The organism is Gottfriedia luciferensis (genome assembly GCF_001712755.1).
GTDB lineage: Bacteria > Bacillota > Bacilli > Bacillales > Bacillaceae_G > Gottfriedia > Gottfriedia luciferensis_B.
In genome coordinates this window covers 57672-115342 of the sequence record NZ_MDKC01000033.1, presented here as the reverse complement: position 1 = coordinate 115342, position 57671 = coordinate 57672, and the positions used below count along the sequence as shown (strand labels likewise).

Genomic DNA, 57671 nt, shown 5'->3' with positions numbered 1-57671 from the left:
GTTATCACAAGCTTATATCGCCTAGTTCATGGAACAAAATCTTTGAACTATATCACTCGATTTATGAAGCCGTTAGAAAAGAAAAAAGTAAAAATTAGTTAACGAAGGCCTCAATAAAGGAGGTCTTTTTTTATGTATTCAGTAGTGCTTTATGAAAATGATACTGTTCGTCATAATGCCATTAATTCCAATTCAATACAAAAAAATTAAAACTACATAAAAAGTTCAAAATGTATTAATTAAAAGCAAACATTCATCCATTAAAATTAAATTAACAGTACTGGATTAAAAATGATTAAAAAAACCAAATACTTTCTAATAGAAGAATTTAATAAAGTGGACACGTTTAAAAGCCATACGTATAATGAAACACAATGACTGTTCTATTATGAAAGTGAGGAATGAAAAATGCTAAAAGAGAATTCAGTGGAATTTTTATTTAATTACATAGATGAATCGACAGAATGTTTAAAAGATAATTTAGAAATTTCTTATTTAGAGGCATTAATTGAAACGGGTGAAAATTTCTTTGAAGGGGAAGTTTTACAAGAAGAAATTAATGGTCCACAAAAAGATAAACTGATGAATACAATTCATCAATTTACATCGGCGTCAAAAGATAATGAGAGTATTCGTAGAGCATTTCAATTAGCGATACTAAAAGGAATGAAACAAGGGGTACAAACAAACCATGAAATGACTCCAGATGGTATTGCTTTTATTATTACTTATTTAGTAGGAAAGCTTACTGAGGGTAAACAAAATTTAACTATTTTAGATCCGGCAATTGGTACTGGAAATCTTCTATTAACAATTTTAAATTCTTCAAAAGATAAATTTACTGATTCTGTTGGAATCGATGTAGATGACATTCTTGTTAGAATCGCATTTGTTATTGGCAACTTACTTGGCCATGAAATTGAATTATTTAATCAAGACAGTTTAGCACCTTTATTTGTAGATCCGGTTGATCTTGTTGTTTGTGATTTACCAATTGGCTTTTATCCAAATGCAGAACGTGCAAAAGAGTTTACTTTAAAAGCAAAAGAGGGCATGTCTTATGCTCATCATTTATTTATTGAGCAAAGTATGAACTACTTAAAATCTGGAGGATTTTTCATCTCGCTAGTTCCAAATCACTTATTTACTTCAGAGCAATCTGCGCAATTACAAAGCTATATTAATGAAACAGGCGTTATTCAAGGATTGATACAGTTGCCAGTATCTGCCTTTAAGGACGAAAGACATCAAAAAAGTATATTAATAATCCGCAAAAATGCAGAAAATATGAAGAAGCCAAAACAGGCTTTATTAGTTGATTTCCCTAAGTTATCGAATATGAAAGCAGTTGAAGATATTATGCTTCAAATGAATGAATGGTTTAAAGAAAATTTACAATAATTGAACTTTTAAACACGTAAACTAATTTGTGTTATAATAATTTCAGCTAAAAAAATATAACAGTTTCATGTTTAAAGGAGATGTAAAAACATGGCAAATATTCTTGCTATTAATGCAGGTTCATCGTCATTAAAATTTCAATTAATTGAAATGCCTAGCGAAAAAGTACTTACAATTGGTTTAGTAGAACGTATCGGTATTAAGGATAGCGTTTTTGTAATTTCAGTAAACGGGGAAAAAATTAAAGAAGTAACAGATATTGCTGATCATTCTGTTGCAGTAAAAATGCTTCTTGAAAAGCTAACAGGTTTAGGAATTATTTCTTCATTCGATGAAATTCATGGAGTTGGACATCGTGTAGTTCACGGTGGAGAACTATTTACAGATTCTGCTTTAATTACTGAAGAAGTTGAACAACAAATTGATCAACTTTCTGATTTAGCACCACTTCATAACCCAGCTAACCTAGTTGGTATTCGTGCATTTAAAGAATTATTACCAAATATTCCTGCAGTAGCTGTATTCGATACTGCATTCCATCAAACAATGCCTGAAGAATCTTACCTATATAGCTTACCTTATGAGTACTATAAACAATTTGGTATTCGTAAATATGGATTCCACGGTACATCTCATAAGTATGTAACAGAAAGAGCTGCTGAATTAATCGGTAAACCTCTTGAAGAATTAAGACTTATTTCATGTCACTTAGGAAATGGTGCAAGTATTGCTGCAGTTGAAGGTGGAAAATCAATTGATACTTCAATGGGATTCACTCCACTTGCTGGTGTAACAATGGGAACTCGTTCAGGTAACTTAGACCCAGCTTTAATTCCATTTATTATGGAAAAAACGGGTAAAACAGCTGAGGAAGTACTTGATGTATTAAATAAACAAAGTGGTATGCTTGGTATCTCTGGATTCTCAAGTGACTTACGTGATATTGAGACTGCAGCTGAAGAAGGTAATAAACGAGCTAAAATCGCTCAAAGTGTATTCATTGAACGTATTCACAAATATTTAGGATCTTATGCTGCACGTATGAAAGGTGTAGATGCGATTATCTTCACTGCTGGTATTGGTGAAAACGGACCGGAAATTCGTCAAGCTGTTTTAGAAGGTCTTGAATTTATGGGTGTGTATTTTGACCCAAGTAAAAATAACTTTAGAGGAAAAGAAGCTTTCATTAGCTTTGATCACTCTCCAGTTAAAGTAATTGTAATTCCAACTAATGAAGAAGTTGTAATTGCAAGAGATGTAGTACGAGTTGGAATGAAATAATCTGTTTAGTAAACATAAACGTAGAGCATACAAAAATAGATGAACTCATATTCTTAAAATGAGATCACTTTTTGGCTCTACGTTTTTTTTATATTCGAGGTGATAGTATGGATCAAATGAAAGAGTATAATTTATGGCTCGAACTTAACGATTTGATTGAAAAGAAACAACAGCAAAATTTAAATAAATTAGAACTAATGTATCAAAATGCTTCTAATTTTCTCCTCCAAAAAATACCCCAGAGCTATTCGAATACTTTTAATGAATTTTTTTCAACTGCTTTTTTCCACACTCAATCTTTAATACAAACAACAAAACAGTTTCAAGAAAAGAAATTAGATATACTTAATCGAGCACAAATTTTAAGAAGTGATGTTAAGACAATAAGTGATCTAAGAAAGCTACCATTAAGACAATTGAATTTTTTAGCTGAACAAGAAATATCGAAAGCATTAATAGTCTCAAGTGTTCAAGGTGGAATAAGTGGAACTAGTACAAAGCTTGCTTTATTTGGTGATTTACCGGCTTTATTATTTATTAATCTTAAAACGGTACAAGAAATAGCACTTTGTTATGGTTATGATGTAAGTATTCCAAAAGAAATGGAATGTAGTTTAAAAGTACTACAAGGTGCAATCCTCCCATCAAACGAAAAATACGTTGTTTGGAGTAAGTTAATGAACGATATTTTAAAGCATGAGGATTCTGACGTATTTGCAACTTGGGAAAATCAATTTAATGGAGAAGGGGTCTATTACACTGTCATATTACAAATGTGCAAGTTATTAATGATCCATTCATTACGGAATAAAGTTTTAGGTGGTATTCCTTTATTAGGAGTTTCTGTTGGGGCAAAATGGAATGAATCTTTTACAAAAAACGTATTAGAATATACAAAGAAATTTTATCAATATCGTATATTATCGGAACGGGTAAACCAAGAACCAACAGATTAAATCGCAATTTGAGAAGCTAACAAATTATCTGTTAGCTTTTTTTAATGTAGAATGAGTTGAAACCGAAATACTTCAATCTCCATTAGGCAATTTACCTTTAGCTAATCGAATACCCGTTTGGTTGTAAACGAGTATGTGGTATGCTAAAAGAAAACCATTCAAGGAGACAATTATGAAGCCTACATCAAGTTTTCAACTAGAACAATCCATCGGAAAGTTACGAAAAGTGGCTGACCAACTAAACAAGCAAATTAAAGAAGCATCTTCCGAAAAAGTTGCGAATGAAACCATCCGACTAAAAGAGGAACTAAAAACAATCGGAGACACTCTTTTACAAATTCAAAAGCGCGAAAATGAATAAACTGGTACTCACAAAATGAAAAAGCTAACAAATTAATTGTTAGCTTTTTCCACGCTGTTACATTACCAAATTTTCGTAAAAGGAGTAGAGTGATGTTGATTTCCATTACAGGATGCTCGCTTTCCATGGGGCGAGATTCTTTAGCCTCCTCGGCAAGCCTGCGGGGTCTCAGCTCATGCCCCATGGAAAGCAGTAGTAGAAACCAACAAGATATTCTTATTTAATTGATAACTTCTTTTTTCAATAGAATGAAAAAGCTAACAAATTAATTGTTAGCTTTTTAACCATGTATTTTTGTATCATTGGACATTTGTTGGTTACTTCTAAACCAAATCCAAAGATCGTTAATAATTGATGCTAATTCTGCAATTTCAGAATTTAATTTACAGCTCAAAACAAAATCAGATTCGTGATTTAAAAGTTCTTGTTTATGATTAATTGTAAACTCTAAACGTGTAATTTGATCAGGTATTCCACCACGGATATATTCCCATTCCGTAAGAATCATTTGTTGCTGATCGTGAGAGTAATCTTCCCAATCTAATTTTAGGCTTGGTAGAAAAATACCTAATCGTTCATCGTATGAAAAATAATCTTGAAACATCCCTTACTCCCCCTCTTGACTATATTATACATTGAAAAAAATAATTGAAACAAATTGAATTTTAAATTTCAATAAAAATTTTTAAATTAAAGTCTAAAATCTAAAAATAAAAATTATTAAAATAAAAGGAAAATAATTCATAATAATAGAAAACATAGTTATCTTTTAATAAAATAATCTTACTAAATTAAAGATAAAGGTATAAGATAATGACATAATTTTTAATGAACTGGCTTTATGCTTAAATAACCAATTAAAAAGGATAATGAGAATAGATTTACAAATACATACAATTGATTGATTTATCTAGATGATTTTCACAAATATATAAAATTATTTAGACTCGAAAGGAAGAGTTTTATGAGGCATGCTGTCATTACGGCAGGATCGAAGGGGTTAGGGAAGAAAGTAACTGAAGCATTTTTAAACGATGGTTATTCAGTAACTGTTACGTACTTTTCTGATGAACAGGCTATCAAAGAGCGAAAAGAAGAATGGAAGGATTATTTGGACCGGGTTCTTTTTGTCAAAGGTGATATTTGCGATAAACAATTTATTAATGAGATTGTCTCAAAAACGATGGAGAATTTCGGTAGGGTTGATTGTCTTATCAATAATGCTGGCCCGTATTTATTTAACCGTAAAAAACTGGCTGACTACACTGATGAAGAGTGGGAATACTTGTTGTATGGAAATTTGCACAGCGTGTTTTATCTTTTAAAGCAAATTATTCCAATTATGAGAAAGCAGAAATATGGACGTATTATAAATTATGGATTCCAAGGTGCCAATTCAGCTTCGGGGTGGATTTATCGTTCTGCATTCAGCGCAGCTAAAGTAGGTCTAGTTTCTTTGACTAAAACAATAGCCTATGAGGAAGCAGAGAATGGTATAACATCTAATATGATTTGTCCTGGAGATATTTTTGGTGATATGAAAGAGGCAAATCAATCTGAAGCAAGTAAGGATGGAAAAGGTCTTGCACCAGTTGGAAGATCTGGTACTGGGGAAGATATAGCAAGAATGGTGCAATTTTTGTGTAGGGAAGAGTCTGATTTTATAACAGGTGATATATTTGAAGTCACTGGTGGCTTGGATGTCATTAATAAATACAGACATATTCCATTATCATGAGAATTCGTGGGACAATTCCATTTTTAAAGCATAATTTATAATAAAAAAGATTCTGAATTAATATTTATTAAACGAAATTAAGCGTTTTCATTTTCTGCACTATATGTTTTGTGTTAATATAAAAATGTATTATTTTTTAATAAATAGAGCTCATCCTAAGAGGCACGAAATAAATATATTTCAGGGGGAAATAACATGCGTATTGGGGTACCAAAAGAAATAAAAAACAACGAAAATCGTGTTGCAATGACACCAGCTGGAGTAATGAACTTAGTTGGACATGGTCATTCAGTTTACATTGAAACAAATGCTGGAATTGGTTCAGGATTTACTAATGAAGAATACGTAAATGCTGGCGCAACAATTGTTGAAACAGCTGAAGAGGCTTGGAATAATGAAATGGTTATGAAAGTTAAAGAACCAATTCCAAGCGAATATGGATACTTCCGTGAAGGATTAATTTTATTCACATACTTACATTTAGCTCCAGAGCCTGAATTAACTAAGGCTTTAATTGATAATAAAGTAGTCGGAATTGCTTACGAAACTGTACAAGTTGGTAATACATTACCGTTATTAACTCCAATGAGTGAAGTAGCAGGACGTATGTCAGCTCAAATCGGTGCTCAATTCCTTGAGAAAAATAAAGGCGGAAAAGGTATTTTATTAGGTGGAGTACCAGGAGTACGTCGTGGAAATGTTACAATCATTGGTGGTGGTGTAGCAGGAACAAATGCTGCTAAAGTGGCTGTTGGTCTTGGTGCTCACGTAACGATGATTGACTTAAATCCAGATCGTTTACGTCAATTAGATGATATTTTTGGTCATCAAATTACGACTTTAATGTCAAACCCTTACAATATTGCTGAAGCGGTTAAAGAATCTGATCTTGTAATCGGTGCAGTATTAATTCCAGGTGCAAAAGCGCCAAAACTTGTTACAAAAGAAATGATCGAATCAATGGAACCAGGTTCAGTTGTAGTTGATATTGCAATTGACCAAGGTGGTATTTTCGAAACTACAGATCGTATTACAACTCATGATTTCCCAACATATGAGAAGCATGGAGTAGTACACTACGCTGTAGCAAATATGCCTGGTGCAGTACCTCGTACTTCTACAATGGCATTAACAAATGTTACAGTACCTTATGCAGTTCAAATTGCTAACAAAGGTTATCAAAAAGCTTGCTTAGATAACTCTGCATTATTTAAAGGTATTAATACACTTGATGGATATGTAACTTACGAAGCAGTAGCTGAAGCTCACGGCTTAGAATATAAAGAAGCAACTACTTTATTACAAGGTACATCTGTTTCTACAAACTAATTTAAAGAAAAATCCCTTTATCGAAGACGGTAAAGGGATTTTATTTTTTCTCAATTACAATAACATTCACTTTAAATTTATAGTAAAATTATATTATAATTTCCATTTTATGTAAAAAGGAGCGATGGTATTGGAGTTTATTTTAATCCTTATTTTTCTGATTGCGGGTATTTTCGCGTTTAACTGGCTAATGGGTTATCGTAATCAAAATATTATATTAGATTTAGATGAGCGCTATATACATCTAAATGATTATGCGAAGGCTGTGAAGGCTGAATTAGAAAGCCAAGGTAAAACAGTTGATTACAGAGGGAATAGACTTTTCATAATAAATGGTAAACACTATCATCTAATTGAACGAAATGTATCAATGGGTGGTGTTCCTTTACAACATACAATACTTCAAAAGGTTTAAAAATAAACCCCCTTCTCCATCTTTATGAAGAAAGGGGGTTTATTTTTAAACCTGACTTAAATTATATTCTTCTTTCAGCATGCTATATTGATGCATATTTCGATGAGCGCCTTTGAAAAACTCATGCTTGCGCAATATACCATCTAAATGAAAGCCTAATTTTGTAAGAAATTTTTGTGAAACGATATTATAATCGTATACTTCACCATATATTTTTATGAGTTTTAATTCATTAAAAGCATAATTTAGTAGATAGTTTAATGCAAATGAACCAATTCCTTTATTTTGCATTGAATGATCTCCAATTACGATTCCAAAAGCGGCATGATGATTCTCTTGATCAAGATTTCCTAATTCAATTCTTCCTACACAAATACCATTGTTTTCGATTGTGAACAAGTGGAGATTAGGTTTAAGTCCGTCAAAATATTTTTCATAGCCTTGTACCATTTCATCTAAAGAACGTGGTTTTTCTATTCCTACAAGCTTACCAATCTCATCATCACATTCCCATTTATGCATAATAGGGATATCTGAGGGAAGTACTTGTCGAATATTTATTAATCCGCCTTGATTCATATTATAGGATGATTAACTCTTTAGGGAACTTCGTTAATGTCATTGCACCTGTTTCTGTTATAACGATATCATCTTCAATACGAACTCCACCAACATTTGGTACATAGATTCCTGGCTCGATTGTATATGACATACCAGTTTTAATAATACCAGTATTTGAATCATTTACTGACGGGTAATCATGGATTCCAATACCTAAACCGTGACCAATACGGTGAACGAAGTATTCGCCATATCCTGCATCAGTGATAATTTGACGAGCAGCACGATCAACATTTCCTAATACCTCGCCCGGTTTACTTACTTCGATTGCAGCAAGTTGACCTTTTAAAACGGTTTCATAAATTTCTCGTTGTTGCTCATTTGGTTGACCAAACATTACTGTACGAGTAATATCTGAGCAATATCCATCAACGATAAAACCTAAGTCCATAAGTACGAAATCACCTTTTTTAATTGGGTTTGTACCTGGATTTCCATGTGGTAACGCTGAGTTTGCACCAGTTAAAATTAAAGTGCTAAATGAAGTTTTAGAAATACCTTTTTTCTTCATTTCGTATTCCATTTCAGCAATTAAATCCATTTCTGTTTTGCCTTCAGCAATACGATCAACAATAATTTGGCAAGCCATGTCAGCAGCTTCAGCAGCAACTTGCATACGACGAATTTCTTCACTATCTTTAATTAAACGTAAGTCATGTAATTTTTCCTCAGCTGCTAGGAATTGTACGCCAGGGAAAAGTTGTACTAATCTTTCATAGCGACCAACAAGAAGATGTTCTTTTTCAATCGCCATACGATTTACTGTAATATTACGTTTTGCTAATGTTTCTTGTATCATTGCCCAAGGATCTTGACTATCATTAAAGCCTATTACGTCATATTTCCAACCTGCGTTTTGCACATGTCCAACTTCCATTTGTGGACATACTAGAATTGGCTCATCATTTGGAAATACAAGACAAGCTAAAAGACGTTCATGTGGATTACAATGGAAATTAGTTAAATAAAATACGTTCTCAGTAGATGTAATAAATCCTAGTTGAATATCTTGCTCTTTTAACCAAGTTGATAGATTTTGTATACGGTGTTCCATTTGTAACATCCTTTCTTAAAAAACAAATTACTGCAATAAACAAAAAAGTCTTTACAGTTTATAACACTCTTATTTTATCATTTTTTATCAAATTACGTAAAATAGTTAACTTATTTCTTATTTTTGTAATAGAAAATAATCTGTTAAAATGTGGTAGAGACTAATTTTATAATAAAGGAGCGACTTCATTTGAACATTACATATTTTGGGCACAGTGTTATTTTAGTAGAACACGGTCAAGATTCAATTATTATTGACCCATTTATTAATGGTAATCCACATACTAATGTGAAGGTAGAAAATATTAAAGTGAATTATATTTATGTAACACATGGTCATGGCGATCATTTAGGTGACACAGTTGAACTAGCAAAACGAAATGATGCAACGGTTATTGCTCCTGTGGAATTAGCAACTTGGATTTCGTGGCAAGGTGTCAAAGTTGTCCCTATGCATATCGGGGGAGAAAAAGAGTTTTCATTTGGTAAATTAAAATTAGTAGAAGCAATCCATGGCTCAAGTATTGTTGATGAAGAAAATAAACAAATAATTAATGTAGGACCACCGTCAGGCGTTTTATTAAAAATAGCTGGTAAAACAATTTATCATGCTGGTGATACTGCGTTATACAGAGGGATGAAAACATTAGGTGAGTATGAAAAAATCGATCTAGCATATTTACCAATTGGTAATCATTTTACAATGGGAATCGACGATGCAGTAATTGCTTCTGAATGGATTAATGCACAGCAAGTAATTCCGATGCATTATAATACATTTCCACCAATCCAAGTAGACCCAAATGAGTTCCTTGCAAAATTACCAAAGAATAATGGTTTCATTCATGAGCCAAATACAACAATTTCACTATTGTAGTATAGGTCATTGAAGAAAATATTAGTACAGTTTTAAAAGCACGTTGAAACGTGCTTTTTTTCATGGTATGAATTGTTATATAATAGTTAATAAAAATATTAATACAACCATTGAAAGCTTGGTGAGGTAATTGACTACAAAGCACGATCAAATACTAGAACATATTGAACAACTACCGGTCGGTCATAAAATATCAGTAAGACAAATTGCAAAAGATTTAAGTGTAAGTGAAGGTACTGCATATAGAGCAATTAAAGATGCGGAAAACAAAGGGTTTGTTAGTACCATCGAACGTGTAGGTACGATTCGAATTGAAACGAAAAGAAAAGAAAATATTGAAAAATTAACTTTTGCCGAAGTTGTTAATATTGTTGATGGACAAGTTTTGGGTGGTAAAGAAGGATTACATAAAACACTTAATAAGTTTGTTATTGGTGCAATGCAGCTTGATGCGATGATGAGATATATTAGTGCAAATAATTTATTAATCGTCGGTAACCGAGTGAAAGCACATGAATTAGCATTAAAAGAAGGATCAGCGGTTTTAGTAACAGGTGGATTTGATACAGATGAAAGTGTAAAACGTCTTGCGGATGAAATGAAAATGCCGATTATTTCTTCTAGTTATGATACGTTTACTGTTGCCACGTTAATTAATAGAGCAATTTATGATCAGTTAATTAAGAAAGATATAGTACTAGTTGAAGATATACTCATCCCAACTGAAAAAACAGCTACACTATCTCCATTTGATGAAGTTGAAAAGTGGTATGAATATAATAGAGACACAGGTCATGGAAGATATCCAGTAATTGATGATCGAGGTAAGCTAATAGGAATTGTAACTTCAAAGGATATTATACATGAACAACGTACGCAAAGAATTGATAAAGTGATGACTAGACAACCAATAAGTGTAAATGAAAAAATGTCGGTTGCAGCAGCTGCTAGAATGATGGTTTGGGAAGGAATAGAGTTGCTACCAGTTGTAAATACATCGAATAACTTAATTGGTATTATAAGTCGTCAAGATGTACTTGAAGCATTACAGCAATTGCAACGACAACCTCAAGTGGGCGAAACAATTGATGATATCGTTACTAGTCAATTCCATAATAATAAAGAGCAAAAAAATGATGACTTTACGGTTAGATGTAATGTAACTCCTCAAATGACAAATGTAATTGGTACTCTTTCACATGGTGTATTTACAACGATTGTAACCGAGGCAGGTAAACGAGCAGTTCGTGATATGAAAAAAGGGGACTTAATCGTAGAAAATATTACAATTTACTTCGTACAACCAGTTCAAATTGACGATGTAATTGAAATTAAACCAAAAGTTTTAGAATTAGGTCGTAAGTTTGGAAAAGTTGATGTAGAAGTATTTCAGCAAGGAATATTAGTAGGCAAAGCATTGATGATGATGCAGTTATTAGATCGATGAGATATGAAGCCATCAGATTGCCCGAAAACGCTCACTTTCTTCATTGCTTCGGCTGTCTATGGTGCTCATCTCTCGCTCCTCGAAAGACAAGAGCTTGCAATCAGTCTGAGAATCAAATTTTTTGTACTTTGTCTACACACTGTTGGAATATAAAATGGTCAATAGGGAAAACGGACATTAAATGAGCATTTATTTATGGATGAAATTATCATTTTTTTGGATTGCTATTAATGGTTTTAAATGTTAATAGTTTTGAGTAATTGCATGTTTCCAATAACACTAGTAGTGATTTTTTCAGAAATTAAAAATATTATGAGTTAATTTTTAGAAAAACAAATTCAATTGATTAGTTTAATTTTTCGAGATTAATTGACCGACAAGCTGGTATTTAAGTTACTTTAAGTAAAGGCTATTTGATTATGATTTATAGCAGACTTTTTTCGATGAATAAGTTGATTGGAGCGGAGGGGTGCTCGACTCTTATGGGATAAGCGGGAAGGCTGAGACCCCGGAGGCTTGCCGAGGAGGCTCAGGTCTCGCCCCATGGAAAGCGAGTATCCTGTAGTGGAAATCAACATCACACTACTCCTTTACGAAAATTTGGTAATTTAAATTGAGAAGTTTGTTTTTTAACAGCGAGGAAGCTCTATTAGGGCTTCCATTATTTTTTAATTACGTAAAAAAAAAAGCAGGAAACCATTCCCTGCCTTTGAAGTTTATGAAAATATCATCCCGTATATTTATTTCGAAAGTAGTTTAGTAACTCGATTAACAAATTCATTATTTTCGTTTCTAGTATCAAAATCTTTTGCTAAGTCATATACAATTTTCTCTAATTTCTCTAAGTCATAAATAAATTCATCTTCATTTATTTTCAATTTTTTCGCCATAAATAATGCTGCTAGCCAAAACTCGAATTTATATGATAGATTTGAAAGATTATCACATAAATCAACATGTTTATAGAACAATTCAATTGCTCTGTCAGGATCACAAAAAGTTAAAAAGATCATTTGTTCACTTAGTTCAGGAATGTATTTTGTGCGATTGTATGTTACAAAATAAGCTTTTTGTTGAATAATTAATGCTTCATCTATTTTGCTTTCTTCTAATAAAGGAAGCAGTAATTTTGAGTAGGATTTGTGAATCGCTTCGTCACAATCAACTGAGCTATTCATTATTTTATTTTGTAAATTTAACGCTTCTTGAAGATGATCCGTTTTTAGTAAATAAATCATTTCACCATACATTTCACATTTTTCGCAATTACTTAAATGATCCTTTGGAGATTTTTTATATAGTTGAAAGTTTTGTTTTGCGTAATCAATTTGATTTAAATATAAATTCATTATAAATAGAGATTGAAAATAAGGTCTTAAAGAATAGTTAGCAATTACTAAACGATTCTTAAAATCCTCGAAATAATGGTGAATTTCTTCTAACGAGAATCTGAGGGACTGAGGTATTATTTCTAACAACCACTTGTACAACCATAGGATCTGCTCTTGCTCGATACGTTCTTCGTTTTGATCATATAAATCTACACACCACAAAAAGGTATCAATAAATAAATCTATTTCACCAATAGAAAAAGCAGTTTCTGCTAATTCCATATTAACGTAATATAGATATCCCCATTCCTCTTGATTTTCTAATTCTTCTGCAAAAGTAAGTAGTTTTTGAAGTTTAATACTAGAATGTGATAATTCTACTAGTTCATCAAATTTAGATGAAAATAGATCTTCTGTCATCATGTAAGTTTTCTCACTTTCTAGATTACTATAGATTAAATAGTTTGTTTATTTTCAATTGCTTTATAATGCTTATTTTGTAAGTATCCACGATATAGATTTGCCGCACCAAATAGAATGAAAAGAATACCGACACAAATTGTGATTAATTCAAGCTTTGCTACCATTTGATTTATACCGTAAAGCAATAAGAATAATCCAAAAGTTAATCTGGCACGTGACCCGGCAATTTTTTTTGTTAATAGTTCGCTTGTAAAGAAAAATTTGGTAACGTAAAATAAGAAGAATAGAAAAGATATAATTACGATTGTTGCAATGCTATTCACTTAGCTTCCACCTTTCAATGACTAATACATAATTCTATTTTACAGTCATAGAAACTATATTTCAAAAGTTTTCATATAAAGGAGAGTTTAATGTTGAAGGAACAAATTTTAAAAGATATACATTCGTTTGATACGATAATCATTCATCGTCATGTTCGCCCAGATCCAGATGCAATCGGTTCACAGTGTGGTTTAGCAGAGATGATTAAAGCAAGTTATCCCGCTAAAAAAGTATATGTAGTAGGACATTTGCCACAATCTCTAGAGTATTTATATAAAATGGATGAAATTGCAGATGAAGTATATGAGGATGCTCTTGTCATTGTTTGTGACACTGCCAATACTGAACGAGTAGATGACGCAAGATATTCATCAGGAAAGAAACTGATTAAAATTGACCATCATCCGAATGTAGATCCATACGGTGACATTATGCATGTAGATACTACTGCAAGTTCAACAAGCGAGTTAATTTTTGAACTGGCAGAGAGTAGTAATGAACAATTAGTCGTTACTGACAAAGCTGCGAGACTAATTTATGCGGGGATTATTGGAGATACAGGAAGATTCTTATTTCCAAGTACAACAGAAAGAACTTTTCATGCAGCTAGTAATTTGATAAAAAAGGATTTTTCAATTAATGAAATATATGACAATATGTACGAAACATCAATTGAGATGGCACATTTAAATGGATATGTTCTTCAAAATTTTAAACTGACAGAAGAGGGAGTCGGTCATATAAACATGACAAAGGCTCTAATGGATGAATACAATGTTAATTCTGAACAAGCTTCGTTGGCTGTAAGTTCACTTGGACATATAAAAGGAGTAAAAGCTTGGGTTATCTTTTTAGAGGAAGAGGATTTAATTCGGGTACGTCTTCGTTCAAAAGGACCAGTTATAAATGGAGTAGCTGCTATGTTTAACGGGGGTGGACATCCGCTTGCTTCTGGAGCGAAAGTCTTCTCATGGGAAGAAGCAGAAAAAGTAGTGGAAGAATTAAAAAAGGTTTGTAGGGAAGAAAAATAAAGCTTAAAAAAATAAATTTGAGAGGCTAATCGAATACTAGCCTCTCATTTATTTTGTGCTTTTTATTTTTAATGTGATTTCTAATACGGTATCAAAGTAGATTGTATCTATTTCAAGTTTAAAACGCCGATCATCTTTAATATAAACTTTGTTTTCGATTGCACGTCTTAATAATTCCCGATTTTGTGAAACGCTTTTAATATCTTGAGTAAGTAAATTACTTAGATCATCCTTTACATCAGTAACAAGTTGATTATTAGTAAAGGCATTTATATTGTATTGCTTGTAATTTAAAATTGTCACCTTGATATCTTGAACTGTTAAATTTCGTTTCTTTTCCTTGTTCATTCGCTCCATATTTTCAATAAATATATTTTTATCTCTTAAATATTGTTTATTGAGCATTTTTAATTCAGATATTTGTTTTACTTGCTCTTCTTCAGTCACACCATAAAAATAAATAAAAACGAGCCAACTAATGATAAACCCGAAAAAAATGCCTACAAAAAATTTAGCCCAAGCGTGGGAGAGTTGTTCTGGAGGAGCTTTCATTAAACGTGTTCTCCTGTAAACCATTGGATAATGATTGTACCTGTATGAGTTCCTCCCATGGCGGCTATAATCATGAAAATTTGCTTAATGAATTCAATTGTTTCTCCTTCAAATAATCCTTTTTCAAAACTATAGAATGTATCGAATGTTCCACCAATCGCCCCAACAATTGCCCAAATTCGTAACTTCATTGATAAATCATACATGCTGCTAAGTGGTGGCTGTCCAATGACGTAGTAACCGATTGAACCAATTATCGATCCACCTATTATGATTCCTAGTGAAATAAAATACATTGAAATTAATGCTGGTATAAATGGCAACTTAAGCTCCAATTGTCCTCACTCCCTCCATTAATATATATGGACAAAGTGTTATGTGTATGATGAGTATTAAAGTAAGTTTAAAATAAAAGATATGTTTTAATTTTCACGAACAAAAATAGAATGTAAGTTCGTATTTTGTGATAGAATAGATTATATTGAAAAGATGGTAAGGAGGAATGTAGATGAGTTTTGTTCATTTGCAAGTTCAAAGTTCTTATAGTTTATTGCAAAGCGCATGTAAAATAGATGAATTAATTAATGCTGCTGTTAGAGAAGGACATCCTGCGCTTGCTATTGCAGATGAAAATGTCATGTACGGGGTAATTCCTTTTTATCATGCGTGTAAAAAAGCGGGGATTAAGCCAATTATTGGGGTGAAAATCTCAATTTTAATGGATGAACAGCAGTCTTATCCGATGATTTTTCTAGCAAAAGATCTGACTGGTTATCAAAACCTTTTAAAACTTACAAGTATAATAGGGACAAAATCACCAGAAGGAATTCCTAAAAAGTGGTTATCGGCATATAGTAACGGCGTGATTGCAATTACGCCAGGAATCGAGGGAGAAATTGAAAACTTACTACTGAATGGAGAAATAGAAAGAGCTATTGTTCATTTAAAAGAGTATCAATCAATTTTTGATCAATTTTTTGTCAGTATTCAAGATCACGGTTTACCTGAAGATCGTTTGCTATATCCACTCATTAAACAAGTACAAAAAGAAACAAACATCAGTTTAGTAGTTACAAATGACGTTCGATATATTGAAAAAGAGGATGCACTTATTCAAGATGCATTATTTTCAGTTAAAAATGGTACTAAGTTATCGGACGAATCAAGACCAAGATTACATTCCAACGAATATTATTATAAATCAAAAGCCGAATTATTGAAGCTGTTTTCTGATGAGGAAGAAGCATTTCAAAACACTATCCATATTTCAGATATCTGTAATGTAACGATTCCTTTTCATCAGCCGTTATTGCCTAAGTATCCAGTACCTGATGAATATTCAACAGTGGAATATTTAAAAATGGTTTGTGAAAATGGCATGATTGAGCGGTACGGGGAAATAAATGATGAACTTAAACAAAGATTAGAATTTGAGTTAAATACAATCAATAAGATGGGATTTAATGATTACTTCCTCATTGTTTGGGACTTTATTAAATATGCACTTGAACAAGGGATATTTGTTGGACCAGGACGTGGTTCCGCTGCGGGATCTTTAGTGGCTTACGTATTAAAAATTACGAATGTAGACCCAATACATTATAATTTACTATTTGAACGTTTTTTAAATGAAGAAAGAATTACAATGCCAGATATTGATATTGACTTTCCAGATCATCGACGAGATGAAATGATTGATTATGTCGCTTCAAAATATGGTGATGTGCATGTTGCACAAATTATTACATTCGGAACATTAGGAGCAAAAGCAGCTATTCGAGATATTGCCAGGGTAATGGGGCTTACACCAACTGAAATAGATCGGTATTCAAAGTTAATTCCATCATCATTAGGAATTTCATTAAAAGATGTCTTTGAGCAATCAAAAGCATTTAAAAATCATGTTGAACATTCTGGTATTCATAAACGGATATTTGAGGTAGCTTGCCAAGTTGAAGGATTACCTCGTCATACAAGCATCCATGCAGCAGGTGTAATTATTTCTGAACTTCCCTTAACAAATGTTGTCCCGCTACAAGAGGGGAATCATGGAGTGTTTTTAACACAATATCCTGCAGAAATCCTTGAAGAGCTTGGATTAGTAAAAATGGATTTCCTTGGTCTACGTAACTTAAGTTTATTGGAAGAGGTCTGTCGATTAATTTATGAAGCAAAAGGCGAAGTAATTAATTTGGAAGAAATTCCGTTACAAGATCTAAAAACATTTGAAGTTCTTAGTAAAGGAGATACCTCAGGCGTATTTCAGTTAGAATCATCAGGGATGAGAAGAGTACTACAGCAATTACAGCCTAATCAGTTTGAAGATATAGTGGCTGTAAACGCGTTATATCGTCCGGGTCCAATGGAGCAAATCCCTAGATTTATTCAATATAAGCATGGATTGGAGAATGTTACGTATCCTCATCCAGTTTTAGAAAAAATATTAAAACCAACATATGGTGTAATCATATATCAAGAGCAAATCATGCAAATTGCTTCGACACTTTCAGGATTTACTTTAAGTGAAGCAGACTTACTTCGAAGAGCTGTAAGTAAAAAGAAGAAGGAAGTTTTAGATGAAGAAAGAATTCATTTTGTAGAAGGTGCAATAGCTAAAGGTTATGATGAACAAGTTGCAAATGAAGTATACGATTTAATTGTCCAATTTGCTAATTATGGATTTAATAGGAGTCATGCTGTAGCGTATAGTATGATTGCGTATCAACTAGCATATTTAAAGGCAAATTTTCCTCTAGAATTTTATGCAGCACTTTTATCGAGTTTTATAGGAAGTGAAGAGAAAGTATCGAATTATATTGGGGAAGCAAAATTAAAAGGGATCCCAATCTATCCACCTTCAATAAATAAAAGTCAATACGCATTTGTAGTTGAAGGAAATGGAATTCGATATAGTTTATTAGCTATTAAAAATATAGGAATGGCAACTGTAAGAGAAATTCTACAAAAGCGGCCATATAAAGATTTTTTTGAGGTTTGCATTAAAATTTCACCAAAAGCATTAAACCGAAAAAGTATAGAAAATTTAATTTTTTCGGGATGCTTTGATGAGTTTGAGCTCGACCGTGCAACACTATTAGCAAATATTGATATGATTTTTGATTACGTGGATATAGTAAGACCTGAAAATGAAGATCAATTTGATTTATTTCTTGATGAAGATTTTGTGCCTAAACCAGAAATTATTAAAGTGGAGCCAATGAAAATTTCAATCAAGCTTGAACTTGAAAAACAAGCTTTAGGAACTTATTTATCAGGTCATCCGATTAGTCAATACGAGAAGTTGCTGAATGAAAGTAATGCCGGGACTATTACATCAATTATGATGAAGAAAGATACAGAGCATCTACTGTTTGTCTATATTAAGGACTTAAGGATTACAAAAACAAAAAAACAGCAGCATATGGCTTTTTTACAAGTTGAAGATTTAAGTTCTTCAATTGATGCTGTTGTATTTCCAACTACTTTTGAAAAATACCGTCATAAATTAAAAGAAAAAGAAGTAGTTGTAGTTAAAGCAAAAGTTGATGAACGGGATGAAAGAAAACAATTAATAATAAATGAAGTCCTTACAATCGAAGAAATGGAAGAAATAAACGACCAAAAGAAGTATACTTTATTTATTAAAATAACGGGACATACTAATAAAAATATTTCGTACACAATACAGCAAACGATCTCTAAGTATAAAGGGCATGCGAAAGTTGTGCTTTACTATGAAGAAGATAAAAAAGCTGTTCAATTATCTGAACACTATTATGTGAATCCTTCTGTGAATTGTCTTTCGATGTTAAGAAATATTGTAGGAGATGCAAATGTTGTATTAAAGAAATAGACATTCTTCTCTAAACTATTTATTATTAACATACATGTGATATCATACAAAAAGAAATTTTTACCTTTTAAAGAGAAAATCACTAAGAAATATACAGTTGAAAAGTCAACTCGTCAACATTAGGGAGAGTGAATAGTTTGTCATTATTAAGTGAAGAAGCATTACATATGCATAGAGTACATCAAGGTAAATTAGAAACAGTTTCTAAGGTGCCAGTTACAAATGCTAAAGAACTAAGTTTAGCGTACTCACCAGGTGTTGCCGAGCCGTGTAAAGAAATTTACGAAGAAAAAAGCAGAGTGTATGAATACACAATGAAAGGTAATATGGTTGGTGTAGTTTCGGACGGATCTGCCGTTCTTGGACTAGGTAATATTGGTCCAGAGGCTGCATTACCTGTAATGGAAGGTAAAGCTGCGTTATTTAAAAGCTTTGCTGGTGTTGATGCATTTCCAATCTGCTTAAATACGCAAGATGTAGAGCAAATCATTCAAACAGTAAAATTGTTAGAGCCTACATTTGGTGGAATAAATTTAGAGGATATTGCAGCTCCAAACTGCTTTATAATAGAAGAGCGCTTAAAGCGTGAAACAAATATTCCTATATTCCATGATGATCAACATGGAACGGCGATCGTTACACTTGCAGGTTTAGTAAATGCTTTAAAAATAGTGAATAAAAATATGGCTGATATTAAAGTGGTCCTAAATGGTGCAGGAGCTGCAGGTATTGCTATATTAAAATTATTGTATCGTTTTGGTGTTCGTCAAATTATTATGTGTGATACAAAAGGCTCGATTTACGAAGGGCGTCCAAATGGTATGAATAGCGTAAAAAATGAAGTTGCAAAATACACAAATAAAGATAAAATTCAAGGTAGCCTTAAAGAAGTACTCGAAGGGGCAGACGTATTTATTGGGGTTTCTGTAAAAGGAGCAGTAACTCAAGAAATGGTTCGTTCAATGAATGAAAATCCTATTATTTTTGCAATGGCTAATCCAGATCCAGAAATTATGCCTGAAGATGCAAAAGAAGCAGGCGCTTTAGTAATCGGTACTGGTCGCAGTGATTATCCTAACCAAGTAAATAATGTTCTTGCATTCCCAGGAATTTTCCGTGGAGCATTAGATGTTCGTGCTACACATATTAATGAAGAGATGAAAATTGCTGCAGTAAATGCAATTGCAAGCTTAGTAAGTGAAGCTGATCTATCTCCAGATTTTATTATTCCAGCGCCATTTGATCCTCGAGTGGCTCCAAAAGTAGCTGCTAGTGTAGCAAAAGCTGCAATGGAAACAGGGGTTGCGAGACTGAATGTTGACCCGAAAGAAATCGAAGAAAAAACAAAAAAACTAGCTTTAATTAAATAGTTTTATTACCAGATATCAATATTAATGGGGATAGTATTACAATACTAAAATTAAGTAATGTAGTACTATCCTTTTTTATCTGATATAATACTTAGATGTGGTAAAAAAGCGCAAAGATTGTTGGAAATTAAAGGAATTTCATAAAAAATGTATAAATTAATTTTTTTAGATTTTCTACAAATTTCAAGTTGGTTAAATGGTTGTAATGACGAAATTTAGCTGAATTTTATCGACAAATGTTAACAAAAAGTGTATAACATTTATAGTATCCTATTAGTATTTAGTACTAAAAAAGTTAGGAGGAATTAGGTTGCAAATCAAAGACTTATTTTCCAAAAAGAAAAAATATGCATCTATACCTTCAGAAGTAATGAGACAAGATTTACCTGACGGTGTTATGACAAAATGTCCTAAATGTAAAAAAATTAGTATTACAAAAGAATTAATAAAAAACCTAAAAGTTTGTAATAATTGTGGTTATCACCATCAAATGACAGCATTCGAAAGAATCGAAAGCTTAATTGATGAAGATACTTTTGAAGAGTTTGATCAAAATATGGTTTCTGCAAATCCGCTACACTTCCCTGATTACATAGAGAAGCTTGAAGGGGATCGTAAAAAAACTGAGCTTAACGAGGCGATTGTTACAGGAAAAGGAAAAATCGACGGAATTCCTGTTGTAATTGCAGTTATGGATGCAAGATTCCGAATGGGAAGCATGGGATCTGTTGTCGGAGAAAAAATAACTCGTGCAGTTGAGCGAGCTTCATCTGACGGTTCACCATTTATTATTTTTACTGCATCCGGCGGAGCTCGTATGCAGGAAGGTATTTTAAGTTTAATGCAAATGGCAAAAACTAGTGCTGCGCTTAAAAAGCATAGCGAGCTAGGTTATTTAGCAATTTCAATTATGACAAATCCAACTACAGGTGGAGTATCTGCTAGTTTTGCATCTTTAGGCGATTTTAATTTTGCTGAGCCGGGTGCTTTAATTGGTTTTGCTGGTAGACGTATTATTGAGCAAACGATCCGTGAAGAATTACCTGAAGACTTCCAAACTGCTGAATTCCTAATGAATCATGGTCAGCTTGATGCAGTCATTTCACGATTAGAATTACGTTCAAAATTATTTACAATCCTTAACTTACATCAAGGGGGTGTCTTGCAATAGTGGTTATGTTAGAATTCGAAAAACCGATTCATGAACTAAAGACGAAAATAGATGAACTTAAGGTTTATACAAGTCAACATGATGTTGATTTTTCTGAAGAAATCAGACGTTTAGAAGAACGTTTAAAAACCTTAGAAAATGAAATATACGGTAACATGGGAGTTTGGGATCGTGTACAAGTTGCTAGACATCCTGAACGACCAACTACTTTAGATTATGTTAATAGATTATTTACAGATTTCTTTGAGTGTCATGGTGATCGATTATTTGGAGACGATGCTGCAATCGTTTCAGGTATCGCATCTTACCGTGGATTACCGGTTACTATCGTTGGACATCAACGTGGTAAAGATACAAAAGAAAATATTCGACGTAATTTCGGTATGCCACATCCAGAAGGGTACCGAAAAGCACTTCGTTTAATGAAGCAAGCAGAGAAATTTAACAGACCGATTATCGCGTTTATCGATACAAAAGGTGCATATCCTGGTAAGGCAGCTGAAGAGCGTGGACAAAGTGAAGCAATTGCCCGAAATATTTTTGAAATGGCAGGCTTAAAAGTACCTACTATTTGTATTGTAATTGGCGAAGGTGGTAGTGGTGGAGCTTTAGCATTAGGAATTGGTAATAAGTTACTGATGTTAGAAAACTCAACTTACTCTGTAATATCACCAGAAGGTGCAGCAGCATTATTATGGAAAGATTCTTCACAAGCACGTAGAGCAGCTGAAACAATGAAAATAACAGCTCCAGACTTATTAGATTTAGGTGTAGTTGACCAAATTATTCCTGAAGTAAAAGGTGGAGCGCAAAATGATGTTGAACAACAGGCTAAGTATATTGACAAGTACTTATATGAAACATTAAAGTCACTGTTAACTATGGATAAAGAAGAGCTAGTTCAACAACGATATGAAAAACACGCAAAGTTAGGGAAAATTTCTTTTAACCAATAATATTTAGTTTAACTTCTAGAGTGTGTGAAACAATATGTTAGCATGCTCTTTTTGTATTTTTTTTATAAAATTAGTAAAAAATAGCAATATGCATAAAGATGTCGTCATACTTTTTAAAAGTGTTTCATTCATTAAAAAAAGTTTATGAAAAAGTTCACATTATTTCTATTGTTTAAATAGGCATTACATGGTACTTTATAAAAATGAATAAATGCATAAGGTAAAATCATTGAGGTGAATACATAATGAAAAGAATTGGCGTATTAACTAGTGGAGGAGACTCTCCAGGAATGAACGCTGCTGTACGTGCAGTTGTAAGGAAAGCGATTTTCCATGGTCTTGAAGTTTATGGTGTATACCAAGGTTATTCTGGTCTTATTAATGGAAATATTGAGAAGCTAGAGTTAGGTTCTGTAGGTGATATTATTCATCGTGGTGGGACAAAACTACTTAGTGCGCGTTGTCCAGAATTTAAAACATTGGAAGGACAAATGAAAGGGATCGAACAACTTAAAAAGTTCGGAATTGAAGGATTAGTTGTTATTGGTGGAGATGGATCATATCAAGGTGCAAAGAAGCTGACTGAACATGGTTATCCTTGCGTTGGTGTTCCAGGTACAATTGATAATGATATCCCAGGTACAGATTTTACAATTGGATTCGATACAGCATTAAATACTGTTATTGATGCAATTGATAAAATTCGTGATACAGCGACATCACATGAGCGTACATATGTAATTGAAGTTATGGGTCGTAACGCAGGTGATATTGCATTATGGGCAGGGTTAGCTGATGGTGCAGAAACGATTTTAATACCTGAATGTGACTATGATATGGATGATATTATTAGTAAATTAAACCGTGGTAGTGAGCGTGGCAAAAAACATAGTATCATTGTAGTTGCAGAAGGCGTCGGAAGTGCAATTGAGATAGGTAAAGTAATACAAGAGCGAACTCACTTTGATACACGTGTAACAGTTTTAGGACATGTTCAACGTGGTGGTTCACCAAGTGCTGCTGATCGAGTTTTAGCAAGTCGTCTAGGAGCAAGAGCGGTTGAACTACTTATGGAGGGCAAAGGTGGACGTTGTGTTGGAATCCAAAATAATAAGTTAGTTGACCATGACATTATCGAAGCACTATCTAAAAAGCATGAACTTGATCGAGATATGTACCAATTATCTCAAGAACTTTCAATTTAATTAGTTAGATTTAATTGGGCAATCGATTTCATAAATTTCGTAATAGTATAGAGTTTTATATAAATTTGGAGGGTAAAAAATGCGTAAAACAAAAATAGTTTGTACGATTGGTCCTGCTAGTGAATCGGTAGAAAAATTAGTAGAGTTAATTAATGCAGGAATGAACGTAGCACGTTTAAATTTCTCGCATGGTTCTCATGAAGAGCATGCTGCAAGAATTACAAGTATCCGCGAGGCTTCAAAACAAACTGGTAGAACTGTAGCGATTCTTTTAGATACAAAAGGTCCAGAAATTCGTACTTTAGATTTTGAAGGTGGCCAAGCAGAATTAACAACTGGAAATGAAGTTATTATTACTACAGAACCAGTAGTAGGTACAGCAGAAAAATTTGCGGTTTCTTACGAAGGTTTAATTGATGACGTACATGTTGGTTCTAGAATTCTTATCGATGATGGATTAATCGGATTAGAAGTTATCGGTATTGAAGGAAATGATATTCGTACTAAAGTGTTAAACAGCGGTTTAGTAAAAAATAAAAAAGGTGTAAACGTACCAAATGTACGTGTAAATTTACCTGGTATTACAGAAAAAGATATAAGCGATATCCAATTTGGTATTGAACAAAATGTTGATTTTATTGCCGCATCTTTCGTTCGTAAAGCTTCTGATGTATTAGAAATTCGTGAGCTTTTAGGTAAACATGGCGCTGAGTATATTCAAATTATACCGAAAATCGAAAACCAAGAAGGGATCGATAATATCGATGAAATTCTTGAGGTTTCAGATGGTTTAATGGTTGCACGTGGTGATATGGGTGTAGAAATTCCACCAGAAGAGGTACCAATCGTTCAAAAACTATTAATTAAAAAATGTAATAATTTAGGTAAGCCAGTAATTACAGCTACTCAAATGTTAGATTCTATGCAACGTAATCCTCGACCAACACGAGCAGAGGCAAGTGACGTTGCAAATGCCATTCTTGATGGAACTGATGCAATTATGTTATCAGGAGAAACTGCTGCAGGTTCATATCCAGTCGAATCTGTTTCAATGATGAACTCAATTGCGCTTCGAATTGAAAAAAGCTTACAATACGAAGAATTATTTAAAAAGCGTCAAAGAGAAAATAAAGGAACAATTACAGATGCAATTGGTCAATCGGTTGCAGCAACGGCTTTAAACTTAAAAGTAGCTGCAATTATTGCTCCTACTGAGAGTGGACATACTGCGAAAATGATTTCAAAATATCGTCCAAAAGCTCCTATATTAGCTATTACATCTGATATTCGTATTTGTCGCCGCCTAACTTTAGTTTGGGGAGTACAAACTGAATATAGAGAAAGAGCAAACTCAACTGACGAAATGTTACAACATGCTATGGAAGCGGCTCAAGACGCTAAATTTGTTTCAAATGGTGATACTGTCATCATTACTGCTGGATTACCAGTTGGTGAAACAGGTATGACAAATATGATGAAAATCCATGTAGTAGGTGACGTGATCGCTCAAGGTCAAGGTATTGGTCGCAAAACTGCTGCAGGAAAAGTTGTCATCGCAAAAACTGGTGAAGAAGCTGTTTCGAAAGTTACACCAGGAAGTATTCTTGTAACAAATAGTACAGATCGAGACATGATGCCAGCGATTGAAAGAGCAGCGGCTATTATTACTGAAGAAGGTGGATTAACTAGCCATGCTGCAGTAGTAGGTGTTAGCTTAGGTATTCCAGTAATTGTTGGAGTTGAAAATGCAACAAACATCTTAGTAAACGGTCAAGCTGTTACAGTAGATGCTTCAAGAGGAATAGTTAGTACAGGACATAAAAGCATATTTTAAGATATAATAAAGAGAAGGACAAAGTTTCCTTCTCTTTATTTTTTGACGTGCATAAGATTATTAAGAGATATATTTTTAATTCTAAGCAAGAGGTGAAACGATCATGAAAAAACTTGTTGGTTGGCTATTGTTAATCCCATTAATTGATTTAATCTGTTTAACATTACTTGGTAGAGTAATTGGTTCCTTATCAGTATTTCTTTGGCTAATCGGTACGCTTTTGATTGGTATATATATCATGAGAACCGTTTGGGTTACAGTTAAAAATCAAGCCGGAGAACAGATTCGGGCTGGCAAAATGCCGGATTTAATCATGATAGAGGGATTGTCATTTTTCCTAATTGGCCTCCTATTTTTTATTCCAGGACCAATTACCGACTTACTAGCAATCGTTTTGCTAATTAAACCAATTAGAATCAAATTTGTTCAACAACTTATTTATTTTGTCATGAAAAGGCTAAAGGGTAATGTTGTTTGGACAGGTTATATAAAGAAATAAACATTGGAAATACAATTGATTTTTTATCAGAGACAAAAAAACGAGAAAGCGGTTAGCTTTCTCGTTTTATTTTTGCAAAGAAATAATAAATTGATTTTCAGTTTAATTCGAACCTCTAATATAATACCAAAGTTCATGGAAGACTCTTGCTCGATACAAAGTTGATAAAATTACTAAGGTTACTGGACCGGCTATCAATCCTAGTAGACCAAAAAATTTAAAACCAACAAATATCGAGATTAAAGTAGGAAGTGGTTGTAGTCCAATATTTGAAGATAGAACTTTTGGCTCTGCAAGTTGACGTTGGACAATTACAACACCATATAAAATTGCGAGACCAATCGTTAATTTATAATCGCTAGACAGAAATGTATATAAGATCCATGGTATGAAAATTAAGCCAGTTCCTAGGTATGGAAGTAAGTCGATGAAGCCAATTAGAATAGCTATAGTGATTGCAAAAGGAACTCTTAATATTAATAATCCGATTAAGACTAGCACAGTCGTCATAGAAATAAGAGTGATATGTGCTTTAATAAAACCAAATAAAGCTTTTCGTAAATCAATAAAAATTGTTTTGCTGTAATGTTGAATTCGATCTGGTGTATATTTTGCGAATAAATTTTTTATTTTGTACCAATCTTTACTAATAAAGAAAGTTGCTAATAAAGAAACGAATATTAAGGTAGCAGTATTTGGTAATAAAGCGATTACTAACTTAATCCCTACAATAATACCATTTAATGCTTCTTTTCCTAGATTAATTGCAGAATCGCCAATCGATTGTATATTTGTGCGAATCGTATGTTGTTGACCAGCTCCGAGTTGACTATATTTACTCATAATCAAGTCATATAAAGGAATCACCTTATCAGTAACAAGATTTTCAACGAAATAAATTAATCGTTCAAAGCTTTCTGGAACAACTTGAATTAAATAGGTAGAGCCTGAGATGATTTCCGTAATTAGTAATGTAAATAATCCTGCTAGAATAGCTAATAGTAAAATAATTGATAAAAATGCTGCTATTCCTCTTGGTACTCTGGCTTTTTCGTTTAAAAAATTTACTAGTGGATTTAAAAGGTATGCAATGATTAAAGCAATGATGAAAGGGTATGTAAGTTTTGAGATGAATAGTGCCACGTAAAGACCTAGAATAGTACATGCGATAACAAATAAAAACCGAACGATCTGAAAAACTAAAGTTCTATTCAAACTTTTACCTCCTTCCAAAGTGAAATGAGTCCTCTTGTCTTATTTTATCAAGAATTATTTTTTTATAATAGTAAAGTTTGATAGTATTTATTAATAAATTATACATTAAGGGGATACTAACAAATGAGTGAATCGACAATTTTTCTCTTAGTTTTATTATTAATTGGTGCAATCGCTAAAAATAACTCTTTAATTATTTCAATTATAGTATTGTTAGTACTAAAATATACTCCCTTAGGAGTTCGAGTATTTCCGTATATGCAATCAAAAGGTATTAATTTAGGCGTAACAATCATTACGATTGCTGTATTAGTACCAATAGCGACCGGAGAAATCGGTTTTAAAAATTTGATTGATGCATTAAAAACCCCTGTTGCCTGGATCGCACTACTCTCTGGTATCGCCGTAGCTCTTTTGGCAAAAGGTGGAGTACAATTATTAGCAACTAGTCCACAAATAACAGCAGCATTAGTACTAGGTACTGTACTGTCTGTAGCGGTATTTAAAGGGGTTGCAGTAGGGCCTTTAATTGGAGCTGGAATCGCATATCTATTCATTTGGATTGTAGAATTAATTAAGTAATTGCATAATAATTATATTTTAGTAAATTGTTTTCATTCACAAAAGTCAGATTATTGTTTATAATAAGTGATAGTAGGGTTCCTTTCTATATATACTCGGTATTTAAAAAGAGTTATACCAGTATATGTATGTATTAAATACTAGGGAAATTTTTGCGTAAAGGAGAGAGGGGAATATGACAGTTAAAAGTGGTTTAGAGGGTGTTGTAGCAGCTACGACTTCTATAAGTTCTATTATTGATGATACATTAACGTATGTGGGTATCGGTATTGATGAATTAGCAGAATATGCAAGTTTTGAAGAAGTAGTATATTTATTATGGCATCGCAAGTTACCAAATAAGGATCAACTTAAAGAACTTGCTTCTCAATTAGCAGATAATGCCGAATTACCAGAAGAAGTTATTACTTACTTAAAATCAACTAATTTAAAAAATGTACATCCTATGACTGTACTACGTACAGTTATTTCAATGCTTGCATTGTATGATAAAAATGCTGAAGCAATGGACTCAGATTCAAATTATCTTAAAGCAATCCAACTTCAAGCTAAAGTTTCAACATTTGTGGCAGCGTTTTCTCGAATTCGTCAAGGGCTTGAACCAGTTGCTCCTAATAAAGATTTATCTTATTCGGCTAACTTCTTATACATGCTAACAGGTGATAAACCTAATGCAATTGCTGAAGAAGCAATTAATAAGGCTTTAGTACTACATGCTGACCATGAATTAAATGCTTCGACATTTACTGCACGCGTTTGCGTAGCTACATTATCTGATATTTATTCAGGTATTACAGCTGCGATTGGAGCTTTAAAAGGTCCATTACACGGCGGCGCAAATGAAAGCGTTATGAAAATGTTAGCTGAAATCGGTGAGATTGAAAATGTTGAATCTTACATTCAAGAGAAAATGGATGCTAAAGCGAAAATTATGGGATTCGGACATCGCGTATATCGTGGTGGGGACCCACGTGCGAAACATTTAAAAGAAATGTCTCGTCAATTAGGTGCAATTACTGGAGAGTTAAAATGGTACACAATGTCTGAAAAAATTGAAGAACTTGTTACAACTCAAAAGAATATTCCACCAAATGTTGATTTCTACTCTGCATCTGTTTATCACAGCTTAGGAATTGAACATGATTTATTCACTCCAATCTTTGCTATTAGCCGTATGTCTGGCTGGACTGCACACATTTTAGAACAATATGAAAATAATCGTATTATTCGTCCGCGTGCAGATTATACAGGACCAGAGAAAAACTCTTACATTCCAATTGAAGAGCGTGCATAAAGAAATAATTGAATACTTAAAATAGTATTTAATATTCGAATAATAGTGGTATAGTAAAGAGAGGAAGAGGAATCTTCCTCTCAAAAGCATGTATTTTAATGAATTTAATTTATTTATACAAGGGGGAGCATGTAATGCAAGCTGAAAAAATTACATTAGTAGACGGCCAATTAAACGTGCCAAACAATCCAATTATTCCTTTTATTGAAGGCGACGGTACAGGCCCAGATATTTGGGCAGCATCATCACGTGTTTTAGATGCAGCTGTTGAAAAAGCATATAATGGTAATCGTAAAATTGAATGGAAAGAAGTTCTTGCTGGTGAAAAAGCATTTAATGTTACTGGTGAATGGTTACCTCAAGAAACTTTAAATTTAATTGAAGAGTACATGATCGCAATTAAAGGACCTTTAACAACTCCAGTTGGTGGTGGTATTCGTTCTTTAAACGTTGCTCTACGTCAAGAATTAGATTTATTTGTGTGCTTACGTCCTGTACGTTACTTTGAAGGTGTACCTTCACCAGTTAAACGTCCAGAAGATACTGACATGGTAATTTTCCGTGAAAACACTGAAGATATCTATGCAGGTATCGAATATGAAAAAGGTTCTGAAGCAGTTCAAAAAGTTATCGAATTCTTACAAAAAGAAATGGGTGTTAATAAAATCCGTTTCCCAGAAACATCTGGTATCGGTATCAAACCAGTTTCTGAAGAAGGTACAAAACGTCTTGTACGTGCAGCAATTAATTATGCAATCCAAGAAAACCGTAAATCTTTAACTTTAGTTCATAAAGGTAATATCATGAAATTTACTGAAGGTGCATTTAAGAACTGGGGTTATGAAGTTGCTGAGCAAGAATTCGGCGACAAAGTATTTACATGGGCAGAATACGATCGCATTGTAGAAACAAGCGGTAAAGACGCTGCTAACAAAGCAATGGATGAAGCTGAAAAAGCTGGGAAAATCCTAGTAAAAGACAGCATTGCTGATATCTTCTTACAACAAATTTTAACTAGACCACGTGAGTTCGATGTAGTTGCTACAATGAACTTAAATGGTGACTATATTTCTGATGCACTTGCTGCTCAAGTTGGTGGAATTGGTATCGCTCCTGGAGCAAATATCAACTACGAAACTGGACATGCTATTTTTGAAGCTACTCATGGAACAGCACCTAAATACGCTGGTTTAGATAAAGTAAACCCATCTTCAGTTATTCTTTCTGGAGTATTAATGCTTGAGCATATGGGTTGGAATGAAGCAGCTTCTATGATTCTTAAATCAATGGAAAAAACAATCGCTTCAAAAGTTGTTACTTATGACTTTGCTCGTCTAATGGATGGAGCTACTGAAGTGAAATGTTCTGAATTTGCAAACGAATTAATTTCAAATATGGAATCAGTTCTTGTATAATTAAATTGTGTTTGTAAATAAAAGGGAGGTATTTGTATGTCAATTCGTAGACGTAAAATTTCCGTAGTAGGTGCTGGGTTTACTGGTGCTACAACAGCTTTCTTGCTTGCACAAAAGGAATTAGGGGATGTTGTGATAGTTGATATTCCACAACTTGAGAACCCTACTAAGGGCAAAGCCTTAGATATGCTTGAAGCAAGTCCAGTTCAAGGATTTGATGCTAACATTATTGGTACTAGTGATTATGCTGACACAGCTGATTCAGATGTAGTAGTCATTACAGCAGGTATCGCTCGTAAACCGGGTATGAGCCGTGACGATCTAGTATCAACTAACTCAAACATCATGAAAGCAGTTACTCGTGAAATCGTAAAATACTCTCCTAACTGTACAATCGTTGTTTTAACTAATCCGGTTGATGCAATGACTTATACAGTATACAAAGAAGCTGGTTTTCCTAAACACCGCGTTATAGGACAATCTGGAGTTCTTGACACAGCACGTTTTAGAACGTTTGTAGCTCAAGAATTAAATTTATCCGTTAAAGATATTTCTGGATTTGTTTTAGGTGGTCACGGAGACGATATGGTACCATTAGTGCGTTATTCATATGCTGGTGGTATTCCATTAGAAAAATTAATTCCAAAAGATCGTTTAGAAGCTATTGTTGAACGTACTCGTAAGGGTGGCGGAGAAATCGTTAATCTACTAGGTAACGGAAGTGCTTATTATGCACCTGCTGCATCTTTAGTAGAGATGGTTGAAGCTATACTTAAGGATCAACGTCGCGTATTACCTACAATCGCTTATTTAGAAGGCGAATATGGGTACAGCGGTATTTACTTAGGAGTTCCTACAATTATTGGCGGAAACGGTATTGAACAAATTATCGAATTAGATTTAACCGCTGAAGAAAAATCAGCGTTAGATCGTTCAGTTGCAGCTGTCAAAAACGTTATGAACGTTTTAGCTTAAAAAGAAGACCCACAAGTAATTTCTAATTACCTTGTGGGTCTTTCATTTTATCCTACTTTAATATTCACCTTTAATTACAAAATATGAGCCACGAATCGTTCCAGCTAGTTTAGACTTCTGCCTAGCAAACTTAAACTTCTCTACTAACTCCATTGGAATTTCCATTCCGTCAGAAAGTTTAAAACCAACAGCACGCTTTTTAGGGTCATCAACCGTATACATAACATTTACCGAAAGTCCATCCTCATAAAAGACGTAGGTAAATTTAATATTTTCCACTTGAAAACGAGATGTTTCTAAAGGTTTAGCAGCGAATACGATATCACGTTCTTCTTTCAAAATTCGGTTAACATAATCAAGTGTCTCCTGACTTTCACTAGCTGGTACAACCGTAAATTCATGTTTGTACTTGTTCATAAAATAACGAGCTTCATTTGCACGTAAACCAGCAAGTGCATCTACTACTGGGGAAGACTCTAAACCAACCGTAGACACATTTTTAAAATCAACTGTATAAGACATGTCCATCTCTCCTTTTCACTTAGCCAAACTTTAATTTAATCATCTTATCTACTAAATTATACCAAAAACTTATGCATCTGAATTGTCGTTTCACGGTATAAGTATGTACAAGTTTTTTATGCAACAAACCACAATGATTTTTATACAGAACGAATATAGAGTATTTAATTACTTATTAAGGAGAAAGATAGAATTTTATCATCCATAAGGGGGAAAATATAAACAGACGAAAAGTAAAAATTTTTATAAGTTTTTTTATAAAAATTTTGCCGATTAAGAAGGAAATTTGCTGTTGTTTATCGAATTTTTAAAATATTAAGATAAACAGGGGGTTTAATATGTTAACTAAAAAAGCAAAAATCGGACGAAAACTTGAAGACATTTCAATTGGTGAAAAGTTAATTGTAACAGAACATATTGATGAAAAACATATTTACTTATACCTGGCTTTAACAGGCGATACAAACCCATTATATACTCAATACAACTATGCTTCTCAAACAAAATATAATAAACCGATTGTTCCAAGTTTTATTATAAGCGGGCTAGTCTCTGCAGCAGTTACAAAACATTTACCTGGTCCAGGAAGTCATATTATAAAAAAAGAACTTCAATTCGATCAACATATATATCACAATGAAACAATTTCAATTCATTTTGAGGTAGTCGAAATTAACTTAGATTTAAATGAAGTATGTATTAATGTAAGCGTTTTAAATAAAACGCAAACTGAAATTGCTAATGGAAAACTGACAGTAATTCCACCAACGGTAAACCAATCGAATGCTCTATTATATGAAAATTTTTAACTATAGAATGTCAACTCTGACATTCTTTTTTTGTTGTTTTACTTTTGAATGAACTTTCCATCCCTGCTTTTTACGTTTTACGTCTGATGGAATTTTTAGTATGATTAAAAAGTAGACATAAATAATAAAATAGTTACAAATGGATGAGGGGTTAACAATGACCTGGAGGAATATGAAATGAACAATAAAATTCTTGTAGTTGACGATGAAGAGCATATCTTAACTTTAATCAAATTTAACCTAGAACAAGCAGGCTTCCAAGTTGTTACAGCTACTGATGGGGATGAAGGTTTACAAAAGGCTGTAGAGGAAAAACCAGAATTAATTGTTCTAGATCTAATGCTACCTAAAAAAGATGGTATGGAAGTATGTAAAGAATTAAGACTACAAAGAAATACGACGCCTATTTTAATGGTTACAGCAAAAGATGATGAATTTGATAAAGTGTTAGGACTCGAACTTGGTGCCGATGATTACATGACAAAACCATTTAGCCCAAGAGAAGTCGTAGCTAGAGTTAAAGCGATTTTAAGAAGATCTAAAATTACTGAGACACCAGTACAATCAAATGACGATGCTGATACTTTAATAATAGCTGATCTAAAAATTCTACCTGAGTACTATGAAGCATATTTCCAAGGTGAAAAACTAGAGTTAACACCTAAGGAATTTGAGTTATTATTATATTTAACGAAAAATAAAGGTAGAGTATTAACTAGAGATCAATTATTAAGTGCTGTTTGGAATTATGATTTTGCTGGAGACACTAGAATTGTCGATGTTCATATTAGCCATTTAAGAGAAAAAATTGAACTAGACTCGAAAAAACCAGTTTATATAAAAACAATTCGTGGATTAGGATATAAATTAGAGGAACCAAGATTAAATGAGTAATCTTAATCGAAAATTGCTCTATGGATTCTCTGCAATCATAATCGTTATTCTTGTTATATTAGGAATCGTACTAGGGCAAATATTTAAATCCTTTTATCTGACAAACTATGACCAAAGAATTGAGAAAGAAACTAACTTAATTGCCTCAATTATGGAGTCGAATACACCATTAACAAAGAATATATCTAATCAGACGTTAAAAAAGATATCAAAGGACTTAAATATCGATATTATATTATTTGATGATCACTATAATCTGATTGCTAAATCTAGCAATGAGAATGTGGAATTGAATATATCATCAAAGGATTTAAAAACTTATCTAGAACGACTTGATAAAGTAGAGAGTGCAGCTAAATTTACTGAAAAAGATTCTGCAGCTAAATATTATGGCAAGAAAATTACAGATAAACATGGCAATAAGCAATTTTTAATTGTCGATTATTCAACTAAGTCAATCAAAGAAGTTTACCGAAGTATTTCGATGTTATTATTTTCATTATTAGGTTTTGTTTTATTTGCCATCATAGTTTTACTGATACGATACTCGCATCAATTTTCAAAACCAATTGAAGATATTACACAAGTTGCAATTGAATTATCCAAAGGGAATTATAAAGCTAGAACATTAGCTGAAAGTAATGAATCGACAACAATGTTAAGTCAAGCAATGAATGTACTTGCAAAAAATCTACAAGAAATGACTAGTCAACAAGAAATGCAGCAAGATCGATTAAACACATTAATCCATAATATTGGTAGCGGGGTTGTTTTAATTAATAGTAGGGGTCATGTAAACCTAATTAATAAAACATATCGAGAAACGTTCAAAATTGACTCCAGAAGTATACTGGGTGAACTTTATTATGACGCATTTAAACATAAAGAAGTCATTGAAATTGTGGAAGAAATTTTTCTAAAAGAAATAAAAGTTAGAAAGCAAATCATTCTGCCATTATCAATTGAAAGAAAACATTTTGAAATATATGGTGCACCAATCATTGGGATAAATCACGAGTGGAAAGGAATCGTTCTTGTTTTCCATGACATAAGTGAATTAAAGAAATTAGAGCAAGTTCGAAAAGATTTTTTTGCAAATGTATCCCACGAGCTTAAAACACCTATTACATCTATTAAAGGTTTTACTGAAACTCTACTAGATGGAGCAATGGAAAATGATGAGTTATGTAAAAACTTCTTATCGATTATTTTAACGGAAAGTGATCGTATGCAGACACTTATTCAAGATTTGTTAGACCTTTCAAAAATTGAGCAACAGAATTTTAAATTAGATCTTGCAGAAGTATCAGCAAAACAAGTTATTGAAGATGTACAGCAAATGCTTAATCAAAAAGCAGAAGAGAAGAATATAGACTTCAAATTATATTTAAATAGTCCGTTAGTTGTATATGCTGATGCGTTAAGATTAAAGCAAGTAATTATTAATTTAGTTGATAACGCAATTCACTATACTCCAGCTGGTGGTAAAGTATTTATTACTGCCTCCGAGACGAATGATCATATTGTTTTAAGGGTTAATGACACAGGAGTTGGAATTGGAAAAGAAGATATATCTCGTATTTTCGAACGTTTTTACAGAGTAGATAAAGCAAGAAGTAGGAACTCTGGAGGGACAGGCCTAGGACTAGCGATTGTAAAGCATCTTGTCGAAGCGCATAAAGGCAAAATCGAAGTTGAAAGTAAACTAGGCCATGGGACATCATTCATTGTAACATTAAATAAAAATATTTCGATGTAACATTTACATTGTTTTTACATTGTATTTATTAATAATTAATAAAAAATTGTTATAGTTATGATGAAAACCCCTTCATCCAAGGAGTTATCTTAAACCGGGAGTAGTTATACTTCCGGGATTTTTTATATTTAATACTGTTTTATTTTTTCTTTAAGGTGTCCATACTAGTGGATACCTTTTTTATTACACTTTAAGATCGTATAAATTGGCAACGAGTAATCACCACAGTCGAAGAGTTTTCTTTATTTGATCATATTACTTTTATAATTTTTGGGGAAATTATGAGTGTTGAATCATACATCGGAGGGTGGATACAGATGTACGAATACGAATTTGTAAAAGTTAACACGAAATCATCAAATAGATATTATTATGACGTAGTTGGGAACTATGCTAAAAGTGGCTGGCGCCTCCATCAGGTTGTAAATAATCAGCAAGCAGCAATAGAAGGTTCATGTGTTGAACTAATTTTTGAGCGAGAAATCGACTTGAATTAATTACAGAGGTAGTCTTACGATTCATTCTTAAAAGTCATAATTATTCAACTTTAGTCTCAAGTGAATAAAAACTTTTAATATGCCTGAATCAAAGACGACCTCTTTTTCTTTTATGAATAGTTCGTGTTAAAATGTTAAGAGCAAGGAAATGAGGAAACGACTAACCTCTTGAAAAGATAAAGTATGAAATAAAATTATACATAAAAAGATAGTGAGATTTGTAATAGGAAGGGGATCTATTTTGAAGAAAAAATTGGTTTTAATTGATGGGAATAGTATTGCCTATAGAGCTTTCTTTGCATTGCCACTTTTAAGTAATGATAAAGGTGTCCATACGAATGCAATTTATGGATTTACAATGATGTTAATGAAAATTCTTGAAGATGAAAAACCGACTCATATGCTTGTTGCATTTGATGCAGGGAAAACAACATTTAGACATAGTACATTTAAAGAATATAAAGGTGGAAGACAAAAGACTCCACCAGAGTTAAGTGAGCAGTTTCCACTTGTTCGCCAGTTATTAGATACATACGGAATTGCACGTTATGAGTTAGAGAATTATGAAGCGGATGACATTATTGGTACACTTGCAGGTCAAGCTTCTAAAGATGAATATGAAGTAAAGGTTATCTCAGGTGATCGAGATTTATTACAGCTAGTTGATGATCGTATTACAGTAAGTATGACTAAAAAGGGTATTACTGAGGTTGAAGAATATACTCCTGCAGCGATTCATGAAAAATATGAGATTACACCTGATCAAATTATTGATATGAAAGGTTTAATGGGTGATAAATCTGATAATATTCCTGGTGTACCAGGTATTGGGGAAAAGACTGCAATTAAACTTTTAAAACAGTTTCAAACTGTAGAAGGTCTTTATGAAAATATAGGGGAAGTAAGTGGAGCAAAGCTTCTTCAAAATTTAAGTGAAAATAAAGATCAAGCCTTAATGAGTAAACAATTAGCGACAATTAATAAAAACTCACCAATTGAATTAACTGTAAATGACACAACGCTTCCAGAAGCCGATACGAATAAAGTAGCGGAATTTTTTAAATCCCTTGGATTCACATCATTGTTAGCTAAATTGGATATCCAAGAAACGATGGAAGATCTAGAAGAGATTAACTATGAAGTACTAGATTCAATTGAGGAGAAACATTTAGCGAACCATTCAAGCTTAATCGTTGAAATGATCGGAGAAAATTATCATACAGAAGAAATTCAAGGGTTTGGACTTTCAAATGAAAAAGGTCATTTCTTTATTCCAACAACTGTTGGATTAGAGTCGGATTTATTTAAAAAATGGCTTGAGGATGAGAGTGTTAATAAGAATGTATATGATGCAAAAGGTGCTTATGTTGCACTAAAGTGGAGAGGGATTAATTTAAATGGTGTTAATTTCGACCCGTTACTTGCTTCATATATATATGACCCTGCCCAGTCTAATAAAGAATTTGCTGATATCGTAAATGGTAAAATAGATTTTTCAATTCAAACTGCCGAATCGATTTATGGTAAAGGTGCAAAGCAAACTAAACCATCAGATGAAGTTTTATCAGAATATATTGTTCGTAAAACAATTGCTATTAGCAAATTAAAAGAAACTTTAGAAGAATCATTGCGAAAAAATAGTCAATTTGAACTACTAACAGAATTAGAATTACCATTAACTTTTATTTTAGGTGATATGGAATTTGAAGGAGTAACAGTCAGAGAAGAGACTCTTCGTACGATGGGTTCAGAACTAGCTAATACGTTAAAAGAGCTTGAAGAGTCTATTTATGAGTTAGCCGGTGAAAAATTCAATATTAATTCACCAAAGCAACTAGGTGTTATATTATTTGAAAAGTTAAATTTACCATCTGGTAAAAAAACAAAAACTGGTTATTCGACTTCTGCTGATGTACTTGAAAAATTAGAGGCAGAACATGAAATCATACGATTAATTCTTCACTATCGTCAAGTTGGGAAATTAAATTCTACTTATGTAGAAGGTTTATTAAAAGTGATCAATGAATCAGATTCCAAGGTTCATACACGATTTAATCAAGTATTAGCACAAACTGGTCGCTTAAGCTCAATTGATCCTAACCTGCAAAACATTCCGATTCGTTTAGAAGAAGGTAGAAAAATTAGAAAAGCTTTTGTCCCATCTAAAAAAGACTGGCTGATCTTTGCTGCCGATTATTCTCAAATTGAATTAAGGGTATTAGCTCATATCGCACAAGACGATAATTTAATGGATGCATTTAAAAATGACTTTGATGTTCATACAAAGACTGCAATGGATGTTTTCCATGTTAGTGCTGATGAGGTAACAAGTAATATGAGAAGACAAGCAAAAGCTGTTAACTTTGGGATTGTATACGGAATTAGTGATTATGGATTATCACAAGGATTAGGTATTACAAGAAAAGAAGCGTCTAGATTTATTGAAAAGTACTTTGCTAGTTTTCCAAAAGTAAAAGATTATATGTCAGATATTGTTCAAAAGGCTAAACTAGAAGGATTTGTAAGTACAATCTTAAATAGACGTCGTTATATCCCTGAAATTTCAAGCTCAAATTTTAATGTTCGTGGATTTGCTGAAAGAACAGCGATGAATACGCCAATCCAAGGTAGTGCTGCAGATATTATTAAAAAGGCGATGATTTTATTAGATGAACGTCTTAAAGCAGAAAAACTTCAGGCAAAATTAATTTTACAAGTACATGATGAATTAATATTAGAAGCTCCAAAAGAGGAATTAGCAATTTTAGAAAAAATCGTACCAGAAGTAATGGAACATGCAGTCGAGCTAGTTGTGCCATTAAAGGTTGATTATAATTTTGGAGATTCTTGGTTTGAAGCAAAATAAATAGATAGGATGACTTTTTATGCCTGAATTACCAGAAGTTGAAACGGTTAGACGAACTTTACTGGATTTAATAGTTGGGAAAACAATCTCAACAGTAATCGTTTCATGGGGAAAAATAATTAAAAAACCTAATGAAGTAGATGAGTTTCAGATTTTACTAAAAGGTCAAACAGTAGAAAATATAAATCGTCGAGGTAAGTTTCTACTATTTCAATTAAGTGATTTTACACTTGTTTCGCATTTAAGAATGGAAGGGAAATTTCGCGTGTTCCCAGCGGAAGAACCTGTAGCACCTCATACACATGTTCGATTCCTATTTGAAGATGGAACTGAACTTAGATATCAAGATGTTCGTAAATTTGGCACTATGCATTTATTTAATAAAGGTGAGGAGAATGAAGGACCACCACTTGCTAAATTAGGTCCAGAGCCATTTTCCGATGAATTTACTGCTGATTATTTAAGGGAAAAGCTTAAAAATACAAACCGAAAAATTAAAGTCGTTTTATTAGATCAGGAATTAGTAGTCGGTTTAGGCAATATTTATGTTGATGAGGTTTTGTTTAGAGCTAAGATTCATCCGGAAACACCTGCATCATCATTAAAGCCTAAACAAATAAAAATACTTGCCGAATCCATTACAGCAACTTTACAAGAGGCTGTGAATTTAGGCGGAAGCACAATTCGTTCTTATGTAAATTCACAAGGGCAAATAGGAACTTTTCAAGATATCATTAAAGTATATGGCAGAAAGGGTTTAGAGTGTCAAAATTGCGGCCAACCAATAGAAAAAATAAAAGTTGGTGGCAGAGGTACTTCTTTTTGCCCGGTATGTCAGCCTAAAAAAAATTAACATAAGGTTCCTTTCTTTCATACTATATCAAGAGTACGAAAGAGAGGAGCCTATTTTTATGGTAAATATGCTATCATTAATACTACTAGCATGCGCACTAAGCTTAGATAGTTGCAGTGTTGGATTTACTTATGGACTTCGAAAAGTAAAAATTCCTTTAAAATCAATCGTTACAATTGCATCTTGTTCAGGAATCATATTAATGACATCCATGGGGATTGGGCATGCAATTACAGACTTTTTTTCACCAATAATAGCAAAAAGAATCGGAGGATTTGTACTTGTATGTATAGGATTATGGGTACTGTTTCAATTTTACCGATCAAATAAAGGATCAAATATAGAAGAAAAGAATGAGTTAGAAGATAAAGGGATTGACTGGGAATTTGAAATTTTAGGTGTAGTCGTAAAAATTTTAAAGAAGCCTACAACTGCAGACATAGATCGTTCAGGTAGTATTAATGGATTGGAAGCGATGTTACTTGGGTTTGCACTTTCACTTGATGCCTTTGGGGCTGGTATAGGTGCATCATTACTTGGATTTTCTCCACTATTGACGGCAATTGTAACATCTACTGCAAGTGCTTTATTCTTATTATTTGGTATGAAATTAGGAAATGTGTTATCGAAAACATTGTGGCTTCAAAAGTTAACCTTCTTACCAGGTGTTTTCTTAATATTAATTGGATTAATGAAGATGTAATAAAAATAATGAAAGAGTGTATCCGAATGGATTTATTCCATTTGGTCCTCTTTATCTAGTGTAAGGAGAATAAAAGATGGGTAAAATTTTTGGACTAACTGGTAGTATTGCAAGTGGAAAAAGTACAGTCTCCAATTACTTAAAGGAATTAAATGTTCCAATTGTTGATGCAGACGTAATTGCAAAAGAAGTGGTTGAAATTGGACAACCTGCATTTAAAAAAATCGTTGAAGCTTTCGGAAGTGAGATTCTTTTAGAGTCTGGTGAAATTAATCGACCATTTCTCGGAAGTATTATTTTTAATAATAAAGAAAAGCGCTTACAACTTAATGAAATAGTACATCCGGAAGTCAGACGTGAAATGAAAGAACAAGCTGATCGATACATAAAACAAGGTGAACCACTTGTTATTTTAGATATTCCTCTTTTATATGAGGGTAACTCAATTGAATTGGTTGAAAAAGTAATCGTAGTGACAGTGTCGGAAGAAAATCAATTAAAGCGTTTGATGAATCGTAATGGTTTATCGAAAGAGGATGCACTTTTACGTATTGCATCTCAAATACCAGTTAAAGAAAAAGCAGCACGTGCTGACTACGTAATAAATAACAATGGTGACTTTGAGGATACAAAAATACAAGTTAAAGACCTATTAAATAAAATTATTTCATAAAATAATGTAAATAGTTTAACCAAAATCCAAGTTATGTGTTATACTAATTGCAGGGAGATAATAAACAGTATAACTTAATTGGGGGTTTACTTATGGTAAATGTAGCAATAAATGGATTTGGTCGAATTGGACGCATGGTTTTCCGTCAAGCAATTAAAAATGGAGATTATAATATCGTTGCAATTAATGCAAGTTATCCTTCTGAAACTTTAGCGCACTTAATTAAATATGATACAGTTCATGGCAAGTTTGATGGTGAAGTAATTGCAAATGCAGATCATTTAATCGTTGATGGTAAGCGTGTGGAATTAATTAGTGAAAGAAATCCTGAGTTACTTCCATGGAACGAGCTTAATGTTGATATAGTAATTGAAGCAACAGGAAAATTTAATGATGCTGAAAAAGCAAAAATGCACATCACTGCTGGAGCTCAAAAAGTAATTTTAACAGCACCTGGTAAAAATGAAGATATCACAGTAGTAATTGGTGTAAATGATGATAAATTAGACCTAGAAAATCATCATATTATTTCAAACGCATCTTGTACAACAAACTGTTTAGCGCCAGTTGTAAAAGTATTAGATGAGCAATTTGGTATTGTTAATGGATTAATGACAACTGTTCATTCATTTACAAATGATCAAAAAAATATTGATAATCCACATAAAGATTTACGTCGTGCACGTGCTTGCAGTCAATCAATTATTCCAACAACTACAGGTGCAGCAAAAGCATTATCTAAAGTACTTCCACATTTAAATGGCAAGTTACATGGTATGGCTTTACGTGTTCCTACTCCAAACGTATCACTTGTTGACTTAGTTGTTGACTTAAAGAGAGAAGTAACTGTTGAAGAAATTAATGAAGTATTTGAAACTGCTTCTAAAGGATCAATGCACGGAATTATCGAATATTGTAACGAACCATTAGTATCAATTGATTTTAATACTAATACACACTCTGCAATTATCGATTCTCTTTCAACAATGGTAATTGATGGTACAAAAGTTAAAGTATTAGCTTGGTATGATAATGAGTGGGGCTACTCAAGACGTGTAGTTGACTTAGTGTCAATCGTTGCTTCTAAAATAAAAAAGCTTGAAACTGTTTAATCATTAAAATCTTGTACTTATAAAAAATTGTAAACGAATACAAAAGGCTAACTAGTTTATCTGGTTAGTCTTTTTGAAGTTATATAACATATTAAGAAGAAATGTGAATTTATGACTAAATAAAAGAGGGATCTATGACTTAATATCTATTACATGAGGAACGTTGATTTTCACCTAAGAAGTCTTGATTTACAATACCAAATAACGATCGATCCCCTAAAAAGCATGTACCCTTCGTTTCCCTGCTATACATGCATTTATCGCACTTTTAGACTTATTTTCTTCACAATTAATTCAGTAAATAACAAAAAAATAAAATTTATCTTGCAATTCAAATTTAAAAAAAGTATACTAACTTTCGTGAACTTCTAAAAGTATAACTAATTACTTAAAGGGTTAGGACCTCTTTGGACTAACTTTCCCCCGTGGTAGTTGATCATACTTTCGCAATAGAAGTCATGACAAATTATTTTAAGGGGGAAATGAATATGGATACTATGGGTCGTCACGTCATTTCAGAATTATGGGGTTGTAATACAGAAAAATTAAATGATATGAAATTTATTGAGGAAACTTTTGTTGATGCTGCGTTACGCTCTGGTGCAGAAGTTCGTGAAGTTGCTTTTCACAAGTTCGCTCCTCATGGCGTTAGTGGTGTCGTAATCATTTCAGAATCACACTTAACTATTCACAGTTTTCCTGAGCATGGTTATGCAAGTATTGATGTTTACACTTGCGGTGATAGAATTGATCCGAATGTAGCTGCAAACTTTATCGCTGAAGCTTTAGAAGCTGATACTCGCGAAAACGTTGAGTTACCAAGAGGAATGGGTCCCATTCAAGTTGATAATGTAAAAATTGTAAATGGTAACTAAAAAGAATTGAGAGAGGTGATTTTTCATCTCTCTTTTTTGTTTTGTTAAATTGATTTAAAGAGTTTGGTATAATGCTGCATTTAGGCTAAATTTTGGAGCTAAAATCAGATTATCTAAACAAACTTGTTTTCAATAATCTTTACATAGTAAAAAAATATTTTCATTAAATTAAAATAAAGAAGTTTTGAACGGCTTATTATTAAAATTGTTTAACATCAACATAATATTAATTTTTTATTGATAATTTCCAACTCGTTGAAAAAACTTTAATTTATCAAGAGTGTTGAAATATATTAGAGTCAATATGAAAAGTATGAACATTAAGTTTAAGTTTTTACAAGAGGCTCTGAAACTCGTTGATTAAAAAATGTTTTTTATGTTTTTAATTGACTTAATAATGATTTCGCTAAGAAAAAATTATTTCAGCTAAAGAGCAATGTCATAAAGGGGTTTACCATATTTTATAAATTTGTATAAGTAGAATTTGAATTTTGGGTACATTTTTTAGTCAATAAAAGACAATTATTTAAAATGATCATTATTCTAATGATCTAAAGATTAATTTTTATATTTGAAGAGTTGATTGGAACGAAGGGATGTTCGACTCCTATGGGAGATGCAGGAAGGGTGAGACCCCGCAGGAACGAGGAGGCTCAGCTCATGCCCCATGGAAAGCGAGCATCTCGTAGTGAAAATCAACAAGGCATTCTTATTTAATTGACAACTTCTTTTTTCGACAGCATGAAATAAACTTTAGTTTATTTTGAATTTGTTATAGTATAGAGTTATAATAATACGTTTAAACAATTAAGTGTTTGGAGTTGAACTATAACGATGAGATGTCCAACGTGTAACTTTAATGGGACAAGAGTACTTGATAGTAGACCAGTAGATGAAGGTCGTTCAATTAGAAGAAGACGTGAATGTGAAGAATGTCAGCATCGTTTTACAACTTTCGAGCGAGTTGAAGATAATCCTATTTTAGTTGTAAAAAAAGAGGGAGCTCGTGAAGAATTTAGTAAAGATAAGATGTTAAGGGGTCTGATCAAAGCGTGTGAAAAACGCCCTGTCTCTTTATCTCAGCTAGAAGATATTATTCATAGCATTGAAAAAGAACTGAAAAATAGTGGCACATCAGAAGTTCCGAGTGAAGTTCTAGGTGAAATGGTCATGGAGCATTTATCTAAAGTAGATGAAGTTGCATACGTACGATTTGCATCAGTTTATCGTCAATTTAAAGATATTAATGTATTCATTGATGAATTAAAAGATTTAATTAACAAAGAGCGAGGTAAAGACGAATAATACTTCGCTCTTTTGATACAAGAAAGGAATGTTTGAATGTCTATTGATAAGCAACACTGGATGGATGTTCTACCTGCGGATCCTTATACTGTAATGGCAGCTGGGTATTTACATAATTTTCATAGGCAAGTATTGACGATGTTGTATCAACCAATAATTGGTAGTCAAGCTTTAAGTTTATATATGACGCTTTGGAGTGAATGTGAACAAACGGACCTTAATCCTAATACTTTAACACATCATTCTTTAATGCTTGGAATGAAAAGTAATTTAAAATCAATTTATGAACAAAGATTAATCCTTGAAGGAATCGGCTTACTTAAAGTTTATGAAGGATTTGAAAATAGTACAAAAAAGCTTCTGTATGAGCTTCAATCTCCGCTAGATCCTCATTCTTTTTTCGAAGACCCTATCCTAAATATTTTTCTGTTTAAAACAATTGGAAAAACACAATATCAACGAACCAAAACCTTTTTTAGTAGACAGGCATTTTCGAAAGAAGGGTTTCGTGAGATTTCACGTTCATTTGATTCGGTATTCCAGGCAATTACAGTTGAGCAATTAAATGAAATTCAGCAAAGTAACGATCTTTCTACGGCAAATGATCGTAGAATTTTACAAGACAATCAGCCAATTAAAATATCTGTCAAAATGGAAGAGTTTGACTATGCTCTATTTTTAGATGGACTTTCAGATTCATTTGTTCCAAAAAGAGCATTTACTACAGAAGTAAAAGAAACAATTTTAAAACTTGCATTTTTATATGGAATAAATCCAATTCAAATGAAAACGATTGTTATGCGCTCATTAAATGAAGATAATAAAATCAATATTGAGACGCTTCGACTTGAAGCAAGAGACTGGTATCAATTCCAACATCATGAAGCGCTGCCTACTATTGTGGAAAAGGTTCAACCGATTCAGCATAGACAAATGATCAATGAGCAGCCATCAACTCAAGAAGAAAAATTAATTCATTGTTTCGAAACAATTTCTCCTCGCCAGTACCTTAAGGAGATATCGGGTGGAGCTGAACCAAGTGAAGCTGATTTGAAAATTATCGAAGAGATTATGATCGATCAAAAGCTTCTACCTGGGGTCGCAAATGTGTTAATTGACTATGTAATGATCCGTTTAGATAAAAAACTTTCTAGAAATTACGTAATTAAGATAGCAAGTCATTGGGCGAGAAAAGGTGTAACAACAGTTAAACAAGCTATGGATCTTGCCCGTAAAGAGTTTGAAGAAACTAAACAAAGTGCAACTGCTGCAAAAACTCGCTCAAGTAATAGACGAAATAAAACAATTCGAACTGAGATTGTACCTGACTGGCTTCAATCGAGTGAGTCGAATGAATCACAGACTGCACCGGCAACAATCAATAACCAAAACGATTCTTCGATAGATGAAGAACGAAAACGATTAGAAAAAGAACTAGAAATGTTTAAAAATAAAAAGAAACGTTAAATGGGAGGACGCTAATGGAACCTATTCAAAACGCATTTAGTGCATTAATGAAAAATAAACAATTCCAGGACACATTTCAAAAAATGCGACAAGAAGTCCGTAGTCACCCAAAAATCATTTCATTTTTAGCTGAGCATAAAAATGAAATTACGGATCAAATGATTGATAGTAGCTTAGTTAAGCTATATGAGTATATTGGACAAAGTGTAAATTGTGAAGATTGCCCATCTTTTAATGAGTGTAAAAATATGGTGCATGGTTATCATCCTCATTTGATTATTCAAGGAAAACGTATTGATGTTCAATATGATCGTTGTCCAAATGGTGTCAAACATGATAAACGCAAAAAACATGAGTCATTGATAAAATGCATGTACTTACCAAAGGATGTTCTTCAAGCATCTATGTCAAACTTGTCTTTAGAAGACCCTGGCCGTTTTGAAGCAATTTCTGCTGCTAGACAGTTTATTATGAACTATGAAAAAGGAAAAATGGCTCAAGGTTTATATTTACATGGTCCATTTGGGGTTGGAAAAACGTATATTCTTGGGGCTATAGCAAATGAACTAGCAGAGGAAGAAATAACTTCAATGCTCGTTTATTTACCAGAATTTTTACGCGAACTAAAAAGCTCTATTAGTGATGGCACATTAGAGGAGAAAATTGAAGCTGTAAAAAAAGTGGAAGTTCTTATGTTAGATGATATTGGTGCAGAGCAAATGTCTAGTTGGGCAAGAGATGAAATATTAGGCACAATACTTCAATACCGCATGCTAGAAAAATTGCCTACCTTCTTTACATCGAATGCTGATTTAAATCAATTAGAGCATCACTTAACATATTCTCAACGTGGAGAAGAAGAAAGGGTTAAAGCAGCACGTATTGTAGATCGTGTTAAGTTTTTAGCCAAACCAGTTAAAATTTCTGGTTCAAATTTAAGACATTCATAAAAAAATCAAAAAATGGCGTAAAATCACAAATTACTAAGTGATTTTGCGTCATTTTTTAATTATTTCTTTAATATATATAGGACTAGGTGGTGCTAGAAAGGGGGGAACAGGGTGATTGAAATTTTTTTCAATGAACCCATTGACGCAGCTTATGTCTACGAACGATTACAAAAACGTTTAAAAAAGCAATCGAGACCATACATTTTACGAAGACACAAAATCAATACAATTTTAATCACATTTCCTCAAAACACTGAAGATTTAATAAAAAGTATTTTAGTTCCGACACTAGTACAATTTATTTTACTTCAAAAAGAAGATAAGTGGATTCAATCCATTTTACATACATCTTTTTTCTATGAGGAAGACGAGCAAAATCAAATCATACCTATTGCACAATCATTATTAAGAGGAACTAGAAGAAGCATACCAAACCAGAAAAAAATTCGTAGAAGTAAGAATCTAGTTTCTTATGCACTTTCTGAGTATTTAAAAGATGGAGTAAATTTTAGCTTCGATTCATTTATTACTTTTCGTTTGAAGGAATATTACAAGCAGTTAGCTTATGTTTGTGAAATTGCAATAGATGAGTACAAATTAGAAAACGAATACCAGAATCTTATTGAGAGTTTAAGACAGCAGGTACTTAAAACGGATGCGCTTATTCCACATGTGCATATAGTTTTTGACGGGAAATTTAGCGTATATGATCATCTATTTTTACCACTTACTAAAGATGTATTAAAAGAATATGGCAAACAAGTGGAAAATAGAGAGTATATTGATAACGAATTAATTTTGCCCTTAACAGCAATTGCACCTAAAAGAATTCATTTATACACTTCATCAGTCGATATTTCATTAATCATTACACTCCAAAATATCTTTCAAGAAAGAGTCCTAATACATACATTACAAGAGTTTTCACAGGAAAAATTGAAATGAAAATTTATAATTTAAAAAAGCATTGTCATAAATAAGTTTCTTTGATATAATAAATTTCGTTGCGAACAAAGCATACGAATATTGACAACATCATGTCGCTATGTTATAGTAACGAAAGAAAAGAATACTTATTTGTTGAAGAAGAAGCACCCGCTTCTCACCTGGATGACGCTACAAGCTGTTATCAGGTAACAGAATCATTAATTACTTTGATACTGTCAGTGTGGGTGTATTTATATACCCACACTTTTTTGTTGGGTTATGATTGCTTCAACGAAACAAATTAAGATCATTCTTACAATACCTTGGAGGTGTTTTACTATTAGCAAAGACATGATGGTAAACGATGGAATTCGTGCTCGTGAAGTTCGATTAATTGGTCCTAACGGAGATCAACTTGGAATCAAGACAAAACAAGAGGCTCTTGAGTTAGCTTCGAATGTTAATCTTGATCTAGTGATGGTAGCACCAACGGCAAAACCACCTGTATGTCGTATTATGGACTACGGAAAATTCCGATTCGAGCAACAAAAGAAAGACAAAGAGAGCCGTAAAAACCAAAAAATTATTAGCATGAAAGAAGTTCGTTTAAGTCCTACAATTGATGAACATGACTTTAACACAAAACTTCGTAATGCAATTAAGTTCTTAGAAAAAGGCGATAAAGTTAAAGCGTCTATTCGCTTCAAAGGACGCGCTATTACGCATAAGGAAATTGGACAACGAGTACTTGATCGTTTCTCAACTGCTTGTGCAGAAGTTGCAACTGTTGAGTCACATCCAAAAATGGACGGTCGTAGTATGTTCTTAGTCTTAGCACCTAAAAACGAAAAGTAATTTATTTGAGGAGGAAACACGATATGCCTAAAATGAAAACTCACCGTGGTTCAGCAAAACGTTTTAAAAAGACTGGATCAGGTAAATTAAAACGTGGTCGTGCTTACACAAGCCACTTATTCGCTAACAAATCTACAAAAGCAAAACGTAAATTACGTAAAGCTTCATTAGTAAGCAAAGGCGATTTCAAACGTATCCGCTTTATGCTTACAAACATGAAATAAGAACGATAAACGTATTAGATAGATATCTAGGAGGGAAACAATATGCCAAGAGTTAAAGGCGGTACAGTTACACGCGCTCGTCGTAAAAAGGTTATTAAATTAGCAAAAGGTTATTACGGTTCTAAACATACATTATTCAAAGTTGCAAACCAACAAGTTATGAAATCATTAATGTATGCTTACCGTGACCGTCGTCAAAAGAAACGTGATTTCCGTAAATTATGGATCACTCGTATCAACGCGGCTGCTCGTATGAACGGACTTTCTTACAGCCGTTTAATGCACGGATTAAAATTAGCAGGTATCGAAGTTAACCGTAAAATGTTAGCTGACCTAGCTGTTGCTGACGAAAAAGCATTTGCTGAATTAGCAAACGCTGCAAAAGCTAACTTAAAATAATTCGTTTAAAAAATCCTTAACATTTGTTAAGGATTTTTTTCACTTTAAAGGATAAATTGGCAACGAGGAAGTTAATTCGACGTGGTATCCAATTTTAGGAATAAAGTATAAGTGCAACTAAACCTCTGTCTTCGCCTTTAGGCTTGCCAATAGGCAAGTTTTCTTTATTTTAATAATTTTTTAAACGAAACTAAATTCTTTTTTCATGTTAGTAACGTTTGATTCATGACAATATTTTGTGAAACCAGATGGAAATGAAAACTCTTTTTCTAACGAATTTATTTCTGTCTCATTATTATTCTGTACAGCTTTTTGAAGTCTTTTTAAGTAACTTCTACCTAGCTCAATTCGAGTAGCAATCTCTTCTATATTTGATGAAACTTGACCGTGGCCTGGAACTAACAATGAGAATTCAAACTTACTAATTAGTTCTTCTGCCTTATCTAATGTATTGTAGTAACTTTTTACACTATCAAATACAATCGGAAGTTCAAAATCAGATAAATAATCCCCTGTAACCCATATACCTAAATTTTCAATATAAAGGAATAAACCATCTTTAGTATGTCCAGGAGAATGATAAAATCTTAATGTTGTTTGTCCGATTTTAATTTCCTGGCCATCTTCACTAATAATTAAATCAATTTTTGGAAATTGTATTGGCTGAGCATAATTAATATAATTATCATTGTAAAATTGACGGATTTTTGATAGTTTAATCTCTTTTTCAGGATGGTTATGTAAATTTTCACTACCAATCGTTTTAGCGTTAGGAAATGCATAATAACCTATAATGTGATCAAAATCTCCATGTGTAAAGTATAAATAAATTGGTCGTTCATTTTTAATTGATTCAACAAATTCCTTTATTTCATTGATTTCATGCGGTAACCAAGTTGGATCAACAATAATGATACAATCGTCGGTTGCTACAACGGTTGAATTTGTTTGAAATAATGCACTTTGAAATACAGTAATATTGTCATTTTGATATAAAATCATTTTGAATTACTCCTTTAATTTTTAGAAAATTATGTTGATACTTAATATTGTATCAAATAATAGAAAAAACCTTAATGAATTAACTACAAATGTGTAGTTCATTAAGGTTATAACTATAATGATTATCTTGGAAAGAAATTTGGCTTAACAATTGTATCATCGTATCGTTTATGAAAAACATGGGTTGAAGCAGGCGACATAGGCGGAATTAACCACTTCCAATTACCCGTTAATTCACGGCCACATGATTCTTCTTGTTTTTCAAATTGGAGAAATTGCTGTGCGGCAGAATGATGATCAACAATACTAACACCATTTTTTTTATATGAATATAAAACGGCAATATTTAATTCAACTAATGCACGATCTTTCCAAAGTGTACTGTTTCTATTTGTATCTTGGCCGATAATTTTTGCTACTTTCGGCAATAGATTGAAACGAAATTCATCAGCAAGATTTCGAGCACCGATTTCCGTTCCCATATACCATCCATTAAATGGGGCAGCACTATAAGATATACCACCAATCTCTAAAATCATATCTGATATCATCGGAACAGCATACCATTTAGTATTTAGAGGGGAAAAATCATATTCAGGATGTTCGATAGGTACTTCGAGTACAAATTCATTTGGGATCGTAAAATAGTTTGGTTCATGATTGTCTAAGGAATAAACAATGGGCAAAATATCGAAGTTAGTACCATTTCCTTTCCAACCAAGACTCTCACATGCCTCTGTAAATTCAATCGATTTTGGGTCTCCAATTATTCCATTTTCTGTTTCGTAGCCAGCATAGCGTATCAGCTGGTGATTATGGATTTTAAGAGTGTTATTTGTTCCTAGATTTGGTTTGAAAATTGTAATTGTAGGTAGAATCTTACCTGAATTTGTTGCATAGCTTATATGATGTAATATTTCGTGCTCTATACTTTTATCATCGTTAATATGGCGAGCATCTAAAACATGAAGCTTATCCCAAAATAGTCTACCGATACAGCGGTTGCTATTGCGCCACGCCATTTTCGCGCCGTGCTCTAATTCCTCATAAGTATGAGTGTAAAAACCAGTATCTCGAATTTCAGCTTCGATACTTTTTAATCGTTTTTCTATTTGATCGGATTTATCGAGTTCCTTATAGCATTGTGATATAAAGGAAAATGCTTCTTTATATAAAGCGGAAGTTGTTATCATATTAATCTCCAGATGGTTAATTTTAAAAAAACTAGTAATTATTTATAAGCTTCATTATTATACCCCACAAACAATTAGGAGAAAATTAATATAAAATTTATATGTTTTAATACGAGGGCTGAAGAACTATCTAAAAATTTTGTCAAAAGGAATCCCAAATTGTATAATGTTATATGTACATAATCTTATTTAAAAAAAGGATGGATGAGTTTGTCTACTTTAGATGCAAAGTTACAAATGTTAAAAGAACTAACAGATGCAAACGGCGTAGCTGGATTTGAACATGAACCACGTGAAGTAATGAGAAAATATATTACACCACTTGCTGATGAGGTTGTAACTGATAATTTAGGAAGCTTAATAGCAGTTAAAACCGGAGACCCAAATGGTCCAAGAATTAAAGTTGCTGGACATCTTGATGAAGTTGGATTTATGGTTACACAAATTGATGACAAAGGATTTTTGCGTTTTCAAACAATTGGTGGCTGGTGGTCTCAAGTAATGCTTGCTCAGCGTGTTACCATTTCAACAAAAGAAGGTAATATTACAGGTATTATTGGTTCGAAACCGCCTCATATTATGAGTGCAGAAGCAAGAAGAAAAGTAGTAGACATTAAGGATATGTTTATTGATATCGGTGCTTCAAGTAAAGAAGAGGCATTAGAATTTGGCGTTCGTCCTGGAGACCAAGTTGTTCCATATTTTGAATTCCAAACGATGAAAAATGAAAAATTATTATTAGCAAAAGCATGGGATAACCGTATCGGTTGTGCTATTGCAATTGACGTTTTAGAACAATTACAAGGCCAAGCACATCCAAATATTGTATTTGGAGTTGGAACAGTACAAGAAGAAGTAGGACTTCGTGGTGCAAAAACATCTACATATAAAGTTGAACCAGATATAGGTTTTGCATTAGATGTCGGTGTTGCAGGTGACATGCCAGGTGTATCTGAAAGAGAAGCACAAGGTAAATTAGGAAAAGGCCCACAAATCGTTTTATATGATGCATCAATGGTGTCTCATAAAGATTTACGTGAATTTGTAGTAAATGTAGCAGATGAAATTGGAATTCCATATCAATACGAATCGATGCCTGGCGGAGGAACTGACGCTGGTTCAATGCATATTACTATGAAAGGTGTTCCAGCATTAGCAATCACAATTCCAACGAGATATATTCATTCTCATTCTGGTATCCTTCATCGTGATGACTATGAAAATACAGTTAAATTAATCGTAGAAGTAATCAAACGATTAGATCGCGAAACAGTGGAGCGTTTAACATATAACTAAGAAAAAAAATCCCTCATTTATTGAGGGATTTTTTTTATAGTACCTTTTGAAGCTCTTATGAGAAACTAAATTACACCATCTGCCTTTTTTACATCCTCATGAATCTTACTTGATAAAGTTAATTTTCATATCTCCGAAAAAACCTTATTTATAAAGGGTTTTTTTGCTTCTTCTACTTACCTAACCAACCTGATATTCCCACTTTTTTCTTCTTTAACGTTATCGAACTGAAACAAATTGTATTATTCCTATAACTTGTTTGAAATAGTTTTGTCATATCTTATTGTTATCATGAATGCACGCTTTTCAAATAAGGATACTCGGAAATATAGTTTGAAAAATGGTTTCTTACGGAATTTTTTAAAGCTAATAAATAAAATTTAGACTCCAATTTTGTAGATGGAGTTTTTAAGGAGCCAAGACTTAAATAGTACTTGGCTGATTTTTTTTATAGGGAGAATCCTTATTTCATAGATAGAGAAGCAAAATAAATAAAAAGTTTTGAGGTGAGTTAATGAAAGCGAAAGTTAAAGTGAAAAACGTAACAAAGGTTTTCGGTAAGTCTCCTAAGAACGCCATAAAGTTACTAGAAAAGGGTTATTCAAAAAAGCAAATATTAGAGCAGACAAACTCAACAATCGGGGTAAATAATGCAAGCTTTGAAATATTCCCGGGTGAAATTTTTGTTGTAATGGGACTGTCAGGTAGTGGTAAATCGACTTTGATTCGAATGCTCAATCGATTAATTGAACCAACTACTGGACAAATCTTAATCGATGATGAGGATATTGTAAAAATGAATCCTCAGCAGTTAAGAGATGTTCGTCGTAAAAAAATTAGTATGGTTTTTCAAAATTTTGCTCTGTTCCCACACAAGACAATTCTTGAAAATACAGAATATGGTTTAGAAATACAAAATATTTCACAGGAAGAAAGAACAGAAAAAGCTCTGAAGTCATTAGAAATAGTAGGCTTAAAAGGATATGAGCATCAGTTCCCATCACAATTAAGTGGTGGTATGCAACAACGTGTTGGCCTTGCAAGGGCACTAACAAGTGACACGGATATTTTATTAATGGATGAAGCATTTAGCGCGCTCGATCCATTAATTCGTAAAGATATGCAGGACGAATTATTAGAACTGCAAGAGACGATGAAAAAAACGATTATATTTATAACACATGACCTTGATGAGGCCCTTCGAATTGGAGATAGAATTGCTCTAATGAAAGATGGTAACATCATGCAAATTGGTTCTCCTGAGGAGATCATGGTAAATCCAGCCAATGAATATGTTGAACGATTTGTAGAAGATGTAGACCTATCAAAAGTTTTAACGGCGGCTCATGTGCAGAAGCGTGCTGAAAGAATTACGCCTGACCGTGGACCACGTGTAGCTTTACAAGTAATGCGAGACCAAGGATATTCAAGTATATTTGTTGTTGATCGTAGACAAAAGCTGCTTGGAGCCATTACTGCTGATGATGCTTCAAATGCGCTTATTAAAAATAAATCGGTAGAGGAAGCTATGCAGAAGGAAATTGTGTCTGTTTATGAAGATACTTTATTAACGGATGTAATTGGAGCACTTGCAACATCTGTACTACCATTAGCAGTTATAGATAAAAATGATCGATTAAAAGGTGTCATTATCCGTGGAGCAGTAATCGGTGCATTAGCGGGTAAAACAGACGATTTAAATATAAAGGGAGGTTAAATATATGGGTATTCCAAAAATTCCGTTAGCAGAATGGATTGATAAAATTGTCGATCTAATTATTAAAACGTTCCATCCTCTATTTGGCGCAATAACCAACATCACAGAAACCCTTTTAAATAACCTTGTTAAAGTTTTAGGACTTGGCCCATCTATTATTCTAATAATATTAATTTCATTACTTGCTTTTTATACAAGTAGGTGGACAGTTGGTCTGTTTACATTACTTGGCTTGTTATTAATCGATAATCTTGGACTTTGGGATGCTACAGTTGAATCGTTAGCATTGATCTTATCATCAATCGTTATTACGGTTGTAATTGGAATTCCTTTAGGGATTTGGACGTCGCAAAACGATCGAGTAAAACAAGTGATTACACCAATACTAGACTTTATGCAAACAATGCCAGCATTTGTCTATTTAATTCCAGCAATTCTCTTTTTCGGAATTGGTGTAGTTCCTGGTATTTTAGCTTCTGTCATTTTTGCAATTCCACCAACAATTCGATTAACGAATTTAGGTATTCGAGAGGTTCCAAGTGATTTAATAGAGGCATCTAATGCTTTTGGATCAACAACGTGGCAAAGACTCTTTAAAGTACAGCTACCTTTAGCAGCACCTACAATTTTAGCTGGTATAAATCAAAGTATTATGCTTGCATTATCGATGGTAGTTATTTCATCACTAGTAGGAGCTCCAGGATTAGGGGCAGAGGTTTACCGTGCTGTAACTCAGATTAAAGTAGGTGAGGGCTTTGAGGCAGGTATATCAATTGTTATCGTGGCAATTATTCTTGATCGAATTTCACAAAACCTTCGTCAACCTGCTTATGGGAAAAAATTTGCTAAAAAATATGTTTATGGATTTACTTTATTAATCTTTTGTATTTCGGCCATTTCAGTTGCCTTTGCAGGTGGCAAGGATCAAAAAACAGCTTCAAATAAAATAGGTTCTCAGGTTAATTTTGAGATTACCGGAATTGATCCAGGAGCTGGGTTAATGAAAGCAACTGAAAAAGCGATGAAGGATTATGATTTAAAGGATTGGACTCTAAAAGAAGGATCTTCAGCAGCAATGACTGCTGAATTGAAAAAAGCGTATGAAAATAAGGAACCTATAATCGTTACAGGATGGACACCACACTGGATGTTTTCAAAATATAAATTAAAGTATTTAGAAGATCCAAAAGGGTCATTTGGTAAGGATGAAGAAATTCATACAGTGGTTAGAAAAGGATTAAAAGAAGATGCTCCTGGTGCGTACAAGATTTTAGATAACTTTTCATGGAAACCATCTGATATGGAAGAAGTGATGAGTAATATTCAAGACGGTGCAAAACCTGAAAATGCAGCGGCGAAATGGATTAAAAAGCATCAAGATCAAGTAAATAATTGGACGAAAGATGCTTCAAAAGGAAATGGCGAAAAAATTAGTCTCGTTTATGTTTCATGGGAATCTGAAGTTGCCAGTACAAATGTGATTGGAAAAGTACTTGAGAATCAAGGATATGACGTTACATTAAAACAAGTCGAGGCAGGACCGATGTTTGCTGGTATCTCAGATGGAAGTGCTGATGCAATGGTCGCAGCTTGGCTTCCGACAACTCATCAAGATTACATGAATGAGTACAAAAAACAATTGGTTGATCTTGGGCCGAATTTAAAAGGGACAAAATTAGGCTTAGTCGTCCCAAAATATATGAAGATCAATTCAATCGATGATTTAAAAGGTAAAACAAAATAGCCAAAATAAAAGGACTAACGAAAAGTTAAAAACTTTCGTTGGTCCTTTTCTATGTTTATAACAGATTAGATTACTGACTTACTCCATTTTCTAAAACTGTAAGTAGTTCATGCTTTTGATTTTCTGACGCGTGATTCCAAAAAACTTCGAGAAGTACACCTAAACCTGGTAATACTTTTTCCTCGCCACTTTGAATAGCATCTACAATTGTTGCTTCTAATTGATCACTTTTATTACCTGAAATATTGTGAAGAACTGCTCCGCGAATATTAAAATTCATTTGGATTCTCCTTTCATATTAAGCTTTATGTAGTATTTGTAAACGGAAACGATTTTATGTATGATAAACTCATATGAGATACGATGAAAGGTAAAGGAAACTTATGAAACAAATTGATTCCATACAAAATAATTCTGTTAAGGCTTGGAAAAAGCTACATACAAAAAAAGGAAGAGATAAAGCTAAACAATATATCGTAGAAGGTTTTCATTTAGTCGAGGAGGCAATTAAGCATGATGCACCGATTCTTCATTTATTAATTAGTGAAGAGATTGACTTACCTTCTAATTTTTCAACAGGGTCATTTGACATTACGTATATATCAAAAGAGGTTAGTAAAGAATTAAGCGAAACAGAAACATCTCAAGGTATTTATGCAATTCTTGAATTTTCTTTTGTAAGAATTGATTTTGAGAAAGTGTCAAAGTTATTATTAATTGATGAGGTTCAAGATCCTGGGAATGTTGGAACAATGATTCGAACAGCGGATGCTGCTGGTTTTGATGGGGTTATTTTAGGTTCAGGTACAAGTGACCTATATAATGCTAAAACAATTCGATCCACCCAAGGATCATTATTCCATTTACCAATATTACGTGGTGATTTAGTTGAAGCAGTTTCTAATTTGAAAGATAAAGGAATAACTGTTTACGGAACATCTCTTCAAAATGCAAAACCATTTAATGAAGTAAATGTTACAAATCGTTTTGCCATTATTGTAGGAAATGAAGGAAAAGGTGTGAATTCAACATTACTTTCATTAACTGATGAAAATCTATATATACCGATTTATGGTAAAGCGGAATCATTAAACGTTGGTATTGCAGCAGGGATTCTAATGTATAGCCTGTGAAAAAATATAGAAGGCTCATTCGAGCTTTCTTGGTCAGTAAAAATGATTCAAATCATTTAGTAAATAATTTTGTTGAGCAGTTGCATTAATTGCAAAAAATCAATATAATTAATTAAGAAAATTTAATACATAAAAAGCTTTGACAGAGAATAGTAAATTTGAATCTCTATTTAGGGAAAAGGTGCCGTAGACTGTAAGCACTTTTATAGTAGACCAAATTGAATTCACCTCTTGAGCTAGCGCCGGGACCATTTTTGAATGTAAAGGCGACTCGGTCTATCTAAGTAGACCGTTATATGAATGAAGTGAGCAGTTAGTTTCTGTAACATAATAACTGTTAATTAGGGTGGTACCGCGATCAATCCTCGTCCCTTTTTTGGGAGCGAG

55 protein-coding genes and 2 other annotated features (1 of these 57 only partly in view) are annotated in these 57671 nt (G+C 33.0%); of the genes, 43 read left to right on the top strand and 12 right to left on the bottom strand.

The genetic code is table 11. From position 1 onward, the window contains the following. From BED47_RS17050 to BED47_RS17030, 5 genes are all read left to right on the top strand, one after another. Window positions 1-102, top strand: partial view of a phosphatidylglycerol lysyltransferase domain-containing protein gene (locus BED47_RS17050; protein ID WP_069034618.1) — the final stretch only. The gene continues 942 nt to the left of window position 1, outside the view; 102 of the gene's 1044 nt are visible here — the last part of the coding sequence; its start codon lies beyond the left edge, outside the window; its stop codon occupies window positions 100-102. Between the two features lie 306 nt (window positions 103-408). Beyond that, window positions 409-1401: a class I SAM-dependent methyltransferase gene (locus BED47_RS17045; RefSeq protein WP_069034617.1), complete on the top strand. Its 993-nt coding sequence runs from the start codon at window positions 409-411 to the stop codon at window positions 1399-1401. A gap of 90 nt (window positions 1402-1491) precedes the next feature. Continuing rightward, complete coding sequence (locus BED47_RS17040; protein ID WP_069034616.1) at window positions 1492-2682, top strand: acetate kinase; 1191 nt, start codon at window positions 1492-1494, stop codon at window positions 2680-2682. A gap of 107 nt (window positions 2683-2789) precedes the next feature. Then, window positions 2790-3638: an EcsC family protein gene (locus BED47_RS17035; protein WP_069034615.1), complete on the top strand. Its 849-nt coding sequence runs from the start codon at window positions 2790-2792 to the stop codon at window positions 3636-3638. Window positions 3639-3810: 172 nt separating this feature from the next. Continuing rightward, window positions 3811-3999, top strand: a complete 189-nt coding sequence (locus BED47_RS17030) for a hypothetical protein (RefSeq protein WP_069034614.1) — start codon at window positions 3811-3813, stop codon at window positions 3997-3999. A 280-nt stretch (window positions 4000-4279) separates the two neighbouring features. Here the strand turns inward: BED47_RS17030 and BED47_RS17025 are convergent, their stop codons facing one another. Continuing rightward, window positions 4280-4603: a hypothetical protein gene (locus tag BED47_RS17025; protein WP_069034613.1), complete on the bottom strand. Its 324-nt coding sequence runs from the start codon at window positions 4601-4603 to the stop codon at window positions 4280-4282. 360 nt (window positions 4604-4963) lie between these two features. Between BED47_RS17025 and BED47_RS17020 the strand changes: the two genes are divergently transcribed. The 3 genes from BED47_RS17020 to BED47_RS17010 all read left to right on the top strand — a co-directional run bounded on the left by BED47_RS17020 (window position 4964) and on the right by BED47_RS17010 (window position 7481). After that, complete coding sequence (locus BED47_RS17020) at window positions 4964-5737, top strand: SDR family oxidoreductase (protein WP_069034612.1); 774 nt, start codon at window positions 4964-4966, stop codon at window positions 5735-5737. Window positions 5738-5932: 195 nt separating this feature from the next. Continuing rightward, window positions 5933-7066 carry an alanine dehydrogenase gene (gene ald, locus BED47_RS17015; RefSeq protein WP_069034611.1) on the top strand — a complete coding sequence of 378 codons (1134 nt, stop codon included), beginning with the start codon at window positions 5933-5935 and terminating at the stop codon, window positions 7064-7066. A 124-nt stretch (window positions 7067-7190) separates the two neighbouring features. Continuing rightward, entirely contained in the window at window positions 7191-7481 is a 291-nt protein-coding gene (locus tag BED47_RS17010; RefSeq protein WP_091023600.1) for a hypothetical protein, read from the top strand. 45 nt (window positions 7482-7526) lie between these two features. Here BED47_RS17010 and BED47_RS17005 read toward each other — a convergent pair whose 3' ends face one another. Together BED47_RS17005 and BED47_RS17000 are read right to left on the bottom strand one after the other, a co-directional pair. Beyond that, complete coding sequence (locus tag BED47_RS17005) at window positions 7527-8060, bottom strand: GNAT family N-acetyltransferase (protein ID WP_069034609.1); 534 nt, start codon at window positions 8058-8060, stop codon at window positions 7527-7529. A 1-nt stretch (window position 8061) separates the two neighbouring features. Further along, window positions 8062-9156 (bottom strand): M24 family metallopeptidase, encoded by a 1095-nt coding sequence (locus BED47_RS17000; protein ID WP_069034608.1) that lies wholly within the window; start codon window positions 9154-9156, stop codon window positions 8062-8064. A 189-nt stretch (window positions 9157-9345) separates the two neighbouring features. Between BED47_RS17000 and BED47_RS16995 the strand changes: the two genes are divergently transcribed. Both BED47_RS16995 and BED47_RS16990 read left to right on the top strand, forming a co-directional pair. After that, window positions 9346-10032 carry a metal-dependent hydrolase gene (locus BED47_RS16995; protein WP_069034607.1) on the top strand — a complete coding sequence of 229 codons (687 nt, stop codon included), beginning with the start codon at window positions 9346-9348 and terminating at the stop codon, window positions 10030-10032. A gap of 130 nt (window positions 10033-10162) precedes the next feature. Further along, entirely contained in the window at window positions 10163-11479 is a 1317-nt protein-coding gene (locus tag BED47_RS16990; protein WP_069034606.1) for a DRTGG domain-containing protein, read from the top strand. 740 nt (window positions 11480-12219) lie between these two features. On the opposite strand, the gene BED47_RS16985 is transcribed toward BED47_RS16990, so the two are convergent. Further along, on the bottom strand, window positions 12220-13233 hold the full coding sequence (locus BED47_RS16985) for a hypothetical protein (RefSeq protein WP_069034605.1): 1014 nt from the start codon (window positions 13231-13233) through the stop codon (window positions 12220-12222). 32 nt (window positions 13234-13265) lie between these two features. Further along, the gene (locus tag BED47_RS16980; RefSeq protein WP_069034604.1) at window positions 13266-13556 is read right to left on the bottom strand and encodes a YtpI family protein; all 291 of its coding nucleotides are present in this window, start codon (window positions 13554-13556) and stop codon (window positions 13266-13268) included. A gap of 93 nt (window positions 13557-13649) precedes the next feature. Here BED47_RS16980 and BED47_RS16975 point away from each other — a divergent pair, with 93 nt between their 5' ends. After that, window positions 13650-14588, top strand: a complete 939-nt coding sequence (locus BED47_RS16975) for a DHH family phosphoesterase (protein ID WP_069034781.1) — start codon at window positions 13650-13652, stop codon at window positions 14586-14588. Window positions 14589-14636: 48 nt separating this feature from the next. Here the strand turns inward: BED47_RS16975 and ytrI are convergent, their stop codons facing one another. Continuing rightward, complete coding sequence (ytrI, locus tag BED47_RS16970) at window positions 14637-15140, bottom strand: sporulation membrane protein YtrI (RefSeq protein ID WP_084006968.1); 504 nt, start codon at window positions 15138-15140, stop codon at window positions 14637-14639. Next, window positions 15140-15436 carry a YtrH family sporulation protein gene (locus BED47_RS16965; RefSeq protein ID WP_091023738.1) on the bottom strand — a complete coding sequence of 99 codons (297 nt, stop codon included), beginning with the start codon at window positions 15434-15436 and terminating at the stop codon, window positions 15140-15142. The genes ytrI and BED47_RS16965 overlap by 1 nt, the downstream gene beginning before the upstream one ends. Window positions 15437-15648: 212 nt before the next feature. Here BED47_RS16965 and dnaE point away from each other — a divergent pair, with 212 nt between their 5' ends. The 7 genes from dnaE to BED47_RS16930 all read left to right on the top strand — a co-directional run bounded on the left by dnaE (window position 15649) and on the right by BED47_RS16930 (window position 26028). Then, window positions 15649-18993 carry a DNA polymerase III subunit alpha gene (dnaE, locus tag BED47_RS16960; protein WP_069034603.1) on the top strand — a complete coding sequence of 1115 codons (3345 nt, stop codon included), beginning with the start codon at window positions 15649-15651 and terminating at the stop codon, window positions 18991-18993. Between the two features lie 137 nt (window positions 18994-19130). After that, on the top strand, window positions 19131-20363 hold the full coding sequence (locus tag BED47_RS16955; RefSeq protein WP_069034602.1) for an NAD(P)-dependent malic enzyme: 1233 nt from the start codon (window positions 19131-19133) through the stop codon (window positions 20361-20363). Between the two features lie 370 nt (window positions 20364-20733). Next, a complete protein-coding gene (accD, locus tag BED47_RS16950; RefSeq protein ID WP_069034779.1) occupies window positions 20734-21534 on the top strand; it encodes an acetyl-CoA carboxylase, carboxyltransferase subunit beta in 801 nt (266 codons plus the stop codon). A gap of 5 nt (window positions 21535-21539) precedes the next feature. Continuing rightward, the gene (accA, locus tag BED47_RS16945; RefSeq protein WP_069034778.1) at window positions 21540-22490 is read left to right on the top strand and encodes an acetyl-CoA carboxylase carboxyl transferase subunit alpha; all 951 of its coding nucleotides are present in this window, start codon (window positions 21540-21542) and stop codon (window positions 22488-22490) included. A gap of 245 nt (window positions 22491-22735) precedes the next feature. Further along, a complete protein-coding gene (gene pfkA / locus BED47_RS16940) occupies window positions 22736-23695 on the top strand; it encodes a 6-phosphofructokinase (RefSeq protein WP_069034601.1) in 960 nt (319 codons plus the stop codon). A 79-nt stretch (window positions 23696-23774) separates the two neighbouring features. After that, window positions 23775-25529, top strand: a complete 1755-nt coding sequence (gene pyk, locus BED47_RS16935) for a pyruvate kinase (RefSeq protein ID WP_069034600.1) — start codon at window positions 23775-23777, stop codon at window positions 25527-25529. Between the two features lie 103 nt (window positions 25530-25632). Further along, entirely contained in the window at window positions 25633-26028 is a 396-nt protein-coding gene (locus tag BED47_RS16930; protein WP_069034599.1) for an FxsA family protein, read from the top strand. 102 nt (window positions 26029-26130) lie between these two features. Here the strand turns inward: BED47_RS16930 and ytvI are convergent, their stop codons facing one another. After that, window positions 26131-27243 (bottom strand): sporulation integral membrane protein YtvI, encoded by a 1113-nt coding sequence (gene ytvI, locus BED47_RS16925; RefSeq protein ID WP_069034598.1) that lies wholly within the window; start codon window positions 27241-27243, stop codon window positions 26131-26133. Between the two features lie 123 nt (window positions 27244-27366). Here ytvI and BED47_RS16920 point away from each other — a divergent pair, with 123 nt between their 5' ends. From BED47_RS16920 to mdh, 4 genes are all read left to right on the top strand, one after another. Beyond that, window positions 27367-27825 (top strand): DUF441 domain-containing protein, encoded by a 459-nt coding sequence (locus tag BED47_RS16920; protein ID WP_069034597.1) that lies wholly within the window; start codon window positions 27367-27369, stop codon window positions 27823-27825. Between the two features lie 175 nt (window positions 27826-28000). Continuing rightward, window positions 28001-29119, top strand: a complete 1119-nt coding sequence (gene citZ / locus BED47_RS16915) for a citrate synthase (protein WP_069034596.1) — start codon at window positions 28001-28003, stop codon at window positions 29117-29119. A gap of 134 nt (window positions 29120-29253) precedes the next feature. Beyond that, window positions 29254-30534: an NADP-dependent isocitrate dehydrogenase gene (gene icd, locus BED47_RS16910; protein ID WP_025568412.1), complete on the top strand. Its 1281-nt coding sequence runs from the start codon at window positions 29254-29256 to the stop codon at window positions 30532-30534. A 36-nt stretch (window positions 30535-30570) separates the two neighbouring features. Continuing rightward, complete coding sequence (gene mdh, locus BED47_RS16905) at window positions 30571-31509, top strand: malate dehydrogenase (RefSeq protein WP_025568413.1); 939 nt, start codon at window positions 30571-30573, stop codon at window positions 31507-31509. A 57-nt stretch (window positions 31510-31566) separates the two neighbouring features. Here the strand turns inward: mdh and BED47_RS16900 are convergent, their stop codons facing one another. Next, window positions 31567-32031: a hypothetical protein gene (locus BED47_RS16900; protein WP_025568414.1), complete on the bottom strand. Its 465-nt coding sequence runs from the start codon at window positions 32029-32031 to the stop codon at window positions 31567-31569. Between the two features lie 338 nt (window positions 32032-32369). Between BED47_RS16900 and BED47_RS16895 the strand changes: the two genes are divergently transcribed. From BED47_RS16895 to rplT, 17 genes are all read left to right on the top strand, one after another. Then, window positions 32370-32840: a MaoC/PaaZ C-terminal domain-containing protein gene (locus tag BED47_RS16895; protein ID WP_025568415.1), complete on the top strand. Its 471-nt coding sequence runs from the start codon at window positions 32370-32372 to the stop codon at window positions 32838-32840. Window positions 32841-33017: 177 nt separating this feature from the next. After that, window positions 33018-33734: a response regulator transcription factor gene (locus BED47_RS16890; protein WP_025568416.1), complete on the top strand. Its 717-nt coding sequence runs from the start codon at window positions 33018-33020 to the stop codon at window positions 33732-33734. Next, window positions 33727-35493: a two-component system histidine kinase PnpS gene (gene pnpS, locus BED47_RS16885; RefSeq protein WP_025568417.1), complete on the top strand. Its 1767-nt coding sequence runs from the start codon at window positions 33727-33729 to the stop codon at window positions 35491-35493. The genes BED47_RS16890 and pnpS overlap by 8 nt, the downstream gene beginning before the upstream one ends. A 317-nt stretch (window positions 35494-35810) precedes the next feature. Continuing rightward, on the top strand, window positions 35811-35990 hold the full coding sequence (locus BED47_RS16880; RefSeq protein WP_049813519.1) for a DUF4177 domain-containing protein: 180 nt from the start codon (window positions 35811-35813) through the stop codon (window positions 35988-35990). Window positions 35991-36228: 238 nt separating this feature from the next. Next, window positions 36229-38856 (top strand): DNA polymerase I, encoded by a 2628-nt coding sequence (gene polA / locus BED47_RS16875; RefSeq protein ID WP_084006976.1) that lies wholly within the window; start codon window positions 36229-36231, stop codon window positions 38854-38856. 19 nt (window positions 38857-38875) lie between these two features. Next, complete coding sequence (gene mutM, locus BED47_RS16870; RefSeq protein WP_069034595.1) at window positions 38876-39709, top strand: DNA-formamidopyrimidine glycosylase; 834 nt, start codon at window positions 38876-38878, stop codon at window positions 39707-39709. Window positions 39710-39728: 19 nt separating this feature from the next. Continuing rightward, complete coding sequence (ytaF, locus tag BED47_RS16865) at window positions 39729-40412, top strand: sporulation membrane protein YtaF (protein ID WP_302622009.1); 684 nt, start codon at window positions 39729-39731, stop codon at window positions 40410-40412. Between the two features lie 76 nt (window positions 40413-40488). After that, a complete protein-coding gene (gene coaE / locus BED47_RS16860) occupies window positions 40489-41085 on the top strand; it encodes a dephospho-CoA kinase (RefSeq protein WP_025568422.1) in 597 nt (198 codons plus the stop codon). Between the two features lie 92 nt (window positions 41086-41177). Continuing rightward, window positions 41178-42197 carry a glyceraldehyde-3-phosphate dehydrogenase gene (locus tag BED47_RS16855; RefSeq protein ID WP_029715263.1) on the top strand — a complete coding sequence of 340 codons (1020 nt, stop codon included), beginning with the start codon at window positions 41178-41180 and terminating at the stop codon, window positions 42195-42197. 488 nt (window positions 42198-42685) lie between these two features. Further along, window positions 42686-43072, top strand: a complete 387-nt coding sequence (gene speD / locus BED47_RS16850; protein ID WP_025568423.1) for an adenosylmethionine decarboxylase — start codon at window positions 42686-42688, stop codon at window positions 43070-43072. Between the two features lie 834 nt (window positions 43073-43906). Next, the gene (gene nrdR / locus BED47_RS16845; RefSeq protein ID WP_025568424.1) at window positions 43907-44377 is read left to right on the top strand and encodes a transcriptional regulator NrdR; all 471 of its coding nucleotides are present in this window, start codon (window positions 43907-43909) and stop codon (window positions 44375-44377) included. 36 nt (window positions 44378-44413) lie between these two features. Further along, complete coding sequence (locus BED47_RS16840; RefSeq protein WP_049813521.1) at window positions 44414-45844, top strand: replication initiation and membrane attachment family protein; 1431 nt, start codon at window positions 44414-44416, stop codon at window positions 45842-45844. 14 nt (window positions 45845-45858) lie between these two features. Further along, window positions 45859-46794: a primosomal protein DnaI gene (gene dnaI, locus BED47_RS16835; protein WP_025568426.1), complete on the top strand. Its 936-nt coding sequence runs from the start codon at window positions 45859-45861 to the stop codon at window positions 46792-46794. Window positions 46795-46905: 111 nt separating this feature from the next. After that, window positions 46906-47739 (top strand): sporulation protein YtxC, encoded by an 834-nt coding sequence (gene ytxC, locus BED47_RS16830; protein ID WP_025568427.1) that lies wholly within the window; start codon window positions 46906-46908, stop codon window positions 47737-47739. Between the two features lie 132 nt (window positions 47740-47871). After that, window positions 47872-47998, top strand: a sequence feature (ribosomal protein L20 leader region). Window positions 47999-48072: 74 nt separating this feature from the next. Continuing rightward, complete coding sequence (gene infC, locus BED47_RS16825) at window positions 48073-48576, top strand: translation initiation factor IF-3 (RefSeq protein ID WP_069034593.1); 504 nt, start codon at window positions 48073-48075, stop codon at window positions 48574-48576. Between the two features lie 23 nt (window positions 48577-48599). Beyond that, a complete protein-coding gene (gene rpmI, locus BED47_RS16820) occupies window positions 48600-48800 on the top strand; it encodes a 50S ribosomal protein L35 (RefSeq protein WP_025568429.1) in 201 nt (66 codons plus the stop codon). Between the two features lie 42 nt (window positions 48801-48842). Continuing rightward, window positions 48843-49199 carry a 50S ribosomal protein L20 gene (gene rplT, locus BED47_RS16815; protein ID WP_025568430.1) on the top strand — a complete coding sequence of 119 codons (357 nt, stop codon included), beginning with the start codon at window positions 48843-48845 and terminating at the stop codon, window positions 49197-49199. Between the two features lie 180 nt (window positions 49200-49379). On the opposite strand, the gene BED47_RS16810 is transcribed toward rplT, so the two are convergent. Together BED47_RS16810 and BED47_RS16805 are read right to left on the bottom strand one after the other, a co-directional pair. Then, window positions 49380-50201, bottom strand: coding sequence for an MBL fold metallo-hydrolase (locus tag BED47_RS16810; protein ID WP_025568431.1), 822 nt, complete (start codon window positions 50199-50201; stop codon window positions 49380-49382). A 122-nt stretch (window positions 50202-50323) separates the two neighbouring features. Then, complete coding sequence (locus tag BED47_RS16805) at window positions 50324-51394, bottom strand: nitric oxide synthase oxygenase (protein WP_025568432.1); 1071 nt, start codon at window positions 51392-51394, stop codon at window positions 50324-50326. Between the two features lie 204 nt (window positions 51395-51598). Between BED47_RS16805 and BED47_RS16800 the strand changes: the two genes are divergently transcribed. The 3 genes from BED47_RS16800 to BED47_RS24430 all read left to right on the top strand — a co-directional run bounded on the left by BED47_RS16800 (window position 51599) and on the right by BED47_RS24430 (window position 56151). Continuing rightward, a complete protein-coding gene (locus BED47_RS16800; RefSeq protein ID WP_439097792.1) occupies window positions 51599-52690 on the top strand; it encodes a M42 family metallopeptidase in 1092 nt (363 codons plus the stop codon). A 514-nt stretch (window positions 52691-53204) separates the two neighbouring features. Continuing rightward, window positions 53205-54407: a quaternary amine ABC transporter ATP-binding protein gene (locus BED47_RS16795; protein ID WP_025568434.1), complete on the top strand. Its 1203-nt coding sequence runs from the start codon at window positions 53205-53207 to the stop codon at window positions 54405-54407. A gap of 4 nt (window positions 54408-54411) precedes the next feature. Then, the gene (locus BED47_RS24430) at window positions 54412-56151 is read left to right on the top strand and encodes a glycine betaine ABC transporter substrate-binding protein (RefSeq protein ID WP_025568435.1); all 1740 of its coding nucleotides are present in this window, start codon (window positions 54412-54414) and stop codon (window positions 56149-56151) included. 70 nt (window positions 56152-56221) lie between these two features. Here the strand turns inward: BED47_RS24430 and sspI are convergent, their stop codons facing one another. Beyond that, window positions 56222-56431: a small acid-soluble spore protein SspI gene (gene sspI / locus BED47_RS16785; RefSeq protein WP_025568436.1), complete on the bottom strand. Its 210-nt coding sequence runs from the start codon at window positions 56429-56431 to the stop codon at window positions 56222-56224. A gap of 103 nt (window positions 56432-56534) precedes the next feature. On the opposite strand from sspI, the gene BED47_RS16780 reads away from it, so the two are divergent. Then, window positions 56535-57284, top strand: a complete 750-nt coding sequence (locus tag BED47_RS16780) for a TrmH family RNA methyltransferase (protein ID WP_029715264.1) — start codon at window positions 56535-56537, stop codon at window positions 57282-57284. A gap of 130 nt (window positions 57285-57414) precedes the next feature. Beyond that, window positions 57415-57660, top strand: a binding site (T-box leader). Window positions 57661-57671 lie beyond the last annotated feature (11 nt).

What these genes read in the sequence shown, in the direction of transcription:
- accA (WP_069034778.1), top strand. Translation starts at nt 21,540, where the DNA reads ATGTTAGAATTCGAAAAACCGATTCATGAACTAAAGACGAAAATAGAT.
- BED47_RS16800 (WP_439097792.1), top strand. Translation starts at nt 51,599, where the DNA reads ATGAGTTTGTCTACTTTAGATGCAAAGTTACAAATGTTAAAAGAACTA.
- pfkA (WP_069034601.1), top strand. Translation starts at nt 22,736, where the DNA reads ATGAAAAGAATTGGCGTATTAACTAGTGGAGGAGACTCTCCAGGAATG.
- BED47_RS17030 (WP_069034614.1), top strand. Translation starts at nt 3,811, where the DNA reads ATGAAGCCTACATCAAGTTTTCAACTAGAACAATCCATCGGAAAGTTA.
- BED47_RS17020 (WP_069034612.1), top strand. Translation starts at nt 4,964, where the DNA reads ATGAGGCATGCTGTCATTACGGCAGGATCGAAGGGGTTAGGGAAGAAA.
- BED47_RS16880 (WP_049813519.1), top strand. Translation starts at nt 35,811, where the DNA reads ATGTACGAATACGAATTTGTAAAAGTTAACACGAAATCATCAAATAGA.
- BED47_RS16840 (WP_049813521.1), top strand. Translation starts at nt 44,414, where the DNA reads ATGTCTATTGATAAGCAACACTGGATGGATGTTCTACCTGCGGATCCT.
- BED47_RS17005 (WP_069034609.1), bottom strand. Translation starts at nt 8,060, where the DNA reads ATGAATCAAGGCGGATTAATAAATATTCGACAAGTACTTCCCTCAGAT.
- ytrI (WP_084006968.1), bottom strand. Translation starts at nt 15,140, where the DNA reads ATGAAAGCTCCTCCAGAACAACTCTCCCACGCTTGGGCTAAATTTTTT.
- infC (WP_069034593.1), top strand. Translation starts at nt 48,073, where the DNA reads ATGATGGTAAACGATGGAATTCGTGCTCGTGAAGTTCGATTAATTGGT.
- rplT (WP_025568430.1), top strand. Translation starts at nt 48,843, where the DNA reads ATGCCAAGAGTTAAAGGCGGTACAGTTACACGCGCTCGTCGTAAAAAG.
- BED47_RS16930 (WP_069034599.1), top strand. Translation starts at nt 25,633, where the DNA reads ATGAAAAAACTTGTTGGTTGGCTATTGTTAATCCCATTAATTGATTTA.
- mdh (WP_025568413.1), top strand. Translation starts at nt 30,571, where the DNA reads ATGTCAATTCGTAGACGTAAAATTTCCGTAGTAGGTGCTGGGTTTACT.
- BED47_RS16805 (WP_025568432.1), bottom strand. Translation starts at nt 51,394, where the DNA reads ATGATAACAACTTCCGCTTTATATAAAGAAGCATTTTCCTTTATATCA.
- BED47_RS16855 (WP_029715263.1), top strand. Translation starts at nt 41,178, where the DNA reads ATGGTAAATGTAGCAATAAATGGATTTGGTCGAATTGGACGCATGGTT.
- coaE (WP_025568422.1), top strand. Translation starts at nt 40,489, where the DNA reads ATGGGTAAAATTTTTGGACTAACTGGTAGTATTGCAAGTGGAAAAAGT.
- BED47_RS16780 (WP_029715264.1), top strand. Translation starts at nt 56,535, where the DNA reads ATGAAACAAATTGATTCCATACAAAATAATTCTGTTAAGGCTTGGAAA.
- BED47_RS17040 (WP_069034616.1), top strand. Translation starts at nt 1,492, where the DNA reads ATGGCAAATATTCTTGCTATTAATGCAGGTTCATCGTCATTAAAATTT.
- icd (WP_025568412.1), top strand. Translation starts at nt 29,254, where the DNA reads ATGCAAGCTGAAAAAATTACATTAGTAGACGGCCAATTAAACGTGCCA.
- BED47_RS17035 (WP_069034615.1), top strand. Translation starts at nt 2,790, where the DNA reads ATGGATCAAATGAAAGAGTATAATTTATGGCTCGAACTTAACGATTTG.
- BED47_RS24430 (WP_025568435.1), top strand. Translation starts at nt 54,412, where the DNA reads ATGGGTATTCCAAAAATTCCGTTAGCAGAATGGATTGATAAAATTGTC.
- mutM (WP_069034595.1), top strand. Translation starts at nt 38,876, where the DNA reads ATGCCTGAATTACCAGAAGTTGAAACGGTTAGACGAACTTTACTGGAT.
- citZ (WP_069034596.1), top strand. Translation starts at nt 28,001, where the DNA reads ATGACAGTTAAAAGTGGTTTAGAGGGTGTTGTAGCAGCTACGACTTCT.
- BED47_RS16810 (WP_025568431.1), bottom strand. Translation starts at nt 50,201, where the DNA reads ATGATTTTATATCAAAATGACAATATTACTGTATTTCAAAGTGCATTA.
- pyk (WP_069034600.1), top strand. Translation starts at nt 23,775, where the DNA reads ATGCGTAAAACAAAAATAGTTTGTACGATTGGTCCTGCTAGTGAATCG.
- ald (WP_069034611.1), top strand. Translation starts at nt 5,933, where the DNA reads ATGCGTATTGGGGTACCAAAAGAAATAAAAAACAACGAAAATCGTGTT.
- BED47_RS16895 (WP_025568415.1), top strand. Translation starts at nt 32,370, where the DNA reads ATGTTAACTAAAAAAGCAAAAATCGGACGAAAACTTGAAGACATTTCA.
- BED47_RS16900 (WP_025568414.1), bottom strand. Translation starts at nt 32,031, where the DNA reads ATGTCTTATACAGTTGATTTTAAAAATGTGTCTACGGTTGGTTTAGAG.
- BED47_RS16965 (WP_091023738.1), bottom strand. Translation starts at nt 15,436, where the DNA reads ATGTATTTTATTTCACTAGGAATCATAATAGGTGGATCGATAATTGGT.
- dnaI (WP_025568426.1), top strand. Translation starts at nt 45,859, where the DNA reads ATGGAACCTATTCAAAACGCATTTAGTGCATTAATGAAAAATAAACAA.
- BED47_RS16985 (WP_069034605.1), bottom strand. Translation starts at nt 13,233, where the DNA reads ATGATGACAGAAGATCTATTTTCATCTAAATTTGATGAACTAGTAGAA.
- nrdR (WP_025568424.1), top strand. Translation starts at nt 43,907, where the DNA reads ATGAGATGTCCAACGTGTAACTTTAATGGGACAAGAGTACTTGATAGT.
- BED47_RS16890 (WP_025568416.1), top strand. Translation starts at nt 33,018, where the DNA reads ATGAACAATAAAATTCTTGTAGTTGACGATGAAGAGCATATCTTAACT.
- BED47_RS17000 (WP_069034608.1), bottom strand. Translation starts at nt 9,156, where the DNA reads ATGGAACACCGTATACAAAATCTATCAACTTGGTTAAAAGAGCAAGAT.
- BED47_RS16920 (WP_069034597.1), top strand. Translation starts at nt 27,367, where the DNA reads ATGAGTGAATCGACAATTTTTCTCTTAGTTTTATTATTAATTGGTGCA.
- BED47_RS17045 (WP_069034617.1), top strand. Translation starts at nt 409, where the DNA reads ATGCTAAAAGAGAATTCAGTGGAATTTTTATTTAATTACATAGATGAA.
- rpmI (WP_025568429.1), top strand. Translation starts at nt 48,600, where the DNA reads ATGCCTAAAATGAAAACTCACCGTGGTTCAGCAAAACGTTTTAAAAAG.
- dnaE (WP_069034603.1), top strand. Translation starts at nt 15,649, where the DNA reads ATGAGTTTTGTTCATTTGCAAGTTCAAAGTTCTTATAGTTTATTGCAA.
- speD (WP_025568423.1), top strand. Translation starts at nt 42,686, where the DNA reads ATGGATACTATGGGTCGTCACGTCATTTCAGAATTATGGGGTTGTAAT.
- BED47_RS16795 (WP_025568434.1), top strand. Translation starts at nt 53,205, where the DNA reads ATGAAAGCGAAAGTTAAAGTGAAAAACGTAACAAAGGTTTTCGGTAAG.
- accD (WP_069034779.1), top strand. Translation starts at nt 20,734, where the DNA reads ATGAGACAAGATTTACCTGACGGTGTTATGACAAAATGTCCTAAATGT.
- BED47_RS17010 (WP_091023600.1), top strand. Translation starts at nt 7,191, where the DNA reads ATGGTATTGGAGTTTATTTTAATCCTTATTTTTCTGATTGCGGGTATT.
- BED47_RS17025 (WP_069034613.1), bottom strand. Translation starts at nt 4,603, where the DNA reads ATGTTTCAAGATTATTTTTCATACGATGAACGATTAGGTATTTTTCTA.
- pnpS (WP_025568417.1), top strand. Translation starts at nt 33,727, where the DNA reads ATGAGTAATCTTAATCGAAAATTGCTCTATGGATTCTCTGCAATCATA.
- sspI (WP_025568436.1), bottom strand. Translation starts at nt 56,431, where the DNA reads ATGAATTTTAATATTCGCGGAGCAGTTCTTCACAATATTTCAGGTAAT.